Source organism: Nonomuraea longispora (assembly GCF_004348345.1).
GTDB classification, from domain to species: Bacteria; Actinomycetota; Actinomycetes; order Streptosporangiales; family Streptosporangiaceae; genus Nonomuraea; species Nonomuraea longispora.
In genome coordinates this window covers 1-40432 of the sequence record NZ_SMJZ01000064.1, presented here as the reverse complement: position 1 = coordinate 40432, position 40432 = coordinate 1, and the positions used below count along the sequence as shown (strand labels likewise).

Sequence of the window (40432 nt, the reverse complement as noted above, 5' to 3'; positions counted from 1 at the left end):
GGGCTGGTGGGCATGCCGGTCGGCCTGCTCGCGGTCACGGCGATGAGCGCACGTTCGCTGTCGGTGCTCATCGCCTGCGTGGTCCTGGCGTTCGCCTTCGTCCTCGCGCGCGGGGCGACGGTCAGGCGCGGAGCCGCCCCGGCGGCGGCCGCCGGTTTCGTCAGCGGGGCGCTGCTGACCTCGACCGGCATGAACGGCCCTCCGCTGGTCGCGGGCTTCCAGGCGATGGGGCTGGAACCGCGCGAGTTCCGCGCGACGCTACAGGTGGCTTTCTGCGCGTGCGACACGCTGGCCATCCTGGGTTTCCTGGCCGTCGGCCGGTTGACCGCGGACAGCCTGCTGCTCACCGCCGCCGGTCTGCCCGGCATGGTCGTGGGCTGGTGGCTGGGAGATCGGCTCTTCGCTCGGACGGACCCGCAACGCTTCAGGAAGATCGTCCTGGCGGTGCTGGTGGCCAGCGCCTGCATGGCCCTGGCCCAGGCGGCTCTCGGCTGAGCACGCCCCGTCCTGCGGGGACTCCACGTCGGAAGGTGAACATTCTGCGTTCACCCCCTCTTCAACATCCAACGTCCAACGTAGGATGTCCTCTCAAATCAGGACCTTCTCCTGCCAGGAAGGGCGAAGACATGCAGCATGGTTATCCCCCGGAGGGCCGTGCCGGGCGCTCCCCGCGCCGCCGGGCCGGCGCCGTCATGGTGCTCGCGGGTTTACTCGTCACCGTGTTCGGCGCGCCGGCGACAGCGGCGCCGGCTGAGACGTCAGAAGCCGGCAGGGCCGGCGACACCGCACCGTCCGTGGACGAGCAGGTGCTCTACAAACAGGGCGACTTCGGATACGCCTGCTTCCGGATCCCCGCCGTCGTCCGCGCCGCGAACGGCACGATCCTGGCCTTCGCCGAGGGACGGGTGAAGGACTGCGGCGACGACGAGGACATCGACCTCGTGCTGCGCCGGTCCGCCGACGGCGGGCGGACCTGGGGACCGCTGCAGGTGGTCTCGGAGGGGAACGGCACGACCCACGGCAACCCGGTGCCGATCGTGGACGAGCGTACCGGGCGGGTCGTTCTGGTGAGCACCCACAACGGCGCCGAGCCGTGCCCGGACGGCTGCGACCGCGACCCCTGGGTGCAGGTCAGCGACGACCACGGGGAGACCTGGTCGGCCGCCAGGGAGATGACCGAGGGCAAACGTCCCGAGTGGAACCACTGGTACGCCACCGGCCCGATGCACGGCATCCAGCTCAGGCACGGCCCGCACGCCGGCCGGCTGGTCGTCGGCGCGAGTTACGAGAGCTGGGACCGGGTCGGCGCGCACGCCTACGGCACGCACCTGCTCTACAGCGACGACAGCGGGGCCACGTGGAACATCGGCGCCGAGACGTCCCACGACGACGGCACGATGATCGCCCAGGAGGTCACCGTCGTCGAGCTCACCGACGGGCGGATCTACGCCTCGGCCCGCGAGCGCGGCACCGACGAGGGCAGCAGGGCGTACGCGACCAGCAGCGACGGCGGCGAGTCCTGGGACGAACCGTTCCGCACCATGCCGAAGCTCGCGACGACCGACGTCCAGGCGTCGCTGCTGCGGTACGACGACGGCCGCATCCTCTTCTCCTCACCGATGCACCCGGGCGCCAGGGAGGCCATGGGGATCCGTTCGTCCTACGACGAGGGGCGCCGCTTCGAGACGTGGGACGAGGGCAAGGTCTTCCACTGGGGGCCGTCGGCGTACTCGGACATGGTGCGCCTGGACGGCGACGAGGCGGCCCTGATGTACGAGGCGGGCGACGTCTCGCCGTACGAGCAGATCCGGTTCGCGCGCTTCGACGAGTCGTACCTGGAGACGCCGAACGGTCCGCCGCCCGGTGTCCCCGGGCCTCCGGCGCCCGGCCCGGCGACGCCTGACACGTCGCCGTACCGCAACCAGGCGTTCGTCCGCGGCGGCGCGCAGACCACCGGCGGGCGGTTCGGCGGCGGACTGGCCCTGGACCGGGTGGACGACCGGGTGGAGGTGCCTTTCGACGACTCCATCGACCTCGGCGCGAAGGACTTCACGCTGACGTCCTGGATCAGGTATTCGGAGACGACCGGCGCGCACACGATCCTCTGGTTCCACCGCGTCGACAGGGGCACGAACCCGCCGGCGTTGTGGTTGCGGGCCGAACCGGCGAGCAACCGCATCCGGGCGATCCTCGCCGTCGACCGGTTCGACGTGACCGTGCAGTCGGCGAGCGCGTACAACGACGGGCAGTGGCACTTCGTGGTGCTCCAGCGGACAGGCGGCGAGCTGCGGCTCCTGGTCGACGGCCAGGAGGTCTCGTCGGCGGCGGCGCCGGCCGGTTCCGTGACCCTCGGCAAGGAGTTCGGGGTCGAGGGCGTCCACGTCGGGCAGCGGCTGGACGGCGCGGACCGCTTCCGCGGGACGATGGACGAGGTACGCGTCTACCGGCGCGCGCTCACCGCCGCCGAGCTGGACCTGATCCGGCAGCGGAACCTCCCCGTCGGCGGGAGGCTCGGGCTGCGGCTGCCGTTCGACCGCGTCGGCTGATCAGCTTCACCGTGGGCGCCACCCCCGTGGACATCCTACGTCGCCGAACCGGTGGCGCCCGCGAACGAGCAGCGAACGAACGACGTGCACCCGGTGGCCGCACCATGTAATGAGCGTAAAATCTGCCGCACCGCCTGGCCCACGGGGACCGAGAGGTGGGATGTTCGACACGAGGTCTTCGACGAGCCTGGAGGCAGCATGCCCACGCGTGACGGCGCGTCGCTTCAGGAGCGCATCGTCGCCCTGATCCACGAGCGCGGTCTGGCCCCCGGGGCGCCGATGCCCACGGAGGTGCAGTTGATGGACCTGCTGGGGGCGAGCCGCAACAGCGTGCGCGAGGCCGTACGAGCCCTGAAGGCGCTGGGCATCGTCGAGATCCGGCACGGACATGGGACGTTCGTCGGGCACGCGTCGCTCGACGTCCTGACCCCGTCGCTCGCCTTCCAGGTGCGCGCGGGCCAGGGCGGCGGGATCCGCGCGCTGCACGACCTGGTCGAGGTGCGCGAGCTGCTGGAGACGGGGCTGATCGGCCAGGTGACCCTCGACACCAGCCCCACCCGGCTCGCCGCGCTGGACGCCCTGGTCACCGGCATGGACCGCGACCGCGAAGCCGATCGGGCGTTCCACGCGCTGCTGTACGAGTCGTGCGGCAACGAGCTGGTGCTGCAGCTCATCGGGCTGTTCTGGGACGTCTACCACGAGGTCGAGCCGACGCTCGGGCCGCCGGAGGAGCGGACGGCGGAGATCGTCGTCAACCACCGCAGGATCGTGACGGCCCTCCGCGCCCGTGACCCCGAGGCCGCCCGGGAGGCGATGCGGCTGCACTTCCGCGACGTCAAGGCGCGCATCGCACGAGCGCAGACCCGCCCGGTGTCCGCCCCGGCCTGACCGCGCACAGGTGCGGGGGTCAGGAATCGTCCACGCGGAGCACGGCGCCGGGGTCGCGGCGGCGGCTCATGGCGGTGTGCGCGTACGCGCCCAGCACGGCGCACAGCCCCAGCCCCGCCGCCAGCGCCACGGGAGCGAGCAACCCCGGCGTGTGTCCGGAGACCGGCAGGCCACCGGCGAACGCGGACACGTCCACGCCGGGCCCGAGCGCGGCAGGCAGGACGAGACCCAGGGCCAGGCCCACCGGCGCCGTGATGACGATGACGGGCAGCAATTCGAGCATGGTCAGCCGCCGGGCCTGCCGGTCGGAGAGCCCGAGCGTACGCAGGAGCGACACCGCCCTCGCCCTCCCGGCGGCCCCGGCGACCAGCGACAGAACGATCGCGACCAGCGCGTACGCCCCCAGCGCCACCGTCACGACGACCATCGTCGTGCGGACCGTGCCGGTGAGCGGGTCGGCCTGGACGGTGGCCAGCGCGGCCTCCTGCGTCTCCACGGTGGCCGAGGGCACCAGCCGCGCCAGCTCGGCGGGCGGGATGTCGCCCTTGATCAGCAAGGTGTTGGCGGCGGGCCAGGGCAGTACCGCGCGCGACACGAGGAGGAACTGCCCGCTGGAGTAGAAACCGGGCACCGCGTCGATGACCCCCTGGGTGGTCAGCCGCACCGGCGACAGCCACGTGAGCTCGAAGGTGCCGCGGTCTCCCAGAGCGGGCGAGAGCAGCGCGGACGTGTCCCCGGACAGCGCCGGCAGGCCGATGGGGGCGTCCTCGTTGACCCGCCGCCACTGATCGAGGTCGACGGCGACGGCGTACGGCTGCTCCCCCGTGGTCCTGATCTGCACCCGGCCCGTCAGCGCGGGCGCCACCTGCTCGACCCCGGGTGCCCGGCGTACCCGCTCGACGACGTCGGGCGGGATGTCCGCGGCCGTCGTCAGCTTGATCGGCGCGCCCACCTTCTGCCAGGACGCGAGCCGCTGCGTGGTGGTGATCCCGTCGTGGACGACCGCGGCGAACACCGACAGGCTCAGCGCGGGCAGCAGGACCAGCACCGCGAGCGCGCCCGTGGACCGCCCTCTCGCCGCCCCGGCCAGCCCCAGGAACGGTACGGCCGCTCGCCTCCGCGCGGCCAGCCGGACGAGCAGCCGCAGCGGGTACGGGTGGCACCGCAACGTGATCAGCGCGGCCGCCAGCGCCAGTGCCACCGGGATCACCAGCAGGAACGGATCCTGCGAGGCGGTGCCGGCCGGCCCGCGGGTCCGCGACAGGTACGCCCCCGTCAGCGCGAGCACGACGACCAGCGCCTCCGCCGTCAACCGCCGCGCTGACGGCCTGACCAGGTCGGCACGGCGCTCCCGCAGCGGCGTGCGATGGGCGAGCACCAGGCGTGCCACGGCGAAGGACACGGCGGTGACGACCACGACCGCCGGTCCGAGGTGCACGATCGGCAGCGCGGGACCCGGCAGGAGGAACGACAGGGCGTACCCGGCCAGGGCCGCGGGCCCCACCGTGAGCGCGGTCACGGAAGCACCGGCGGACGCCACCTGCCACAGCGAGGCACCGCGCGCCCGTGCCAGGGCGATCGTGCGCTCCAGCCGGTCGGTCATCAGCCGCAGCCCGAGCATGATCACGCCGAGCGCGACCGCCAGCAGGCCGCCGAGCACGAGGTACATGACGGTCCGCGCGGCGGACAGCCCGGTCAGGAAGCCGGCGAGCAGCTGGGGCAGCCCGGTGACCACGCGGTAGCTGATGTCGCCCGTTCCCTGGACGTCGACCTGCCGCCGGAACTCGGCGACCGCGGCTTCGGCGCGTGGCGCGTCGAGGGCGCTCGCGGCCCCCGCGTCGAGGGGAAGCACCCAGCGGTAGGCCAGGGTGCTCGCCTTGTCGGTGAGCGCGCTCAACGCGTCGTCCGACATCAGCGTCGTGGTGTGGAACTCCTCCGGACCGTCCGCCGGCACGACGTGGGTGACGTGCAGGACATCGGCGTCGTGGCTCCAGGGGCGGCCGCCCGGGTCCTTGGGCCGGAAGACGCCGACGATCTTCGCGGCGGTGTGCACGCTCTCCCCCAGCATCCTGGTCTGGCCGACGCGCAGGCCCATCCTGGCCACGGCCTCCTCCACGACGCCCACCTCGATGACCGGGATGGTCGCGCCGCGGTAACGCATGGTGGAGGGCTCGCCGGGCGCGCGGCCCCGTACCCAGTCCACGCGCCGGCCGGCGTCGGACAGCCAGCCGAGGTTGACGAAGGTGCGGCGCGGCCCGACCGCCTCGTCGACGGGCGTGCGGAAGGTCTTGGCGCTGATGTGGCCGCCGCGCCCGATCAGGGGCCGCAGCGACGCCGGGAGGAGCCGGCGCCACTGTCCGGCCGCGCTCTCGAACTCCGCCCGTGAGTGCAGCTCACCGGCGGGCCTGGCGGGAGCCGCGGTGACGGTCAGGTCGGTCCGCACCGCGGCGGTCCCCGCGAGCGACCGGCGCAGCGCCTCGTCGAACGACGCCTGCATCGTCCTCGGCAGCCCGGCGACGAGCAGGCAGGCGGCCACCGTCAGCACGACGAGCAGCGCCGACGTGCCCGCGTGCGCCCGGACGTTCAGGGGGATCGTCACCTCTCCTCCAAGATCTGCCCCCGCCACATGCGCCGGGCCAGCACGGCGACGATCGCGACGAGCACCGCCGTCACCAGGGCCAGCATCCCGGCGACGGCCGCCCACGGGATGTGGAACAGCACGCCGGGCGTGACCGCCGACGCCTGCCCGGTCAGCACGACGCGCGGGACCACGAGGTTTCCGACGACCACGGCGAGCCCGGTGCCGGCCACGAGCGACAGGCCGATGACGAACGCCTGCTCCGTCGCCAGCATCCCGAACACCTGGCGCGGTCCGGTGCCCAGCGCCCGCAGCACGGCGAACTCGGCCCGCCGCTGCCGCGCGGCGACCACGGCGTTCACCAGGAACCCGAGCACCGCGAACCCCAGCGCCGCGGCGAACGCCAGGGTCAGCGCCCCCTGCAGCGCGCCGGCCAGCGGATCGTCGCGCAGTTCGGCCCCCAGCTCTCGCCGGTCGACCGCGGAGACGTCCCATTGGGGGTTGCGGCGCAGGATCTCGCGCGCGGGCGCGGTGTCGCCGGCGGCGAGCCACCATTCGGTGGCGGGCCGGGACGGTCGCGCCGCGGCCAGCTCGTACGCCTGCAGCGTCTCCCAGTCGGCGAGCACGGCCTCCTGGCCGGGATCGCTCGTCGGCATGCTCGTCACGATTCCGGCCACCCGGACCCGCATGACCCGCCCCGAGATGCGGACCGTCCCGCTCTCCCCGGTGTCCAGCTTGAGCGCGGCGGCCAGGCCCGACGTGAGCACCACGGGCAGCGGCCCGGGCTCCCCGGACGCCCCCGGCGGCCCGAAGGCGATCACGCCCCGCGGGCCGGCGACAGCCCTGGCCACGGGCACGTCCCGTCCGTCCGCGCTCAGCCCGGTCAGCCGCAGGCCGGCCTGCGCCCCGGTCAGCTCACCGGCCTGCTCCCCGGCCTGCTCCCCGGCCTGCTCCCCGGCCTGCTCTGCGGCCACGAGGCCACGTACCGACAGCGGATAGGTGATCGCGCCGGCGCGCCCGGTCATCGGGGCCAGGTCGAGCTCGATCCGGTTGCCGCCCTCCCGCAGGTCGCCGAGCGGCAGGTCGTGCCACACACCCAGCCCGTCGGAGAGCACCAGCCGGGCCGGCCCGGCGGCGCGCGACTCGACCCGCACGGTGAGGGCGCGCGGCCGTCCCGGCAGGTCCAGCGCGCCCGTCCGGTCCCCGCGGAGGGCGGCGGACAACTGCGGGAGCGTCCGCGCCGACAGGTCGGGGCGCAGGCGGAACACCTCGCCGAGCCGGCCCACGTCCAGGGCGAGCAGCAGCGCGCTCTCGCCGCCCACCCCGGTCGGCGCGCGGAAGGCGGGAGAGGCGGCGGTGACGCCGGGCAGCGCCGTGAACGCCGTACCGCGGCCGAGCACCCCCAGCTCGGGCCCCTCGGGCGGCCCCGACAGGCGCAGGTCGGCGGACGCCTGGTGATCGGCCTGGTCACGTTGGCTGGCCTGCCAGGTGGAGGTGGTGGCCATGGAGACGACGCCGATCGCGATCGCCAGGGTCAGCAGCAGCGCGGGGCCGGCGTACGTGAGCGGCCGCCTGCTGACCTGCCACGCGCCCAGCGCGGGGGCAAGACCGGGCAGGCGCGAGGTCAGCCGCTCGGCCTGCCGTGACACGCGCGGCACCAGCCGCAGCCCCAGCAGGCCGCCCGCGAGCAGGGCCAGCGCCGGGCCGGAGATGATCAGAGGGTCGATGCCGAGCCCGCCCGACGCCGTCGCGGTGACCGGCGCGCCGTAGCGCTGGAGCTGCCAGATCGCCAGCGCGGCCACCGCCAGCAGCGCCAGGTCCGCGCCCGCGCCCTGGATCAGTCCGCGCCGGCGACCGCGCCCGCGCGCCGACTGCTCCTCCACGTACGTGCGCCGCGCCCCCGCCACCGCCGGCAGCGCCAGCAGCACGGCCGCGGCCAGCGCCACCCCGGACGAGACGAGGAACGCGGCGGCGTCGGCCTGAGGTGCCAGCCGTACTCCCGAGTCACCGATCCAGGGCAGCATGCCGATCAGCGCGAGCAGCGGCGGCCCGAGGAACGGCGCCACGATCGCGCACGGCACCGCCACCAGCAGCGCCTCGCCGCCCGCCAGCGCCGCGAGCCGCGCCGTGCCCGCGCCGCGCGAGCGCAGCAGCGCCACCTCCATGCGCCGGTGGTCGGCGAGCAGCCGCGCGGTCAGCATCAGCGCGTACCCGGCCAGCAACAGCAGCTGCAGCACCGGGATCAGCATCGTGGAGCGGGCCACCAGGGACGCGGTGGCGAGCTGGGTGAGCAACTCGGGCAGGTCTGCGGCGGTCAGGCAGTTCGCGCAGCCGGCCGCGCGCAACCGCTCCCCCACCCGGCTCACGGCCTCGGCCAGCGGGCGCAGCCGCTCGGGCGTCAGCGCGCCGAGCTCCGGCTCGGCCGCCCACAGGGCCCGCACCCCGGTGGCGAAGCGCGCGACGAACGTCTCCTTCGCCACCATCAGCGGCCCGTACGTGGTGTACTCGCCGCGCTCCACGCCCCGGCTCAGCAGCTCCTCACCGGCCCAGCGCTCGGCCACGGGGTCGTCGAGCCGGAAGACGCCCACGACGCGGACCCGCACGGGGTTCCCGTCGAGCCGCGCCTTCGTGACGAACTCCTCGCCCGGCTCGAACCCGGTGGCTTCGGCCGCCTGTTCCGAGATCGCCGCCTCGACGATCTCCCCGCCGTTCCCCGGCCACCTGCCCTCGACCGGCCCGGCGTGCCGGTCGAGCCCGTCGTGGCTGCCGAACCGCAGCAGCTCCGGCAGTTCCTCGCCGTCCTGCCCCGGCATGACGTACGAGTCCGAGCGCAGGCTGGTGGTGACGGCCGGAGGCGCTCCGTAGGCCGCGGCGAGCTCGCCGCGTACCATCCGGTCGTACCGCGGGAAGGTCTCGGCGTCGACCTGGGCGCTGATCGTGGTGGTCGTCTGCCCGTACGAGGCCGTCTCCATCGCTCTGCGCACGCCCGCGCCGGCGATGGCGGAGGCGTACATCGTCAGCGCCACCAGCGCGGTCGTCGTCAGCAGGATCGAACAGAACGCGGCCAGGAGGAGCAGCGGTTCGCCGAGCGCCCGCTTGACGACCAGCGGCCCTCGCATGCCTGCTCTCTCTCCTTCCCCGACCATCACACCATCGGTGGCCCGGTGGGGCCGGGGCAAGAGTGCCGGCGCACCTGATACGCGCACGTGATCAACGAGCCGCCGGATCCCGCCCGGCGGCCGGCTCAGCGGTGGCCGCGGCGCTGGACGTACAGGCGGTGGCCGCGCGGGCCGGTCCATTCCAGCCGGACGACCCCGGCCACGGCGGCCTCGTCCCTGCGGGCGGGGTCGGCCCAGTAGCCGAAGCGCGGGTTGCGGAAGAACGTCGCCCAGAGCCGCCCGCGATGGTCCTTGAAGATGTTGTCGTGACCGGCGCCGACGCCCATGGTCCACCGTTGCGAATAGGGCCCCTCGAAGCGGTCGGAGACGGCGACGACCGCGTCGTAGTGGTACTGCTCACGGCCCTCGCCGGCCGGCTCGTAGGCGTGGCGGGTGGTGCCGTCGGGGTTGGCCGACCTGCGGTTCCAGGCGGCGTGCAGCAGGAAGTACTTTCCCCCGTGCTTGAACACGTACGCGCCTTCGAGGTACGGCTCCGGCGTGTACGGCGTCTGCCGGAACTCCGGCAGGCCGGTCACCGGGACGATGTCCTCCATGTCGTCCCTGAACCGGGCGTACAGGTTGTTGTGCAGCACCAGCCAGGCGTCGCCGCCCTCGGTGTAGACGCTGCCGTCGATGTGGTGGTACGCGCCGGGCTCGATGAAGTCCGGCCCGCCGTTCAAGGGGTCACCGAAGGGCTTGTCGTGGTTGCCCTGCACCAGCCGGTACGGCCCCTCGACCCCGCCCTCGCTCACGAGCATGAATGAGCCGACCTTCCGGGAGTGGTCGCCCATGCACGCCACGATGTACCACCTGCCGCGGAAGTGATGCACCTCCGGGGCCCAGGCGGCGGACCGCTTGCCGAACCGCTCGTCGTGCCAGTACTCCTGCCACGGGGCGACCACCACACGTCCCGGCCGGTTCTCGTCGGCGAACTCGGGCGACCACACCTTGCCCTGCTCGGCTCCGGGCCGGATGCGCGTGGTGTCGGCCAGCCTCCACGGCCCGCGCAGGTCGGAGGCCACCCAGACGAAGATGCCGTCGTTCCACGGGGCCGGCCCCTGCTCGCCGGCGGCCCGGGTGGTGCCGGTGGCGACGTAGACCGGGCGGCCGCCGACGACGAAGCAGTTCACGTAGGTGTCCCGCATCCAGACCCGTCCGGGTTCCCTGTCGCGGGGGCGCAGTTCGAGCGGGAGCAGGAAGGAGTTGTCCGGGCGCGGCCACAGGTCCGGGCGGGTGTCGGCGAGGCCGTAGGGCTCGGGGTCGGGCCAGTTGGGCGGGTGCCTGCGCATGGAGGCGGCCTCCGCGCTCGCGGGCAGTGCCGCCGTCCCCAGTACGCCCGCGGCTCCGGCCAGCAGGAACCTACGGTCCACGTGCGATGCGTCCTCGGCGTCGGTCATCGGTCATGTCCTCTCGCGTGGGCCTCTGTTCGGCGGCCGGTCGCCGCGTGGCGGCCCGGGGACGAGGTCCTGGCGCCGTGGCCGCGCGGGAGGGCCGCCGATGTGCGGCATGCGGGAAGTCTGCCGAAGACATCTGAATTACGTCAATAAGTCGGAAGAAATACGCCAAGAACGCGAGCGCCGGGTCACCGGCGTCCGAGGGCGGGCACCACGCCGGGCTAGCCCCGTTCGAGCGTGAGCAGCGGCTCGGCGAACTCGGGCGCCGGCGCGCCGGGATCCGTGGCGACGAACCGCTCCAGGCGGCGGAAACCCTCCTCCAGCTCGTCGGGGCTGAGCTGGGCGAAGAACGAGAGGGTGCGCAGGCGCAGCCGTTCGAGCATGTCACCGCGAGTGCCGGGGGACGGCTCGGTCACCGTGCAGAAGCCGGCGACGCGCCAGCCGTCCGACGTGAACATCTCGATGACCTCGTGCAGCGGCTGGAACAGCGCGGCGTCCACCTCGAAACCGCGGTGGAAGTGCTCAAGCCACCACGGGCGGGGATGGTGGTCGCTGAAATTGGCGCGCAGGAGCAGCCGCCCGCCCGGCCTGAGCACCCTGCCGAGCTCCACGACCGCCCGCGGCTTGTCCTGGACGTGGTGCCAGGCCAGGAACATGAGAGCGTAGTCCGCGCTGCCGGGCGGCACCGGCAGGTCCTCGGCGGAACCTGCCAGATAGCGCACGTCGGGATGCGGGGACTGCGCCTGCGCTATCTCGCGCATGCGAGCCGCCGGCTCGACGCCGGTGACCGGGCCGAACGTCCGCGCCAGCGCGGGGGTGAACCTGCCGGTCCCCGAGCCGACGTCGAGCCCCGTCAGCGGACGCCGCTCGGGCAGCGCCGCCGCGAAGGCCGTGAGCCAGGTACGCAGTTGCGGTCCGGAAAGCGCCCGGCCGCGCGCGTAGTCCTGGTACTGGTCCGTGTCGTAGTCGATCCGTCTCACAGCAACTCCCGCACCGGTCGGCTGACCATCGATCCGATGTATCGACCTGATACATCGGGACGATATGTCGTGACACGTCATACTGCAAGGGGCCGTCGGCGTGGAGCACCCGTCAGGCTCGCGGGCGCTCCGGACGGCCCTGGCGGGGCCGAAGGGCACGGTCAGGCGCGTACCACCGCCACCGGGCACCGGGCGTGGTGCAGGACGCCCCGGCTGACGGAGCCGAGCAGCATCGAGCCCAGGAAACCGCGTCCGTGCGAGCCCACCACCAGCAGGTCGGCATGTCCGGACGCGTCGGTGAGCGCGTCCACGGGATGCGTGGACCGCGTGTCCTCCATGATCTTCACCTCTGGATGGCTCCGCGCGAAGGCCGCCAGCCGGTCGCGTACGACGCGGTGTTGCGCCGTACGGATCTCGTCCATGTCGTAGGCGATCACCGGTGCGTACGCGTGCACGGGCAGCTGCCAGGCGTGCACCGCGCGGAGGGTGGCTTCCCGCAGTTCCGCCTGCCGGAAGGCGTAGGCGAGCGCGGGCTCGCCCTCAGGCGTGTCGTCCACCCCCACGACGATCTCCCCGCGGGCCGGGCGGCTCTCGCCGCGCACGACCACGACGGGGCAGCGGACATGCCCGGCCACGTACGTGCTGACCGAACCGAGCAGGGCGCCGGCGAAACCACCGAGGCCGCGGCTGCCCACCACGATCTCGGTGGCGTCGTCGGCCTGCTCGCGCAGGACCACGGCGGGCCCGCCCTCGACGATCCGGGTGGTGACCTCGACGGTGGGCCGGCGCTCGCGAACGAGCTCCTCCGCTTCGCTCAGGATTCTCCGCCCCTCGCTCCACAGCAGCTCGGGCAGGCCGATATTCGAGTATCTGCCGATCGGGTACGGCCCCGGATCCACCGCGTGCACGATCCGCAGCGGCACCCGCATGCGGAAGGCGTCGTCCGCCGCCCATTCCACGGCGGCTCGTGAGGCTACGGAGCCATCCACTCCTACGATGACCATGACCTGTGCTCCTTTCGTCGCGCTTCCCTCGGGCCTCGCCGGCACCCGCCGGGCTCAGCCCCGCGCCGGCAGCACCGGCTCCGGGGTGGTGTCGGGGCCGACACGGGGCCTGCGGTCCCCCGCCGGCAGGTCGCCCACGTGTCGGCCGACTGCTCCCGCCGGCCGCACGACCAGGACGCGGCTCATCACCTGCCGCGCATTCAGCTCATCGATGCCCATGGCTCCTCCTCGACCTGCCGGTCACCCCACGACCGCGCCCGGGAGCCCTTGGCGCCCGGCCTCGTGATCAGCTGCGGGTGGGCTTCGCCGGACGGGTGGCCATGACACTCACCTCCACAGGTCTCATGCCCAGCGCGTCAGGAAGCAGGCGGCCTGGTCATGGCCGAGGCGGAACGCGACGATGGTCTGATGTCCGGAACGTGGCCGGGTCCCGCGGACGCCCGGCGCTGCCCCCTCGGCGCCCGGTCACCGGGCCGCTAGGACGGGCTCCGGAGCCGTGGCCGGTGCTCGGTTTCTCGCCGTGGCCGGGGCGCGGCTGCGCTCACCGCGACTCGCCCGCCGGGAGCGAGGCTCGATGGAGGGATCTCCATGAACGCCGTGTGCCCCTGGATATAGTCACACCGTGTTCACGCTTCGTTCCTTGGCGGAACGTTCGTCCCTCAGCCTCACGGTGCTGGTCGAGGGCAGGCCGGGCGCGATGGACGAGCCGGTCGCCTGGGTGCACAACACCGAGCTGCCGGACCCGTCCCCTTACGTGCGCGAGGGGGAGCTCGTCCTGACCAACGGCCTGTGGCTCGGCCACGTGTCGTCCGCCCAGTTCGTCAGGAGCGTCAAGGGCGCCGGCGGCAGCGGCATCGTCTTCGGCCTGCGTGCCGAGCTGTCCGCCACACCGCGGGGCCTGGTCGACGCCTGCAGGGAAGAGGACGTGCCGCTGCTGGAGATCTCCATCGAGGTGCCGTTCACGGCGGTCTCCCAGGCTGTCGCCGACATGCTGGCCGACGAGCGGAAGCAGGCGCTGGTCGGCATGGTGCGCCGGGGCGACGCGCTGGCCACGGCCATCTCCCGGGGAGCCGGCGCCGGCGGGGTGCTGAACGTTCTGCGGCGTGACTACGACCTGCCCCTCGCGGTGGTCGACAGGATGGCCCGCTCGCTCGGGACGGCAGGCGCCGACCTCGACGCGGACCAGTTGCACGCCGTCGCCACGGGGCTGGCCAGGCATCCGCCCGCTCTTGAGGTGGAGCTGGGCGAGGCGGGTCGTGCGGCGCTGTTTCCTGTGGGCGCCGTCGGCGACATCGACGCCGCCCTCATCTGTCTGCGCCCCCTGCGCCGGCTGACCTCGGCCGAGCGGGAGGGGCTTGAGCAGGCGGCCAGGTTCCTGAGTCTCGAGGTCGCCAAGCAGCAGGCCGTGCAGGCGATCGAGATGCGCTTCGCCAGCGAGCTCCTGGAGATGGTCCTGTCGGGCGGCAGCCGGGCAGGCGAGGTCCCCGGCAGGTTGCGCGCCTTCGGCGTGGACCCGGGTGGCCCGCTGGCCGTGTGCTCCGTGGCGTTCGCGCAGCACGAGACCGCGACGCTGCACGGGCTCGCCGAGGCAATTGGCGAGTTCTTCGCCGCCGAAGGAGTGCCGGTGGTGGCCGCCGGCGGCACGCAAGACGTCGTCGCCGTGCTGCCGTGGCGCCATCCGGAAGACGGGCTGCCACCGATGGCGCAGCGGCTGGTGCGCGAGGTCGAACGGCGCTTTCCCGGCCTGCGCCCGGTCGCGGGCCTCGGCGGCATCGCCTCGCACGCGGCCGAGCTGCGGCCCGCGCTGCTGCAGTCCAGGGAGGCCTGCCGCGTGCTCGCCCGCACCCGCACCGGCCCCCGGGTGCGGGCTTTCTCGCGGCTGGGCACACACCGGCTGCTGCTCGGGCTGCTCGACGCGCAGACGTCTCGCCGGTTCTCCGCCGGGCTCCTCGATCCGCTGAAGGACCACGACGCGCGGCGGGGCGGCGACCTGGAGCTGACGCTGCGCACGTTCCTCGATCACGACGGGCAGTGGGCGGCGACGGCCGCGGCGCTGCATGTGCACGTCAACACCCTGCGCAACCGCCTGGCCAAGGTCACCGAGCTCACCGGCAGGGACGTGGGACGCACCGAGGACCGGGTCGATCTGTTCCTGGCGCTGACCATCGACGCGATCGACTGAGGTCAGTCCGGATAGACGTCCGGGGAGGCCTCGGGCGGGTGGAGGTCGCGCACGGCCGACCCTGCGTCCGTGCGGGCCGACTCGGCGACATCGCGGCAGCGGGCGAACGACACATCTGCGCAGCCGCGCGCATACTCCAGGAACCGCCGCAACGCCAGCGCCCGCCCCGGCCGCCCCGACAGGAACGGATGCAGGCACAGGTTGAACAGCCCGCCGTAGTGGCGCATCCCGTCCAGCTCGGCCCGCCACAGCTCCAGCACCTTCACCGGGGACTCGATGACCGAACCGACATGCGGGGCCGGCAGGAACGCGTACTGCTCCCAGTCGTCGAGCGACCAGTGCACGGGCAACTCGACGATCTCACCCGCCGGCGTACGCACCTTGTACGGCCGGTCGTCCCCCATGAGGGAGGAGTCGTAGCGCAGCCCGTACTCCGCGACCAGGCCGCCGGTCTGCCAGGACGCCTCCCACAGGGCGGCGCGATGCCCCCGGATCTCGATGCCCTGGCGGTCGAAGACGGCCAGGGCCCGCTCGAAGTCGGCGCGCTCCTCCTCGGCCGTCATCGACGTGGGCGGGCGATGGCTGTAGGAATGGTGCGCCACCTCGTGGCCCCGTTCGGCGATCGACGGCGCCAGCCACGGGCGGTGCTCGGCCACCCAGCCGGGCACGAAGAACGTGGCCGGCACGGACATCTCGTCAAGGAGCTCCAGGATGCGCGGCAGGCCGACCTCGGGCCCGTACGCCTGATGGGACATCGTGCTCGCGTGAGCGGCGTAACGCCGGCCCCGCGCCAGCACGGGCGTCTCGGCGTCCACGTCGAAGGTCAGCGTGACCACCGCGGCGAACCCCGCGCGCCGGCCCTGCCCCTCCGGTCTGGAGGCCGCGCTCACACGGTCACCCCCAGCACCAGATCCCGAGGCCGCGCTCACACCGTCACCCTCACCACCGGACACCGAAGCCGCACTCACACCGCCGCCCGGGCCGTGGGCCGCCACAGCCGGGCGTTGGCCAGTGTCGCCATCGGCTGGAGCATGCGGTGGTCGAAGTCCGCCATGGGCAGCCCCCGGGCCAGGCGCCGCGGGAAGTCCGGGTTGGCGAGCGCGCCCCGGCCCAGGGCCAGCACGTCGGCGTGGCCGTCCGCCAGCACCGTGGACGCCCGGCCGACGTCGTGCATGCCGCCGTTCGCCAGCACCGGCAGCCCGGTCACCTTCCTGGCCAGGCCCGTGATCGTCATTGCCCCGTCCAGGGTCGCCGTCTCCACCCAGTCGCGTCCTTCGCTGGCGATGTGCAGGTAGCTCGCGCCCGCCTCGGCGAGCGCCGCGAAGATGATCTCCGCGTCCCTGGTTCCGCCCGCCCATCGGTGGGTGTGATCGTTGACCTTGCCCTGGGACAACCGGATCCCCACGCGGAAGCGCGGGCCGACCTCCGCCCGGATGGCGGAGACGACCTCCGCTGCCAGTCGTACCCGGCGGGAGACCGAGCCACCGTATCGATCGTCACGGGTGTTGGTGTAGCCGGTCAGGAACTGGTCGATCAGGTAGCCGTTGGCGCCGTGCACCTCGACCCCGTCGAAGCCGGCTCGTTCGGCGCGGACGGCTGAGGCCACGAAGCCCCGCACCGCCTGGTCGATGTCGTCCTGGCTCATCGAGCGGGGTGTGGCCCAGGGCCCGTGCCCGCCGTACTCGGGCATCTTCTCCCCGCGCGGCGGCACCGCCGACGGCGCCACCGTGTCGTCACGGTAGCGGTTGCCCTGCGACAGCGCGCCCGCGTGCATCAGCTGGAGCACGAAGGCCGCGCCGGCGCCGCGCACCTCGCCCGCGATCTCGCGCCAGCCGGCCTCGTGGCCGTCGCTGACCATGCCCGGCTGGTTGAGGTATCCCTGGCTGTGCCGGGTGTCGGTGTAGGTCCCTTCGGTCACGACGAGGCCGAACCCGCCGCGGGCGAAAGCCGCGTAGTAGCCGGCCATCTCCTCCGTCGGCGTGCCGTCGGAAGCGGCCGACACCCTCGTCATGGGCGCCACCGCCAGCCGGTTGGCCAGGCTCAGCCCGCCGATGGTCTCGGGGCGCAGGGCAGGGTGCTGTACGTCGTTCATTTGTCTGGTTCCTTGGCTCGTGGGTCGTGGTCGCTGAGGAGATCGATCGCCAACGACGTCGGCCGCCGGCCGTTGACCCCCACCAGGTCCTGAGGGCAGGCGGAGACGGCGAAGACGCAGTCCACGACCGCCTCGAATGTGATCGCGTCACCCGGCCGGCTGATCGCGCTCAGCCAGCTCAGCCGGCCGTCGCCCGACACCGGGATCCTCATGAACAGGTTGACCGGCTGCGGAGTGTGCGCACTCGCCAGATCCAGCGAGGCCAGGCTCCGGCGCAGGTTGTCCGCGCACGAGGCGTGGAATCCGCTCACCCCCAGGGCCCGGTAGCGCGCGGGATCGCAGGCCGCGATGAGCATGTCGTGCACGCCCGGAGAGTCGTCGTCCACCAGGGTGAGGATCGGCCTGCGCCGATCGGTCACGAACTGCTCGCCCACCGCCGGGAACAGGCGGCTGGTGACGGCCCGCGTGTGGGACGCGCTGAGATGCTCGGTCAGGTCGCCGGCGGCGAACACGAACAGATCACCCACCTGACTGCCCTCGAGATCGGTGACCCGTACGCGCTTACCAGCGCCGACCTTGACCGCCCGCCCTTCAGCGGCAGGCACGACGACTCGCATGGCCACAGACAACCAGCCGGCGCCCCGGCCCCGCCATGGAGATTCCCACCATGTCCAGCGCGACCACTGGATGAACCTCCACCATGAAGTTCATCGTCGCAAGGGAGGACGGCCGGAGGTGCGTTCATCGCGGGCGCCGCCGAGGTGGTCAGGCAGAAGGGCGTCACCGACGTCACCCTCGACGACGTCCGGCCGCACACCGGCACACGAATGGGAGGCCTGGTGCCGCTGGCGGGACGTGCTCGTCGAGCGCTACGAGTCGGCCGACATCCCCGCCACAAGTCGGCTGGCGCCCCGCCCTGCTGGAGGACATCGCCGCGGGCCACTACGACCAGCCCTGAACGATGCCGTCAGGCGTCGAAACGGCGACGGGCCCCCTTGATGTGACCAAGGTGTTCCTGGGTCCAGTCGCAGATCAGGTCGACCGCCGCACGCAGAGCCCGGCCCGGCGCGGTGAGGGTGTACTCGACGCGCGGCGGCACGGTGGGGTGCACCTTCCGCTCGGCCAGGCTCCGGTCAGGTGAGGCCGGCGTCGTGGGCGAGGAGCGCGATCTGGGTGCGGTTGTCCAGGTCGAGCTTGGTCAGGATGCTGGAGACGTGGGCCTTCACCGTGGTGATGCCCATGGCGAGGTCGGCGGCGATGTCGGCGTTCGTCCGGCCTTGGGCGATCGCCAGCGCCACCTCCCGCTCGCGCGGCGTGAGGGCGGCCAGCGCGGAGCAGGCCCGTTCGTACGCCCCGGCCTGGGCGACGGTGCGCTCCATCAACCGCCGGGTGATGCCCGGGGACAAGATCGGGTCTCCCTCGGAGACCCGGGTGATCGCCTCCACGATCTGCGGCGGCGCGGTGTCCTTGAGCAGGAACCCGGCGGCGCCGGCGCGCAGCGCGTGCAGGACGTTCTCGTCGGTGTCGAACGTCGTCAGCACGATGACCTCGGGCGGCCGGGCGCGGGCGCGCAGCCGGCGGGTGGCGGTGATGCCGTCCACGCGCGGCATGCGCAGGTCCATCAGGACGACGTCGGGGGCGTGGGCGTCGGCCGCGGAGATGGCCGCCTGCCCGTCGGCCGCCTCGGCGACGACGGAGATGCCGCCCACGCCGTCGAGCATCATGGACAGCCCGGCGCGGACCAGGGCGTCGTCATCGACCAGCAACACGCGGATCACGCGGGCCATAGTAGCCGGGCCCGCAACCGGAACTCTCCTTCGGTGCTCTGGTGGTCCAGCTCCCCGCCGGCCAGGCGTACCCGCTCGGTGAGCCCGACGAGGCCGAGCCCGCTGCCCGGCGCGAGGGCGGGCGTGCCCGCCGGGGGCAGCGGGTTGCGCATGTCGATCAGGAGGGGCGTGCCGGGAGCGCCGCGCAGCAGCAGCTCGACCGGCCGGCCGGGCGCGTGCTTGCGGGCGTTGGTCAGCCCTTCCTGCACGACGCGGTACGCGGTCTGCGACGCCACCGCCGGCAGGGCGGCGACGTCGGCGACCTCCTCGCGCAGGCGTACCGTCTGGCCGGCTTGCTCGGCCTCGGTGATCAGGCCGGGCAGGTCGGCCAGGTCCGGCCGGGGCGCGAGCCCGTGCGGGTCGTCGTCGTCCTGCTCGTGCAGCAGGTTGATCACCTGGCGCAGCTCCTCCAGCGCCTGGTGCACACCGGCGCGGATCACCCCGGCGGCCCGCCCGAGCTGTTCCGGTGAGGAGTCGGGGCGGAACTCCAGCGCCCCGGCGTGGGTGGCCACCAGGGACAGGCGGTGGGCCAGCACGTCGTGCATCTCCCTGGCGAGCCGGCGGCGTTCGCCCATGCGGGCCTCGGCGACGCGCCTGCCCTGCTCGGCCTCGGCGCGGTGAGCGCGCTCGCGCAGGGATTCGAGCAGGGCTAGGCGGGAGCGCGCCAGCGCGCCCCAGCCGAGCAACGCGCCGTAGGCGGCGGAGATCAGCAGCAGCCACCAGCCGGGCGAGATGCCGGAGTTCGGCCGCCACAACCCCTGGACGACGTGGGCCGCGATGCCCACCGCCGTCACCGCCGCCGCGACGGGGAACCGCCTGCGCCGGGCCACCTGGAGCGCCCCCATCGAGGCCGCGGGCGTGGCCACCGGGGAGAGCGTGGCCAGCAGGGTGGCGGTCAGCGCCCCGGAGACCGGCCAGCGCAACTGCGCCGCCGCGGCGGCCAGGCTCACCGCCGCGACCGCGAGGTCCAGCCCCCAGGTGGGCCGGCCCGCCAGGCTCCACAGTGACACCGCGGTCAGCACGCCCATGACGAGGAGCACGGCGGCGACCGCGCCCAGGTGCGGAGGTCGGTTCTCACTCACCGGCCCAGGCTATGGTCCGGTACGGCGGCGCCATCACCTACCAAAGTCGGACCCCGTCCGGTGACCGCGTCCTCGTGGAGCACCCTGCTGCTGGACGGCTTACGGTGCCTGCGGGCGCACGGAGCCGAGACCGCCCGGTTGTTCCCCGGCTGGGCGAATCCGCACCGTTCCTACGACCTCTACGAGAGCGCGGGCTTCGTACGCCGGACCGAGCACGTCCGCTACCGCAAGCCGGTCGGCCTTTCTCCGGGCCGCCGACGCCGCCGTCACCGCCCGCCCCGGACGCGTGAAGCAGCCTCAGCCGCAGGCCTTCGCCGTGGTGCCGCTGCCCTTGTTGGTGCGGCCGATCCCGTTCGACACCGTGGCCGAGGCCTTGGCGCAGACGCCGCTGGGAGCGTAGACCATGTCGCCCCAGTGGCGGCCGCCGTTGCCCGCGCGGTAGGTGAAGGAAATGTTCTTCTTGCTGGTGAAGACCGTGATCTGGCCGGTGCCGTGCTTGGACACCTTCGCCTCGCCCCAGTTGGTGCCGCAGCGGCGGGAGTAGTAGAGCTTGACCGTGCCGAGGCTGTCGCCGATCTCGTTCTTCAGCGAGGCCTTCTTCCCGGTGTAGACCTTGGAGGCGGCGCAGCCGCTCTTGTAGGGGTCCTTGCCGTCGTAGGCATGGGCGCTCGCGGGGCCGGCGCTCAGCAGAATCGTCGAGATCGCCGCCGCGGACACCGCGACCGCCGCTACCTGGATTTTCATGTCGGACATACTCCTTCGGAGTGGTTGTGGTGGAGGCTCGCCTGCGGCCGGCGCTCAGCAGTCCTTGGTGATCCTGGTGAGGTTCTCGGCCAGGCCCTTCCTGAACTTCTTCCTGCCCTCGGTCCCGCCGTTCGTGGCGAGACACTCCTTGCGCGTCCCCGCGGGACCCTTGAAGTGCAGCTCCGCGTACACCCGGTGGGAGCAGTGGTTGTTGAAGTAGACCGTCGTGGAGGAGTTGCCGTCCTTCCAGGAGTAGTTGGTCTTCCTTCCGGTGGGACGTACGCAGGTGACGCTGTCGCGCTCGACCGCCTGGGCGAGGGCCGTGCCCGCCGTCGCCGCCGTCGCCGCCGTCGCGGGTGCGGCGGGCGCGGACAGCATTGCCGTCGCGGCGCCGCAGGCCGCCAGGGCCGACGTCAGCTTCGTGATCCGCATTTCCGCATCCTTTCTCTCCGCGCGGACGACCGGTGAAAACAATCGCCTTCGCCTCCCCAAGGCACAGTGCGGAGACCCGGGTGAAGTGGGAACGGTTTCGACTATGCCGGGCACATCGAGGCGACGGCAACCGACATTTGCCTGAGAATTGTCCAGGCATTGTCCAGTGTCCATTTGGACAATAGAACCGCAGGTCAGACGCGTGTGGACGAGGTCAGAGGAAACAACCGACGTGCCTTACCTGTGCGCCACAGAAACGACCTGGGAAAAGCCGGAACCCGCATCGCCGTCGTCCGGATGCCGGGCTTTCAGCGGCGAGTGAGCGGAATCTCGGACTCGACGCGGGTCAGCTTCTCGGGATTGCGGACGTAGGACAGGGTGACGAAGGCGTCGGTCGCCGGGTCGGCGGCGTGCGGGCCCAGCTGGACGGCGGCCTGGCAGCTCATCCGGGACGGCAGGTCCGACGGCGCCGCCGCGCCGAGCCGGGCGTTCTCGGTCATGGTGTCTCCTTCGTGCCGTCAAAAGGGTTCGGCACAAGACACCGCCCGCTCCATCGTTGTGACCGGTGTGAGGCGGATCACTCCCGGCGTTCCACGTCCGACGACGGGGACGCCCCTCGGTGAATCCGGTGTGAGAGGCGGACGCCCACCGTGGACGCCCGCCTCTCCTGTCACTGCTCGACGTTGGCGTTGTACTTCCCGATCGGCGCCTGCAGGGTGGCGGCGGCGTTCTGCATCGCCTGGTCGGCCGGGGTCCTCGGCTCCTGCCCCTCACCGGCGGGCACGGCCTGTTCGAGGCCGACCTCGGCGGCCTTCCTGGCCTCGGGCATGACGCCGAGGAGGCAGCCCGACGTGGCCGCCGACGGCTGCTGGGCGCGCAGCTGCGTCACCGCGACCTGGAAGCTGGGGTTGTCGTCCGCCTTGGCCTGCGGGTTGACCGGCACGTAGCCGGTCGCCTCGTGCCACTTCGCCTGCTGCTCGGGCGTGTTGGAGAACTTCACGAACTCCCAGGCGGCCCGCTTCTCCGCGTCGGTGTGCCCGACCGCGTTGATCCACAGGGAGGCGCCGCCGATGATCGTGCCGCCGCTGGAGGAGTCGGACACCTTGGGGAAGGGGGCGGTCTTCAGCTCGAACTTGTCCTTCGACGCCTCGGTGTAGCCGCCGAGGGCGGAGGTCGACTCCAGGTGCAGCGCGATCGTCCCGGTCTTGAACGCGTTCTGCGCCTGGTCGGTCGGCCGGCCGGTGTTGGTGGCGTACCCTTCCTTCACCAGGTCTCCCAGCCACTGGGCGAACTCGGGCCCGGCGCCGGAGCCGAAGTTCACCTTGGTGGCCAGGCCGTTCCTGCCGTTGCCGTTGTCGCAGTACTCGGCGTTGTCCTGGGCGGTCAGCTGCTCGACGAACCAGCCGTAGAGGGCGGCGTTGAAGCCGTACTGCCTGACCGTTCCGCCCTCCTTGACGGTGAGCTTCTTCGCCCACTCGCCCACCTCGTCGAGGGTGGCCGGCGGCTTGTCCGGGTCGAGCCCGGCCTTCTTCACGGCGTCGGCGTTCATGTAGAGCAGCGGCGCCGAGGAGTTGAACGGCATCGACCAGAGCTTGTTCTTGATCGTGTAGTAGCTGGCGATGTTGGGCTCTATGTTCGCGTTCTGGTCGAACTTGTCCTGCTCGATGAACTTGTACATCGGGACGACCTGCTGCGAGTCGTACATGAAGCGCGACCCGATGTCGTAGATCTGGACCAGTGGCGGTGTGGCCTCCTGCTGCACGGCCTGCTTGTACGCGACCACCATCTGGTCGTAGTCGCCCTTGAAGACCGGCTTGACGGTGATCTTGTCGTTGACCTTCTTGAAGTCCTCGACCATGGCCTTGATGGCCTGCTCGTTCTTCTCCTTCATCGAGTGCCAGAACTCGATCTCGATCGGTTCCGTGATCGCGTCCGCGCCGGGCGCCGTGGCGGCTTCGCCGCCTTCGCCCGAGCTCGCGTCGCCGCCGCAGCCCGTCAGAGCGAGGGAGAGTGCGGCCGTGACGACCAGCCCGTCGCGCGTACGCCGGAATCGGGGTCGTGCCATCTGGGAACTCCGTTTCTTGTTCACGATTACTTCACCGCGCCTGCGGTGAGGCCGCGGATGATGAAGCGCTGCCCGAAGACCACGAGCAGGAGGGTGGGCAGCAGTGCGAGGGTGACCCCGGCCAGGATGAGCGTGGGGCTGGACGATTCCGCGTCGTTCAGCATGGAGACGCCGATCTGCAGCGTCTTGTACTGGTCGTCGTTGCCGAGGATCAACGGCCAGAAGTACTGGTTCCACGTGGTCATGAACACGTAGACGCCGACCGCGGCGATGGCCGGCTTGGACAGGGGAAGCAGGATCCGCCACAGGAACCGCAGATGGCCGCACCCGTCCATCACCGCGGCGTCGCGCACCTCGACCGGGAACTGCAGGAACGACTGCCGCAGCAGGAAGGTGCCGAAGGCGTGGGCGAGGAAGGGGAGCGTGAGCCCGAGGTAGGTGAGCGGCCCCTTGGTCAGTCCCAGGTCCGAGACCAGCAGGTAGTTGGGCAGGATGATCGCTTCCCACGGCACCATGAGCGTCACCATGAACAGCGCGAACATCGCCGTCTTGGCCCACATCCGCAGGAACGCGAACGCGTAGGCGGCCAGGACGCTGGAGAGGAGCTGGCAGAGGGTGACGATGCCGGTCTGGATCGCCGAGTTGAGGTACTGCCTGGCCAGCGGGATGGTGTCGAGCGCCGAGCCGTAGTTGCCGAGGTCGATCGCCGTCGGCAGCAGCTTCGGCGGATAGCTGGCCAGGTCGCTCGGCGTCATGATGCCGCCGATGAAGGCGTAGTAGAGGGGGAAGACCACCGGGATCGCGCACACGATGAGCACGAGATAAACAACGATCTTGCTCGCGACCGAGGAGGAGGTGCTCATCGGTAGTGGACCTTCCTTTCCAGCACACCGAACTGGATGCCGGTACACACCAGGACGACCACCAGGAGCACGATCGCCGCGGCGCTGGCCGTGCCGAAGTCCGACGATCCGTAGCTGAAGGCCTTCTCGTAGATCCAGTAGACAAGCGTGGACGTCGCCCCGTCGGGGCCGCCCTTGGTGAGGATGTGGATCTGCCCGAAGCTCTGCAGCGCGTGAATCGTGGAGATCACGATGAGGAAGAAGAGCTGCGGCGACAGCATGGGGACGGTGATCCGGCTGTGCAGGCGCCATCCCGTCGCGCCGTCGAGCCTGGCCGCCTCGATCACCTCGGTGGGGATCGCGCCCACCCCTGCGGAGAGCACGAGGACGTTGTAGCCGAGCGTCATCCAGACCGTGGTGATCGAGATCGAGATCAGGGCCAGGTCGGGTTCGGTGAGCCAGCCGATCCGGTCGACGCCGACGTAGCTGAGGATGCCGTTGGCCATGCCCACGGCCGGGTTGTAGATGAGGGCGAAGATCACCGACGCGGTGGCCACGGAGAAGGCGAACGGCAGCGCGAACACCGTACGGAACATCCTCTGCCCGCTGATCCGCGACTCCAGCAGCAGCACGACCACGAGCGCGCCCAGGATCGCCGGGACCACAGTGAACAGGGCGAACAACGCGGTCGTCCCCAGCGCTTTGAAGAAGGCCGGGTCACCGAACATGTCCGCGAAGTTGTCCAGCCCGACGAACCTGTTGGCCCGTCCGATGATGTCGGTGCCCATGGTGGACAGGTAGAACGTCCTGCCCAGCGGGTAGAAGACGAAGACGGCAAAAATGATCAGCGAGGGCGCCAGGTAGAGCAGCGACAACCGGTGCTCGCCCGTCGGTCCTCGTTGCCTGATGGTGCGAGCTTCCATCGTCGCGCAGTCTCACTTTCGTTGACCTGGTGTTTCGTTGTGCTCGCTGGATTCTGCCGACTATGACCCTGTTTCGGTAGACCTGCTCACTAAAGCGCAGGGTGAACGTTCGCGGAACGTTATCCGGGCGGCCCCACCACCCGTCAGACCGACGGTCACGGGCCCCGCCCCAGGCGCCGTCGGCACCGGGCCCGGACGGTCAGGCGGGGGCGTCACGCAGGCGTTCCACGCGGATCCCGCGCAGCAGCAGCTCCGACACGACCGCCGCGGCCAGCAGGCTGACCAGCAGGGCGGCGCCGGCGACGAGGGCGACCGGCGCCAACGCCACCTCGTGCGGCAGCGGCGGCGTGACGGGCGGGGAGGTGAACTGCGGAATCCTTCCGAGCGCCACCCGCGCCGCCACCAGTCCCGCCAGCAGCCCGGCCAGGGTGCCCGCCGCGATCGTGATCACCTGCTCCAGCAGGAGCGCCAGCCGCAGCGAGGCCACCCTCGCGCCCGACGCCTCCAGCGCGGCCAGCTCGTACGCGCGCCTCCGCGCCGAGGTGTGCAGGGCGAGCACGGTGCGCCCGAGCGCCAGAGCGGCCGCCGCCAGGGCGGAGGCCAGCAGCAGCAACAGCGCGAGCCCCGGGCCCTGCCCGGCGAACGACGCGGTCAGGTCGGCCACGTGCCGCCGCGACACCACCGACAACCCCTGCCGTTCCAGCTCCCGCTCCAGCGCCGCCGTGTCCGTCAAGCCGGTCCACACCTGGTACGAGGCCTTCTCGTGCACTCCGTACGCCATCCGGTCGGCCTGCTCCAGATTCACCAGGACGCCCACGTCGGTCAGGCCGGGCGCGGCGCCGGACGCGACGACGGTGCGCACCGGCCCGTCGAAGGCGTGGTCGAGCCCCGGCACCACGCGGTCGCCGATCTGCCCGACGGCGACGGCCGGCGGCTGCGGATCGTACGTGGCGGGGCGCAACGTCTGGTTGCCGACCATGGTGACCGCGAACGCGCCGTCGCTCTGGCCCACGTTGGGCTCCCATCGCGGCAGGCGCAGGGAGCGCCAGCGGCCCTGGTCGCGTACGGCCATCCCCGTGACGCTCACCCGTACGAACGCGGACTCCTCGAACTGCGCCGGCGGGACGGGCTGCCCGCGGAAGGCGCGCAGCTCGCACCGGGCCTGGCCGCAGGCCGGCGGCAGGTTCCATTCGTGCACGCCGGAGCGCCCCGCGAGTTCGCCGAGCGGGAGCTGGGCGGGCCGCAGCTGCCCGGGGACCCGGAACGTGACGAACAGCTTGATCGCCCAGCCCTTGGAGGGCCGGTCGTGCGCCACCTCCACGCGGAGCCTGTCGCCGCGTACCCACACCCGCGGCTCGTCCGGGGTCGGCAGCCTGGCGGCGGCCTGCGCCAGGGTCACGCCACCGGCCAGGCCGGGCCGCCAGGCCGCGCCCACGGCGGCCAGCCGCCGCGGGTCCGTGGCGATCAGCTGCGGCGGGCCCGGCACCTTGATCACCGGCGCGGCGGTGCCGCCGCCGGGGTCGGCCGCGGCCACGGCGGCGATCAGCTTGCCCGGCTCGACCGGCCGGACCGTGATCGCGGTGGCCGCGCCGTTGTGGAAGCGCGCCGTCTCCTCGTAGTCGCCGGACGTGGCGCTCCACGCCGACACCGCGAACGTGGCCAGCCCGAACGCCGCTCCCAGCACGATCACGCTGCCCGTGGCCACCGGTCCCCTGGCCACCTGCCGCAGCGCCAGGAACGGCCCGAGCCCGCCGCGCCGCCTGGTGACCCCGAACAGCCGCCTGGCGAGCAGCGGCAGCGCCCTGGCCGCCAGCAGCGCCACGCCGAGCGCGAGCAGCCCCGGCACGGCCAGCGCGCCGGAGCTGCGTCCCGACACGTCCGTGACCAGGCCGGTGGCCAGCAGCTCGACCAGGCCGATCGCGGTGACCGCGAGGACCACGGCGTCCAGCACCCAGCCGCGGGCCGTGCGGCGCGGGGTGCGCCGCCACTCCTCGGTGACCGGCCGCGTCGCCGTACGCCAGGCGGCCATCGCCGCCGCGAGCACGCCGCCCAGCATCGCCGCGACGCCGGCCAGCGCCGCCTCCGGCGGGAAGGTCGCCGGAATGCCCTCCGGCAGCAGCGCGCCGATCATCACGCCCGCCGCGGCGTACCCCGGCAGCAGCCCGAGCGGCACGGCGGCGGCGAGCAGCAGCAGCGGCTCGGCCAGCGCGAACAACCACACCCGCGCCCGCCCGTGCCCGCGCAGGCGGGCCAGGGCGAGCTCCGCGCCACGCGCCCTGACCAGGTCGCCCACGGTCTGGAAGAGCAACATCCAGCCGAGCGTCACCACCTGCGCGATCACCAGGAGCGTCGGCACGCCCAGCGCGCCGGTGCCCGCGGTGACGGCCCTGAGCGTGTCGGCCACCCGGGAGAAGACGATGTCGCCCGAGTTGCGGCCCGCGGACTCGGCCGCGGCCTGCATCGCGGTCAACTTGGCCACGTCGGCGCCGTCCAGCCGGTCGGTGACGATGGGGACGATGGCGTAGTCGGTCCAGCCCGCCTCTTCGTCCTGCCCGCCCGAGACGGTGCCGGAGACGTCGCCCGAGATGTTGTACGTCTCCAGCCGCGTCTCGGGCACGGTGAACAGCGCGTCCGCCTTGTCCTCGCCCGGCTCCCCTGTGGGCGAGAACAACGTCCTGCCGAACCAGAACGGGTCGCCGGCCTGCCCCGGCCGGTAGATCCCGACCACGGTCAGCTGCGCCGGTTCGCGGCCGGTGGGGGTGTACTCGACGTCCACCACGGCCGACAGCCTGATCTTCTCCCCCACCTTGAACCCGGACGCCTGGCTGGCCATCACCTCCTTGGCCGCGCCTGGGCAGCGGCCCTCGGCCACCGGCAGGTGCTCGCACTGCCCGTCCTGCCAGACCAGCGAGAACGCGCGCCGGTCTCCCGGCCGGCCGCTGCTCGCCTCCATCCCGAGGACCGGCGGGCCGGTGAAGTCCGCGCCCGCGGTGAACGCCGCGACCTTGGCGTCGATGCCGCCCTGGGTGGTCGTGTACCGCCAGCCGCGCCCTTCCAGGGGCGCCGTCTCCACCGCGTCCCTGGCGATCGTCGTGGCGGCCGCCGCCGCGTAGATCGGCCCTACGGCCGCCGCCGCGATCGGCACGACCGCGATCAGCAGGACGACCAGCGAGAGCGTACGGCGTTCCCAGAGGCCGCGCAGGATCACGGCTCGGCCCTCCTGAGCGCGATGCCGTCCTCGAGCTCCTCGATCCTCGCCATGGAGCCGGGCGGCAGCAGGTGGTGGTATTCGGGCGGCACCTGTACGGCGCCCTCCCGGCCGACGACCACGAAGTCCTCGCCGCGCCGGCCCTCCGCGCCGACCCGGCCGTCCCTGATCGTCACCGTACGGCTCAGCGCCTCGCTCACCGAGGTGTCGTGCGTGACGACGACCGCGGTCGTGCCGTCGGCCGCGGCGACGTCCTTGATGAGCTCGATCACCCGCGCGCCGGACTCCTCGTCGAGCTGGCTGGTGGGCTCGTCGGCCAGCAGCAGCTTGGGCTCGTTGGCCAGCGCCACGGCCAGGGCGAGGCGCTGCTGCTCACCGCCGGACATCCGCCCCGCCGGGCGGCCGCCCGCGTCCGCCAGCCGCACCCGGGCCAGCAGATCGCGGGCCCTGGCGCGGGCCCGGACGCGGGCACTGCGGCGGGAGCCGAATCCGGCACCGGGGCGGGAGCCTGAGCGGGCGCCGAGGCGGGCGTGTCCGGCGGCGCGCTGGGCGAAGGTGATGTTCTGGGCGGCGGAGAGGTAGCCGATGAGGTTGCGGGCGGGGTTCTGCAGCATCATGCCGATGTGCGTGGCCCGCAGCCGGTCCAGCCCGCGCTGGTCGAGCCGCCCGAGGTCGACGCCGTCCATCCACAGGCGGCCCGCGCTCGGGCGCAGCAGCCCGGCCAGCAGCCACAGCAGCGTCGACTTGCCCGCGCCCGAGGGGCCGAGCAGGGCGACCGTCTCGCCCGCGTCGATCGTCAGGTCCACGTCGCGAAGCGCGACGACCTCGACGTCCTGCGCCTTGTAGATCTGCACGATCCCGTCGCACCTGACGACGCTCACAGGGCGCTCCTTGACCGCCGGCGATGGGCGCGCAGCTCGATCACCCGGTCGCAGCGCTCGGCCACCTCGGGGTCGTGCGTGGCCACCACCAGCGTGGTGCCGCCGTCCGCCGCCGCGAGCAGTTCGTCCAGTACGAGCGCGCGGTGCGTCTCGTCCTGCTCGGCCGTCGGCTCGTCGGCCAACAGTGCCCGGGGCCGCAGCGCCAGGGCCCTGGCCACCGCGACGCGCTGCTGCTGCCCGCCGGACAGCTCCTCCACCAGGTGGCCGGCGAACTTCGCGACCCGCAGACGCTCCAGCGCCTGCGCCGCCAGGCGTACCGCCTCGCTCGGCGCCCGTCCCGCCGCCCTGAGCGCCACCTCGACGTTCTCGGCGGCGGTGAGCAGGCTGAGCAGCCCGTACGACTGGAAGACGAGCGCCAGCCCGGCCCTCAGCTCCGGCTGCTCGTCCAGGGGCACGCCGCCGACCAGGACGCGGCCGGCGGCGGGCGGGAGCAGCCCGGCCAGCGTGGTCAGCAGCGTGGTCTTCCCGGATCCGGACGGGCCCATGAGCGCCACCCGCTCGGCTCGGCCGAACTCCAGGGTGAGGTCTTCGATGATCGTGCGCCCGCCCGCCCGGCAGCTGAGTGCGCGGCATGCGAGCGTCGGTCCTGGCACCACTCGCGGATCATCCTCCCGCCCGATGATCCGCGTCAACGGCTGTCAGGACGCAACCGCATTGCGAGTGAGCCACGGACCGCGGGGCCCCGGTGGCGGATCGCGGGGACGCGGCGCGCGCCGCTCAGTCCCACCAGCCTGCCGCGAGTTCGACGCCCTCCTTCTGCAGCGCGTCGTGCCAGACGGGGTCACGCAGCAACCGGGCCTCCCATGCGCGTACGACGCCGTCGGGTCCCGTGACCGCGTCCTCGCGGGACGGGTGCAGGAACAGCTCGCTCGTGCCCTCGGGAAGCGCGGCGAGGCGGCGGAGGTAGTCGTCCCTGAGCCGCTCGTAGGCGCCGAGCTCGTCCGCCGTGCGCCGGTTGGTGGCGATCGTCTGCGGGATCGCCACGCCGAGCGCGTCGGCGAGGGCGACGGCGCGCTCGTGCACCTGCGCGAGCTGCGGCGGGAGCGGCGCGCCGATGTACGGCCCGGGGTCGCGCGGCAGCCGGAAGGCCAGGCCGTGGCGTGCGCACCATTCGAGCGTCTCGGTGAGCCATGACCGGCCGTGCAGGCCGTAGAGGGTGCCGGCGTGGGAGTCGGCCGCCTCGGGCGCCAGGCGCCGGCCGCGCATCCAGCGCAGTTGCGCGTCCGCCTCCTCCACGACGTGCCGCGCCTCGCCCCGGGCTCCCAGGACGAACGGATCGTCGTGGAGCGTACCGTCGTGGTCGACCAGGCATTTCGCGCCGTTGAGCGGCCGCCAGCGCGGGAGCCCGCGCTCGCTCGTGAGCGTCAGGTGCAGCCGCGGAACGACGCCGAGCTCGCCGACCTCGGACGCGGCCCGCTCCGCGGCGGGCGAGACGCAGATGAGCGTCGTCGCGGTGACGTGCCCCTCGGCGAGCAGCGCGAGGATGACCTCCGTGGTGCCCGCTTCCCTGCCGAGGTCGTCGGCCGTGATCACGAGGCGGCGGCTCATCGCGGAGCCTCCGCGGCCGGCTCGTCCGCGCCGTCAGTGGGCGGCCCGCCCGTGGGGGCCTGGGGTGGCGGCCCCGCCGGCTCGGACGCCTCCGGCGGCGTCTCGATCGGGACGGAGACGAACCGCGCCGCGACCGCGCCGATCGCTGTCAGCACGAACGGGTACACGCACAGGTACACCCGGAACGCGAACCCGGGGTCGGCGCCCGGGTCGTCGCCGGAGTTGTAGCCGAAGAACACGCCGAGAGAGGTGAGCGCGAGCCCGGTCACGATCCCGTTGAGCCGGCCGAAGAAGCCGAACGCGGACAGGAAGAGCCCTTCGCGGTGCTCCCCGTTGCGGGCCGCGTCGGCGTCCAGCACACGCGCGACGATGAGGTCGTTCGTGGCGAGCATGCCCGACCAGCCGGCCCCGACGAGCACGCCCGCGGCGATCGCGGTGACGAGGCCGGTGGCGAGGAACAGGGCGGCGAAGCCGGCCGCGAGGACCGCGAAGGCCAGCCGCCAGGCCCACAGGGCGCCGCGGCGCGCGACGACGCGCGTCCACACGACGAGGCCGCCCGCCGAGATGAGGATGACGATGCCCTGCAGGTAGAGCGCGTTGCCGACGGGCAGCCCGAGCGAGTAGCGCACGTAGAGCTGGATGCCGGACAACACGAGCGCCATGGCCACGCCGTAGCAGGCGCCGGTGAGCCCGACCGTCCAGAACATCGGGTTGCGTACGATCGACCACACGCTGGGCAGCAGTTTGGGCCGCTCTCGCGTGGAATAGCGGGGACGCTCGCGTGCGCCGAGCGCCATGAACACGATCACGACGAGGGCGATCGCGCCGTAGATGATCGCGGTGGTCTGGAAGCCCTGGGTGGACTCCTCGGTGCCGAAGACGCTCGTCGTGAGCACCGGGGTGACCGCGAGCGAGATCACGAGCGCCACGAGCTGGAAGCCCTGGCGCAGGCTGTTGGCCACGGCGCGGTCGCGCTCACGCGGGTAGAGCTCGGGGAGCAGCGCGCCGTAGTTCGCGTTGAGCATCGAGTCGAAAGCCTCGCACAGGATCGCGAACACGGCGAACCAGAGCACGAGCCCCATGCCGTCCAGGGAGTCCGGCGCGGAGAAGAAGGCGACCATGCAGGCCGCGAGCATCGGCGCGCCGGCGAGCAACCACGGCCGGCGCCTGCCGAACCGGCTTCTGGTGCGGTCGGAGAGGTGACCGAGCAGGGGGTTGTCGACCGCGTCGATGACCGCGTACACCACCATGACGACGCCGTACGCGCGTACGTCCAGCCCGAGGATGTCGACGTAGAAGAGGATCGTCGATCCCTTGATCATGTTGATCGGGATGGACGTGCCGAACATCCCGATGGCGTAGCGCCACGCGGGAGTCCGCCCCGGAGCGGAGCCGTCACCGGGATGGGACACGCGATCACCTTCCTTGCTGAGCAGACAATGCAGACAACCGGCGCAGGATGTCAATGTCCGGCGCCCGCGGACGGCACGCAGCGGGGCGGTCGCGAGCCGACGCCCCTGACAAGGGCCTGGCCGTTCAGAGCCCGTAGACGCGGGTCGCCGTCGCCGAGAAGACGTCGCCGATCTCCCCGGCGGACCGCCCGGCGAGCACGTCCTGCCAGGTGGACAGCAGGGTGGGCAGGTCGGTCCAGAGTTTCTCGACGGGGAAGTTGCTGCCCCACATGCAGCGGCCGGAGCCGAACAGGTCGAGGCACGTGGTCGCCACCCGATCGATGAGCGGCCGGTCCACGCGGTGCACGAACGTGCCCTGGCCGGTGAGCTTCACCACGACGTTGGGATGTTCGGCGAGGAGTGTCAGCCCCCGGGTCCACTCCGCGGCGGCGGGCGGGGCGAAGTCCACCGGCATCCCGGCGTGGACGAGCACGAACGTCATCCCGGGGAAGTCCGCCACCAGGGCGGCGGCGTCGGCCAGCTGGGCTGGGAACACCTGCAGCTCGAACAGCCAGCCGAGGTCGGCGACCGCGGCGAGGTTGCGCCGGAAGACGGGGTCCTTCATGCGGTCGGGCGCGGTGGCGAATCGGAACTCGGGTCGCTCGTGCCAGTGCAGTTGCAGCCGGGTGCCGCGCACGAGCGGCGTGAGGGCGGCCTGACGGCGCAGGACGTCGGGGGCGTCGTCGGCGAAGAGGTCGGCGCAGCCCACCACGGCGGCAGGCCAGCCGGTCTCGGCATGGACGTCACGCAGCCGGCGCACCTCGTCGACGGAGCGGTCGAGTGGCCAGTTGGCCTGGACGTAGACGGCCGAGGTGATGCCGCAGGGGGCCGCTTCCGCGACGTACTCGGAGACGGGATAGTCGCGGCGGATCGCCTCGTACGGGCCGAAGATGCGCGGGACCATCTCCCCTTGCAGCCAGGGCAGGTCGGCGGCCCGCCAGACGTGGTGGTGCGAGTCGACGATCCCGGTCATCGCGGTGCTCCCGGAGGTGTGGCGGGCCAGTGTCGTGCCGCGGCGCGGCGGCGGCCGGACAGGACGGCGGGCAGGCGGCGCACCTCCGCCAGCGCGGTGGCCAGGTCGCGGACGCCGCCGAGGTGGTCAAGGCTCGGAAGCTGGGCGGACATGGCGCGGGTGGCGGGGCGGTAGGTGGGCGAGCAAGCCAGCGGCGACCACCAGACGAGCCGGTGGCCGAGTCTCGACAGGCGGGCGGTGGCGCGGACCATGGGGCCCGGGTCGCCGCGTTCGAGCCCGTCGGACAGCACGATCACGAGCGCGCCGCGGGCGAGCGCCGCGAAGCGCGGGTCGGCCAGGAAGCGGTGCAGCGACGCGCCGATCGCCGTGCCGCCGTCGGCGTCGGTGACCAGCTCCGACACCGACCTCAGCGCCTGGTCGGCGTGCGGGTGCGACAGCGCGGCGGTGATCCGCGTGAGCCTTGTTCCGAAGGTGAACACCTCGGTACGGGCCGGCGCGGCGCGCAGCGCGGTGTGCGCCACGCGCAGGAGGTCGGGGGTGTGCTGCCGCAGCGAGCCCGACACGTCGGCCAGGATCAGCAGGCGGCGGGGCCGGCGCGGGCGGGCGAGGCGGCGCAGGTCGATGATCTCCCCGTCGTGGCGGTGGGCGCGCCGCCACGCGTGCCGCACGTCCAGCCGGTCACCCGACCTGGACGGGCGGCGGCGCCTCGACGGGGTGACGGGCAGCGCGGCGGGCCAGGCGGCTTCGAGCGCGCGCATGAGCGTGCGCTCGCGGGTGCGGCCGAGGTCCCGCGTGCCGTACGTGCGCAGGGCGCTGGCCTCTGTCCCGTCGCCCGGCCGCGCCTCGTGCTCCGGTGGCTCCTCCTCGCCGGGCCCCCCGAGGGACGGCGTGCCGTCGTCCCGGAGGACCGGCGGATCGGTACGGGCGCCGCGGAACCAGGCGTCGAAGACGCGGTCGAAGGCGGGCAGGTCGGCCACGTCCTGGAGCAGGATGATCCGGGCGGACCAGTACAGCGCGGCCATGCCGGACGGCGGCGATTCCGCGATCACCCGCAGCAGGTCCGCCCGCTTGGCCGGCGCGGTACGGAGCCCCGCCTCGCGCAGCGCGACCAGGAAACCCCACAGGTGATCGGCGGCGAGCCCCGCGGGACCGGCGGAGCGAGTGTCAGGCATCGCTGAACACGTCCTCCGCGTGGCCGAGCAGCAGCCGGGTGTCCTCCTCGTCCTTGATCAGCAGGCCGAGGGCCTTGCGCAGCGCCAGGGGCCACGGCTCGCCGCCCTCCGCCAGGGCCATGGCGCCGCGGGCCCACTCCACCGACTCGGCGATGCCGGGCCGCTTGAGCAGCGGGAGCCGCCGTACGCGCTGCACCGCCCGTACGAGCCCGTCGGCCGCCCGCTCCTCCAGGCCGGGCACGGTCGCGCGCAGGATCGCCCGCTCGCGTCCCGGTTCGGGGAAGGCGATCCAGTGGTAGAGGCAGCGGCGTTTGAGCGCGTCGTGCAGCTCGCGCGTACGGTTGGAGGTCAGCACCACGATCGGCGGCGTGCCCGCCCGCACGGTGCCCAGCTCCGGGATCGTGATCTGGTGGTCGCCGAGGAACTCCAGCAGGAACGCCTCGAACTCGTTGTCGGCCCGGTCGATCTCGTCGATCAGGAGCACCGCGCCCTGCTCGGCCCGCACCGCGCGCAGCAGCGGTCGGCGCAGCAGGAACTCCTCGCGGTAGAGGTCGCCGGGGTCCTCGCCGCGGCTCTCGGCCACCCGGACGTGCAGGAGCTGCTTGGGGTGGTCCCACTCGTACAGCGCCTGGCCGGAGTCCAGCCCTTCGAAGCACTGCAGGCGGATCAGCTCCAGGCCGGTGATGCGCGACAACACCGAGGCCACCTCGGTCTTCCCGACGCCGGGCTCGCCCTCCAGCAGGAGCGGCCGTCCCAGGCGCAGCGCCAGGTGGACGGCCGTGCACAGCCCCTCGTCGGCGAAATACCCCTCCCCCTCCAGCGCCGCGGCCAGCTCGCGGGGGCCGGGGGTCACAGCTGCGCGTGCTCGGTGGTCAGCAGGTGGACGCGGGACGAGGTGTGCGCGGACGCGTCGGCCGCAGCCGCCCTGCCGTGCTCGGAGCCGAACGCGGCGGCGCGGGCGTCCTCGTCGTCGAAGTACAGCTCGTGCACCGAGTCGTACGGCCCGTCGTCGCCGTTGACGATGTTGACCGTGTACCTGCGCAGGCCCGGCAGCTTCCTGGCGAACGCGACGTGCTCCTCCACCGCCCACTTCGCGTACGCGTCGTGGGACAGGCCCTCGGCGCGCTTGAGCAGCGACATGACCTTCAACATGGTTCCTCCATCCTCAAGGCGTCCAGCCCTCGCAGGACGCTTTCCGGGGTGAACGGCATCGACGTCAGGCGCACACCGCAGGCGTCGAAGATCGCGTTGGCGATGGCCGGGATCGGGGCGTTCGCCGTCATCTCGCCGATCCCCTTGGCGCCGTACGGCCCGTTCGCGGCCGGGCGTTCCAGGATCACGCTGTGCTGCGACGGGATGTCGGCGGGGCCGGGCATCAGGTAGGCGGAGAAGTCGCGGGGCCCGTGGTCGCGCAGCGGGTAGTACGGCTCGGTGGTCTCGAACAGGGCGTGCGACACGCCCATCCAGGCCCCGCCCTCCACCTGCTGCGTCGCCATGGCGGGGTTGAGCGCCCGGCCGACCTCGTACGCGTTGAAGAGCTCCAGCACCTCGACCACCCCGGTCTCGTCGTCGACCTCGACGACCGCGACCGTGCACGCGTGCGCCTGGCAGGAGTCGGGGTCCATCTCCCCCGTCTCCGGCACCGGGACGCTCGGCTCCTTGAGGTAGACGCCGCGTCCCGAGATCGTCCTGCCGTGCTTGAAGTGCGCGGCCATCGCCAGGTCGGTGACGTGGACGCGCTTGTCCTGCGCGCCCCTGACCATGATGTAGCCGCTGCCGTCGGTCTCCAGGTCGGCGGCGTCGACCTCCAGCTCCTCGGCGGCCACCTCCAGCATCACGCCGCGCGCCTCGGCCGCGGCCATGATGACGGCGTTGCCGACGCGGTGGCTGCCGCGGCTGGCGAAGGTGCCCATGCAGTGAGGGCCCGTGTCGGTGTCGGCCGTGTCGACGAGCACGTTGCCCATCGGCAGGCCGAGCGTCTCGGCGGCGCACTGAGCGGCGATCGTCTTGATGCCCTGGCCCAGGTCCACCGAGGACAGCGAGACCACGAACGTGCCCGTGGTCGTGGCGTGGATCAGCGCCTGCGAGGGGTCGCCGCCCAGGTTCATGCCGGTCGGGTAGTTGACCGACGCGAACCCGCGGCCGCGCAGCTTCGCCATCGCTACAGCCCCTCTCGGGTCGTGGAGGACATCCTGCGGCAGTCCTCGGGCAGGTCGTGCCCGGCCAGCTCCGCCGCCTTCTGGATCACCTCGACCAGGGCCGTGCCCTCGGCGATCTTGCGGTGGGCCTTGACGTCGCCGTCGCGGTAGGCGTTGATCAGCCTGAGCCGCAGCGGGTCCATGCCGAGCGCGCGGGCGATCCGGTCCATCTGCGACTCCAGCGCGAAGTCGGCGATGGTCACGCCGAACCCGCGCATGGCGCTGGACGGCGTGCGGTTGGTGAACACGCAGTGGCAGTCGGCCCACACGTTCGGGATCGAGTAGGGGCCGGGCAGGTGCGCGGCGGCCTTGGTGGTGCCGTACGGGCTGTGACGGGCGTAGGCGCCGGCGTCGACGTACAGGGTGACCTTGCGGCCGGTGACACGGCCGTCGTCCATCACGGCGTCCTTGATGACGATGCGCTCGGCCGCGCGCGGCGAGGAGACCTGCATCTCCTCGGCCCGGTCGTAGACGAACTTGACGGGGCGGTCGACCGCCATCGCGGCGACGCACGCGATCGGCTCGACCACCACGTCCACCTTGCCGCCGAAGCCGCCGCCGACCGTCCCGCCCACGATGCGCAGCCTGTTGAACGGCGTGCCGAGGATCAGCGCGGTGTTGTCCAGGGTGAAGAAGCACGCCTGGGTGTCGGAGTGGATGCGCAGCCGCCCGTCGGCCTGCGGGACGACGACGCAGCCGGTGGTCTCTACGGGGGCCTGCTCGATGGGCGACGACTGGTAGCGCCACTCGAAGACGTGGTCGGCGCGGGCGAAGGCGGCCTCCACGTCGCCGAACCGGATCCGCCTGCAGTGGTGGCCCTCGTAGACGAAGTGGTTCTGCCCCTGGTACTCGTTGACCAGCGGCGCCCCCTCCTCCAGCGCCTCCTCGACGTCGAGGACGTGCGGCAGGTCCTCGTACGACACCTCGACCGCGGCCGCTCCGTCCAGCGCGGCCGCCTCGGTCTCGGCGATCACGGCGCAGACGGGCTCGCCGAGGTAGCGCACCTTGTCCACGGCGAGGACGGGCTCGTCGTCCGGCTCGACGCCGATCAGCTTGAGCACGGTGTAGACGTTGTTCGGGACGTCGGCGTGGGTGAGGACGCGCAGCACGCCGGGCACGGCCAGGGCCGCGGTCACGTCCACGCCGGCGATCCTCGCGTGGTGCCGGGCCGAGCGGTGCATCTTGAGGTGCGCGAGCCGCGGCGGGGCCACGTCCTCGAAGAACTCGGTGCGTCCGGTGACATGCCCGCGCGCGTCGGAACGCTGCACCACCGAGCCGACCACGGTCAGGCCGGTGTCGTCCCGCTCGGCCGCGAAGGCGCCGGTGTCGATGGGGGCGAGCCGGTACGTCATCGAGGCACCGCCCGTTCCCTGCGCCGCCTGGCCGCCTCCATGATGGCGATCACGATGGGCCGGTAGCCGGTGCACCGGCAGACGTTGCCCGAGACGGCCTCGATCACGTCGTCCTCGCTCGGGTCGGGGTTCCGTTCCAGCAGCGCCTCGGCCACCATGATCATGCCGGAGGTGCAGAAGCCGCACTGGGTGGCGAAGCAGTCGATGAAGGCGCTCTGCACCTCGTCCAGCTCGCCTCCGGCGGTGACGCCCTCCAGCGTGCGGACGGAGGCGCCCGCGACGGTCTCCACCGGGACCAGGCAGGAGGCCTCGGGCCGGCCTTCGACGAGGACCGTGCAGGTGCCGCAGGCGCCCTGCGCGCAGCCGCGCTTGGCCGCGATGAGCCCCAGCGACTCGCGCAGGCAGGCGAGCAGCGTGGCCCCCGGCGCGGCGATGAACTCCCGCCGTTCACCGTTGACGACGAGCGAGACGATCTGTGACGGCACGATCCCACCTCTTCCGGTGCGGGCGCTTCGATGGAACTTCAGGGAGCTTCAGGGAGCTTCAAGGGAGAAAGGCGCGGCGCAGGTGGACGGGCAGGACCCGGGCCCGGTACCACGCGCTGGCGTAGGCGTCGTCGAAGGGGTCGATGTCGGCGCGGGCCGCCTCGCCCGCCTCGGTGAGGTTCTCCGGGGTGAGCGGCCGGCCGTCCAGCAGGCGTTCCGCGGAGAACGCGCGCACGGGACGCGGGGCGACGCCGCCCAGCACGATCCTGCGGCCGCCGGGCGCGGCGACGGAGGCGACGGTGACGATGGACGCCGAGTTCAGGCGGCGGCGCATGGCCTTGTGGTAGTGCCAGGCGCCCGGCTCCGGGAGCGTGATCCGTATCGCGGCGACGACCTCGCCCGCGGCCGTCCCGGCGGCCAGGACGTCGGCCACGGGCGCGTCTCTCCTGCCGTCCGGGCCGGCGATCTCGCAGGTCGCGTCGAGGGCGAGCAGGCAGACGCCCAGGTCGCCGTACGGCTGGGCGACGAACAGGTTGCCGCCCACGGTGGCCTGGTTCCTGATGGTCGGTGAGGCGATCGTGCGCAGCGCCGGCCGCAGGAAGGCGAGACGGGGATGTTCGCCGACGGCGGCGAGCGTGGCCGCCGCCCCGATCGTGGCCACACCCTCGGCGACCTCGATGCCGCACAGGCCCGCGCGGCGCAGGCTGACCAGCTCGGTCACGGCCGCGGCCCCGCTGTTGACGAGGGGCATCAGGGCGGTGCCCCCGCCCATGATCCGGCCGCCGCGCGCGGAGCAGGCGATCACATCGTCGAGAGACTCCGGTACGTGCACCGCCTGGATCGCCATGTGCGGCCTCCTCACTGATTATCGATAATTGATTATCGACAGCAGTGCGTCAAGGCTTCTCCGACATCGGTAGGATCGCCCCGTGACCGAAGAGCCCTCCAAGCTGCCGCGCCTCACGCTGGCCAGGCAGATCCGCGACTCGCTGGTGGGCAGGATCGTCTCAGGCCAGGTCAGGCCCGGTGAGCGGCTGGTCGAGACGCGGCTCGCTGCCACGTACGGCACGAGCCAGGCGCCCGTGCGCGAGGCCCTGCGCGAGCTGGAGGCCATGCGGCTGGTCGAGACCCAGCCGCGCCGGGGCACCTTCGTCCGGCCCTTCATCCAGGAGACGCTGCGCGAGAGCTATGTCGTGCGGGCCGCGCTGGAGGAGAGCGCCACCCGGCTGGCCCTGCTGGCCGGCACCGTGCCGGTCGAGGCGATGCGTGCCGAGGTGGAGGCGATGCGGGCCGCCGCGCAGGCCGGCGACAGCGAGGCGTCGGCGCGGGCCAGCGTCTCCTTCCACCGCCACATCGTCGAGGCCGCGCACAACGAGCTGCTCAAGCTCACCTGGGAGGGCCTGCAGATCGAGGCGCGCACCTCGGTCACGATGGTCGCCACCGAGGTCGACCTGCACGACATCGTGCGCGACCACGCCGAACTGCTGGCCGCGATCGAAGGCGGCGACCTGGAGACGGCGTGCCGGCAGGCCCGCGACCACCAGTGGCACTACGCCGACCTGCCGCACGACGCCCACGGGCGCATGCGCGACTCAGCGACGGGCTGAAGAGCCGCGCCGCAAGGCTCGGCGACGGGCTGAGCGGTTTCAGGCGCCGCCGGGCTCGGCGGTGCGCTCCCACATCGACCTCATCTCTGCGAACCCCTGCTCCATGATCCCGACCATGGCCCGCCTGGCCCGCTCGCCGTCACGCCGCTGGATCGCGTGGGCCACGTCGGTGTGCAGCTGCAACGCCTCCTCGTCGGGGTAGTGGGGCATCAGGTGGTAGTGGTGACGGCCGGCGAGCACCTCGGCGACGATCAGTTGCAGCTCCTCGAACATCTCGTTGCCGGAGGCGACCAGCACCCGCCGGTGGAAGTCGATGTCCAGGACGAGGAAGCGCGCGTCGTCGCCGGCCTTGCCGGCGGCCCACAGCTTCGCCGCGACCCCCACTAATTCGCTGGCCTCGTCGTCGCCGATGCGCTCGGCGGCCAGCCAGGCGGCGTGCGGCTCGATCGCGGTGCGCAGCTCGGTGATCGAGCGCATCTGCGCCATCCGGGCGTCGGAGGCGAGCCGCCAGCGGATCACCTGGGGGTCGAAGACCTTCCACGCCCTGGCGGGCTGGATCATGATGCCGACCCGGCGCCGGCTCTCGATGAGCCCCATGGACGCGAGCACCCGCAGCACCTCGCGGATCACGGAACGGGAGACCTGGCAGCGGTCGACCAGGTCGTCGATGCTGAGGACGGAGCCCGCGGCCATCTCACCGCTGCAGATGGCGGTGCCCAGGTGGTCGAGGACACGTGCGTGCAGCCCGGCCTCTGGAGGGG

At 72.6% G+C, this 40432-nt stretch carries 37 protein-coding genes; 5 read left to right on the top strand and 32 right to left on the bottom strand.

Going from position 1 to position 40432, the window contains the following annotated elements:
- The 3 genes from E1267_RS18545 to E1267_RS18535 all read left to right on the top strand — a co-directional run.
- The coding region (locus E1267_RS18545) for a sulfite exporter TauE/SafE family protein (protein ID WP_132333828.1) at nt 1-495 on the top strand (495 nt) is incomplete at its 5' end.
- Nucleotides 496-626: 131 nt separating this feature from the next.
- On the top strand, nt 627-2546 hold the full coding sequence (locus tag E1267_RS18540; protein ID WP_220449555.1) for a sialidase family protein: 1920 nt from the start codon (nt 627-629) through the stop codon (nt 2544-2546).
- A 198-nt stretch (nt 2547-2744) separates the two neighbouring features.
- The gene (locus tag E1267_RS18535) at nt 2745-3434 is read left to right on the top strand and encodes a FadR/GntR family transcriptional regulator (protein ID WP_132333827.1); all 690 of its coding nucleotides are present in this window, start codon (nt 2745-2747) and stop codon (nt 3432-3434) included.
- Between the two features lie 19 nt (nt 3435-3453).
- Here the strand turns inward: E1267_RS18535 and E1267_RS18530 are convergent, their stop codons facing one another.
- The 6 genes from E1267_RS18530 to E1267_RS44415 form a co-directional block, all read right to left on the bottom strand.
- Nucleotides 3454-6033 carry an FtsX-like permease family protein gene (locus tag E1267_RS18530; protein WP_132333826.1) on the bottom strand — a complete coding sequence of 860 codons (2580 nt, stop codon included), beginning with the start codon at nt 6031-6033 and terminating at the stop codon, nt 3454-3456.
- A complete protein-coding gene (locus E1267_RS18525; RefSeq protein ID WP_132333825.1) occupies nt 6030-9131 on the bottom strand; it encodes an ABC transporter permease in 3102 nt (1033 codons plus the stop codon). The genes E1267_RS18530 and E1267_RS18525 overlap by 4 nt, the downstream gene beginning before the upstream one ends.
- A gap of 125 nt (nt 9132-9256) precedes the next feature.
- On the bottom strand, nt 9257-10567 hold the full coding sequence (locus E1267_RS18520) for a family 43 glycosylhydrolase (protein ID WP_132333824.1): 1311 nt from the start codon (nt 10565-10567) through the stop codon (nt 9257-9259).
- Nucleotides 10568-10785: 218 nt separating this feature from the next.
- Nucleotides 10786-11544 carry a class I SAM-dependent methyltransferase gene (locus E1267_RS18515; protein ID WP_132333823.1) on the bottom strand — a complete coding sequence of 253 codons (759 nt, stop codon included), beginning with the start codon at nt 11542-11544 and terminating at the stop codon, nt 10786-10788.
- 161 nt (nt 11545-11705) lie between these two features.
- Complete coding sequence (locus tag E1267_RS18510) at nt 11706-12548, bottom strand: universal stress protein (RefSeq protein ID WP_132333822.1); 843 nt, start codon at nt 12546-12548, stop codon at nt 11706-11708.
- Nucleotides 12549-12602: 54 nt separating this feature from the next.
- Nucleotides 12603-12767, bottom strand: coding sequence for a hypothetical protein (locus E1267_RS44415; RefSeq protein ID WP_165959672.1), 165 nt, complete (start codon nt 12765-12767; stop codon nt 12603-12605).
- 403 nt (nt 12768-13170) lie between these two features.
- On the opposite strand from E1267_RS44415, the gene E1267_RS18505 reads away from it, so the two are divergent.
- Nucleotides 13171-14730, top strand: a complete 1560-nt coding sequence (locus E1267_RS18505; RefSeq protein ID WP_132333821.1) for a PucR family transcriptional regulator — start codon at nt 13171-13173, stop codon at nt 14728-14730.
- A 2-nt stretch (nt 14731-14732) separates the two neighbouring features.
- Here E1267_RS18505 and E1267_RS18500 read toward each other — a convergent pair whose 3' ends face one another.
- The 25 genes from E1267_RS18500 to E1267_RS18375 all read right to left on the bottom strand — a co-directional run bounded on the left by E1267_RS18500 (nt 14733) and on the right by E1267_RS18375 (nt 38911).
- On the bottom strand, nt 14733-15620 hold the full coding sequence (locus E1267_RS18500) for a polysaccharide deacetylase family protein (RefSeq protein WP_132333820.1): 888 nt from the start codon (nt 15618-15620) through the stop codon (nt 14733-14735).
- A gap of 74 nt (nt 15621-15694) precedes the next feature.
- Nucleotides 15695-16822, bottom strand: coding sequence for an oxidoreductase (locus tag E1267_RS18495; protein WP_132333819.1), 1128 nt, complete (start codon nt 16820-16822; stop codon nt 15695-15697).
- Nucleotides 16819-17439 (bottom strand): DUF1989 domain-containing protein, encoded by a 621-nt coding sequence (locus tag E1267_RS18490; protein ID WP_132333818.1) that lies wholly within the window; start codon nt 17437-17439, stop codon nt 16819-16821. Before E1267_RS18490 ends, E1267_RS18495 begins: the two co-directional genes overlap by 4 nt.
- A 350-nt stretch (nt 17440-17789) precedes the next feature.
- A complete protein-coding gene (locus E1267_RS18485; protein ID WP_220449557.1) occupies nt 17790-17948 on the bottom strand; it encodes a winged helix-turn-helix transcriptional regulator in 159 nt (52 codons plus the stop codon).
- Between the two features lie 7 nt (nt 17949-17955).
- On the bottom strand, nt 17956-18609 hold the full coding sequence (locus E1267_RS18480) for a response regulator (RefSeq protein WP_132333817.1): 654 nt from the start codon (nt 18607-18609) through the stop codon (nt 17956-17958).
- Nucleotides 18597-19730 (bottom strand): sensor histidine kinase, encoded by a 1134-nt coding sequence (locus E1267_RS18475; protein WP_246063993.1) that lies wholly within the window; start codon nt 19728-19730, stop codon nt 18597-18599. The genes E1267_RS18480 and E1267_RS18475 overlap by 13 nt, the downstream gene beginning before the upstream one ends.
- 297 nt (nt 19731-20027) lie before the next feature.
- The gene (locus tag E1267_RS18465) at nt 20028-20474 is read right to left on the bottom strand and encodes a DUF2690 domain-containing protein (RefSeq protein ID WP_161714652.1); all 447 of its coding nucleotides are present in this window, start codon (nt 20472-20474) and stop codon (nt 20028-20030) included.
- Nucleotides 20475-20528: 54 nt separating this feature from the next.
- Nucleotides 20529-20906 (bottom strand): hypothetical protein, encoded by a 378-nt coding sequence (locus E1267_RS18460; RefSeq protein ID WP_132333815.1) that lies wholly within the window; start codon nt 20904-20906, stop codon nt 20529-20531.
- 308 nt (nt 20907-21214) lie between these two features.
- A complete protein-coding gene (locus E1267_RS18455) occupies nt 21215-21406 on the bottom strand; it encodes a hypothetical protein (protein ID WP_132333814.1) in 192 nt (63 codons plus the stop codon).
- Nucleotides 21407-21576: 170 nt separating this feature from the next.
- Nucleotides 21577-22971 carry an ABC transporter substrate-binding protein gene (locus E1267_RS18450; RefSeq protein WP_132333813.1) on the bottom strand — a complete coding sequence of 465 codons (1395 nt, stop codon included), beginning with the start codon at nt 22969-22971 and terminating at the stop codon, nt 21577-21579.
- 26 nt (nt 22972-22997) lie between these two features.
- Nucleotides 22998-23834, bottom strand: a complete 837-nt coding sequence (locus E1267_RS18445; protein ID WP_132333812.1) for a carbohydrate ABC transporter permease — start codon at nt 23832-23834, stop codon at nt 22998-23000.
- Entirely contained in the window at nt 23831-24736 is a 906-nt protein-coding gene (locus E1267_RS18440) for a carbohydrate ABC transporter permease (RefSeq protein WP_132333811.1), read from the bottom strand. The genes E1267_RS18445 and E1267_RS18440 overlap by 4 nt, the downstream gene beginning before the upstream one ends.
- A gap of 199 nt (nt 24737-24935) precedes the next feature.
- Complete coding sequence (locus tag E1267_RS18435; RefSeq protein WP_132333810.1) at nt 24936-27944, bottom strand: ABC transporter permease; 3009 nt, start codon at nt 27942-27944, stop codon at nt 24936-24938.
- Entirely contained in the window at nt 27941-28825 is an 885-nt protein-coding gene (locus E1267_RS18430; protein ID WP_132333809.1) for an ABC transporter ATP-binding protein, read from the bottom strand. The genes E1267_RS18435 and E1267_RS18430 overlap by 4 nt, the downstream gene beginning before the upstream one ends.
- The gene (locus E1267_RS18425) at nt 28822-29481 is read right to left on the bottom strand and encodes an ATP-binding cassette domain-containing protein (RefSeq protein ID WP_132333808.1); all 660 of its coding nucleotides are present in this window, start codon (nt 29479-29481) and stop codon (nt 28822-28824) included. The genes E1267_RS18430 and E1267_RS18425 overlap by 4 nt, the downstream gene beginning before the upstream one ends.
- Nucleotides 29482-29602: 121 nt before the next feature.
- Nucleotides 29603-30433, bottom strand: coding sequence for a carbohydrate deacetylase (locus E1267_RS18420; RefSeq protein WP_132333807.1), 831 nt, complete (start codon nt 30431-30433; stop codon nt 29603-29605).
- Complete coding sequence (locus E1267_RS18415; protein ID WP_132333806.1) at nt 30430-31845, bottom strand: MFS transporter; 1416 nt, start codon at nt 31843-31845, stop codon at nt 30430-30432. The genes E1267_RS18420 and E1267_RS18415 overlap by 4 nt, the downstream gene beginning before the upstream one ends.
- Nucleotides 31846-31969: 124 nt before the next feature.
- A complete protein-coding gene (locus E1267_RS18410; protein WP_132333805.1) occupies nt 31970-32857 on the bottom strand; it encodes an amidohydrolase family protein in 888 nt (295 codons plus the stop codon).
- Nucleotides 32854-34029, bottom strand: a complete 1176-nt coding sequence (locus E1267_RS18405; protein WP_132333804.1) for a VWA domain-containing protein — start codon at nt 34027-34029, stop codon at nt 32854-32856. Before E1267_RS18405 ends, E1267_RS18410 begins: the two co-directional genes overlap by 4 nt.
- Nucleotides 34022-34882: an AAA family ATPase gene (locus E1267_RS18400; protein ID WP_132333803.1), complete on the bottom strand. Its 861-nt coding sequence runs from the start codon at nt 34880-34882 to the stop codon at nt 34022-34024. Before E1267_RS18400 ends, E1267_RS18405 begins: the two co-directional genes overlap by 8 nt.
- Nucleotides 34879-35181, bottom strand: a complete 303-nt coding sequence (locus E1267_RS18395) for an EthD family reductase (protein ID WP_132333802.1) — start codon at nt 35179-35181, stop codon at nt 34879-34881. The genes E1267_RS18400 and E1267_RS18395 overlap by 4 nt, the downstream gene beginning before the upstream one ends.
- Nucleotides 35175-36188 carry a xanthine dehydrogenase family protein molybdopterin-binding subunit gene (locus E1267_RS47300; RefSeq protein WP_132333801.1) on the bottom strand — a complete coding sequence of 338 codons (1014 nt, stop codon included), beginning with the start codon at nt 36186-36188 and terminating at the stop codon, nt 35175-35177. Before E1267_RS47300 ends, E1267_RS18395 begins: the two co-directional genes overlap by 7 nt.
- Before the next feature lie 2 nt (nt 36189-36190).
- A complete protein-coding gene (locus E1267_RS47295) occupies nt 36191-37579 on the bottom strand; it encodes a xanthine dehydrogenase family protein molybdopterin-binding subunit (protein ID WP_132333800.1) in 1389 nt (462 codons plus the stop codon).
- Nucleotides 37576-38064, bottom strand: a complete 489-nt coding sequence (locus tag E1267_RS18380; protein ID WP_132333799.1) for a (2Fe-2S)-binding protein — start codon at nt 38062-38064, stop codon at nt 37576-37578. The genes E1267_RS47295 and E1267_RS18380 overlap by 4 nt, the downstream gene beginning before the upstream one ends.
- Before the next feature lie 58 nt (nt 38065-38122).
- Entirely contained in the window at nt 38123-38911 is a 789-nt protein-coding gene (locus E1267_RS18375) for an FAD binding domain-containing protein (protein WP_132333798.1), read from the bottom strand.
- An 82-nt stretch (nt 38912-38993) separates the two neighbouring features.
- Here E1267_RS18375 and E1267_RS18370 point away from each other — a divergent pair, with 82 nt between their 5' ends.
- Nucleotides 38994-39671 carry a GntR family transcriptional regulator gene (locus E1267_RS18370; RefSeq protein ID WP_132333797.1) on the top strand — a complete coding sequence of 226 codons (678 nt, stop codon included), beginning with the start codon at nt 38994-38996 and terminating at the stop codon, nt 39669-39671.
- A gap of 39 nt (nt 39672-39710) precedes the next feature.
- Here E1267_RS18370 and E1267_RS18365 read toward each other — a convergent pair whose 3' ends face one another.
- Nucleotides 39711-40415, bottom strand: coding sequence for a FadR/GntR family transcriptional regulator (locus E1267_RS18365; RefSeq protein WP_425465086.1), 705 nt, complete (start codon nt 40413-40415; stop codon nt 39711-39713).
- Nucleotides 40416-40432: the final 17 nt, after the last annotated feature.

Bases quoted from the DNA above. Each gene is read 5' to 3' on its own strand.
- E1267_RS18540 (WP_220449555.1), top strand. From the start codon at position 627: ATGCAGCATGGTTATCCCCCGGAGGGCCGTGCCGGGCGCTCCCCGCGC.
- E1267_RS18535 (WP_132333827.1), top strand. From the start codon at position 2,745: ATGCCCACGCGTGACGGCGCGTCGCTTCAGGAGCGCATCGTCGCCCTG.
- E1267_RS47300 (WP_132333801.1), bottom strand. From the start codon at position 36,188: ATGGCGAAGCTGCGCGGCCGCGGGTTCGCGTCGGTCAACTACCCGACC.
- E1267_RS18420 (WP_132333807.1), bottom strand. From the start codon at position 30,433: ATGAGCCGCCGCCTCGTGATCACGGCCGACGACCTCGGCAGGGAAGCG.
- E1267_RS18490 (WP_132333818.1), bottom strand. From the start codon at position 17,439: ATGCGAGTCGTCGTGCCTGCCGCTGAAGGGCGGGCGGTCAAGGTCGGC.
- E1267_RS18510 (WP_132333822.1), bottom strand. From the start codon at position 12,548: ATGGTCATCGTAGGAGTGGATGGCTCCGTAGCCTCACGAGCCGCCGTG.
- E1267_RS44415 (WP_165959672.1), bottom strand. From the start codon at position 12,767: ATGGGCATCGATGAGCTGAATGCGCGGCAGGTGATGAGCCGCGTCCTG.
- E1267_RS18445 (WP_132333812.1), bottom strand. From the start codon at position 23,834: ATGAGCACCTCCTCCTCGGTCGCGAGCAAGATCGTTGTTTATCTCGTG.
- E1267_RS18460 (WP_132333815.1), bottom strand. From the start codon at position 20,906: ATGCGGATCACGAAGCTGACGTCGGCCCTGGCGGCCTGCGGCGCCGCG.
- E1267_RS47295 (WP_132333800.1), bottom strand. From the start codon at position 37,579: ATGACGTACCGGCTCGCCCCCATCGACACCGGCGCCTTCGCGGCCGAG.
- E1267_RS18450 (WP_132333813.1), bottom strand. From the start codon at position 22,971: ATGGCACGACCCCGATTCCGGCGTACGCGCGACGGGCTGGTCGTCACG.
- E1267_RS18480 (WP_132333817.1), bottom strand. From the start codon at position 18,609: ATGGCCCGCGTGATCCGCGTGTTGCTGGTCGATGACGACGCCCTGGTC.
- E1267_RS18440 (WP_132333811.1), bottom strand. From the start codon at position 24,736: ATGGAAGCTCGCACCATCAGGCAACGAGGACCGACGGGCGAGCACCGG.
- E1267_RS18395 (WP_132333802.1), bottom strand. From the start codon at position 35,181: ATGTTGAAGGTCATGTCGCTGCTCAAGCGCGCCGAGGGCCTGTCCCAC.
- E1267_RS18525 (WP_132333825.1), bottom strand. From the start codon at position 9,131: ATGCGAGGGCCGCTGGTCGTCAAGCGGGCGCTCGGCGAACCGCTGCTC.
- E1267_RS18495 (WP_132333819.1), bottom strand. From the start codon at position 16,822: ATGAACGACGTACAGCACCCTGCCCTGCGCCCCGAGACCATCGGCGGG.
- E1267_RS18375 (WP_132333798.1), bottom strand. From the start codon at position 38,911: ATGGCGATCCAGGCGGTGCACGTACCGGAGTCTCTCGACGATGTGATC.
- E1267_RS18410 (WP_132333805.1), bottom strand. From the start codon at position 32,857: ATGACCGGGATCGTCGACTCGCACCACCACGTCTGGCGGGCCGCCGAC.
- E1267_RS18520 (WP_132333824.1), bottom strand. From the start codon at position 10,567: ATGACCGACGCCGAGGACGCATCGCACGTGGACCGTAGGTTCCTGCTG.
- E1267_RS18465 (WP_161714652.1), bottom strand. From the start codon at position 20,474: ATGAAAATCCAGGTAGCGGCGGTCGCGGTGTCCGCGGCGGCGATCTCG.
- E1267_RS18405 (WP_132333804.1), bottom strand. From the start codon at position 34,029: ATGCCTGACACTCGCTCCGCCGGTCCCGCGGGGCTCGCCGCCGATCAC.
- E1267_RS18455 (WP_132333814.1), bottom strand. From the start codon at position 21,406: ATGACCGAGAACGCCCGGCTCGGCGCGGCGGCGCCGTCGGACCTGCCG.